The sequence below is a fragment of the Legionella pneumophila subsp. fraseri genome (genome assembly GCF_000586315.1).
Lineage (GTDB): Bacteria > Pseudomonadota > Gammaproteobacteria > Legionellales > Legionellaceae > Legionella > Legionella pneumophila_B.
In genome coordinates this window covers 1-57,671 of record NZ_JFIM01000029.1, presented here as the reverse complement: position 1 = coordinate 57,671, position 57,671 = coordinate 1, and the positions used below count along the sequence as shown (strand labels likewise).

Here is a 57,671-nt window from a genome sequence, read left to right as displayed (position 1 = left end):
TACATCACAACCAAAGCTTTTTGAGCGCTGGGAGCTTGAGGATAGTTTTTCACTAGATAACTGGCCCTTTCAATGGCCGCCACATACATTTTACGTTTGAAGTAGTAAAGAGAAACATTGAGTTCGTGCTGAGCAAACATATTTCGTAAATAAATCATGCGTTGCAGAGCATTCGCTTTATATTTGCTGTCAGGGAATTTCTGAATTAAAGTGGCAAAATCAACCAAGGCTTGAGTCTGTGTTCCAGGATCTCTCCAGGATTCATCCATAGGAAGCATTTTGGCAAATACACCTCGTGTTTGCTGGAAGTTAGCCAAACCTCTCATATAATAGGCATAATCAACATTTTTTGCGCGTGGATACAGATGAATAAAACGCTCGGCCGTTGCTGCAGCAGAAGGATAATCTTCGTCTTTATAATAGGCATAAATAAGTTGCATTTGAGAGCTTTCAGTGTAATCACTAAAAGGATACATAGACTCCATAGCTTCCAGCTGTTTGGCAGCGGTAGCATACTCCTCTTTTTTTAAAGAGGTTTGCGCTGCTGTATAGAGCTGTTTAGCCGTCATGCCTTTATATGGGCTATTATCTTCATCCTCTTTCCCCCATTTCGCACAGGATGATATTCCAACAATTAACCCAATAAGAAATAACACTTGAATTCGTTTCATAAAGCACACCTATCAATTATATCTGCTGCATTTACAAGAACAGCACCTGGAAAATTTGGGACATTATACCTAGGACTAGTTAATTTGCGAACAACCTATTATTCTTTTATTTATCTATTAAAAAACATTTGCAAAATGATAGACGTTAAGATAGTATTCTCGCCCGGAGAGATGGCAGAGCGGTCGATTGCGGCGGTCTTGAAAACCGTTGAAGGGCAACCTTCCCAGGGTTCGAATCCCTGTCTCTCCGCCAAACGACACTGCCCCGGTATACCCCCCAAAAAACTATTTTTCCTTGAGATTTTCTCTATTATTTAAGTACAAAAAAAGTAAGTGCATAACATCTAGAGATTGAATACAAAAGATTAGTGTTATTAGTGTATCTATTAACTTGATAGCGCCATATCAAGAGTTGTTTTGATATGGCGTATGGTATTTTCTCCATGAGTTACTTTTTTTGCAAAAATTGATGACCGATTTTCACTGAGCAATTGTTGAGTAGATTGCCCATCATTAACTCGTTTAGCAAGCCAATTATCAACAGCTTCTCTGTATTCTGTAATATCCTCAGGCAAATCAGCCAATTGGTTTGAAAGCACTTTAAACTGCTGTTGCTTCGCTTGGCGATCTCCAAAACCCACTATTCTCCCAGTATGATGAATTTCTTGATCAGCCAATTTTTTTACCTGTTGGCAAGCAAAATACTCTTTAAATTTCATTAAAGTACCATGTTGATGTTGATTGGAAAAATCGATTACCCATTTAGCATAATAAATTAGACTCTGCATGTGACCATGTTGATTTCTTTTGCCCATATTTCTTTCCATACAATTTAATACATTGAGCAAATCACTATTACTCTGGCAATTGCGGATATCCTGCTCGTAGTTCCCTACTCCAAGATGCGTTCTGGAAAAAAAGGCATGCCAGGGATTTTGATATGCCCTCAATAGATTTAAAATAAGTTGCTTGACATGAAAGAGTTTATTCGATTGATCTATCGATTCTTGCAGCAGCAAGTCAAACTCAAGTAAAGCACGACGATTGGTAATCAGATCACGGTATTGAAATGCTCTTGCCTTTGTTGGTTTTTCGTTAAAGTAAAGTGGTTGTCTTTGACCAATTTTGGGAATCACAACCCTGCCTAAAATCAAATCTGCAATTTGCTGATTATTAAGCCGTTGATTATTTTTAAAAATCATCCTGTTCATCAAAAGTTGAATATAATCATAGACCTTTTGCTCATGTTTCGGTAAATGATCAGCCCGCCATTGAGCGTCTTCCCTGAAAGCAGCAACCATTCTCTGATAACTGTAATAGGTGTCTTTCAGACGTAAATTTCCTAATTTAAAGGTAGCCGTATGGTTATACAGAGTTTTAAGATGCTGGTTTTTCATTAAAAACTCATCAAGAGATAAATTGTCATTCTTCTCTTTCATTTTTTGATATTGTGCAGCCAATATTTTAAAATGCATCAGGATTGCATCAGCAGAAGATTGATGAGTAGACTCCATATCTTCACGCCGCTCATCAGGGCCACCGGGCTGAATAGAGGTAACGATATTGAACTTTTCAAAAATGGGTTGTGATACCATGTCATCCATTAAGGCTGTATCACCAGCGAAATAAATATCTCCTTCTAATTGATTTGCATGCAACACATAGCCATTAAATGCTGAGCGATGGGCATCAGTCAGTGATCGACCCGACCAATGCCTGGCAGGGACTGCAGTTATCCTTAATAATTCGTTCCCTTGGAAATCTGTAATCTTTGCTTGTTCCCACCATTTCAGCCCTACAACATCCGTAAATCCCATACCTATAAAGAATGATTCATCACCTTCCGGAACTATCATCTTCGGTTGCTGTTTTACAAGACGCTTTAATGTGGACTGACTGACATGATCATGGTGATTGTGCGAAATCACTACGATATCAATTTTTGGTAATTTTTTACTGCCCGTGCCATCAATTAAACAACCTTCCTCTGTCATACGGGGATATAGGAATGGAGCCAAATCACCTTCAACAGGATCAGTGACTACATGCAATGGCGAATCATTAGCAGGTATGGTCATTAGATTTGACGCATGACCAATCCAGTAATGAGTGGCTGTTTGTTGTTGAGTTACCCCTGGTTCAATCGCTGGATCATGGGCATAGATCTCACTATCCAAATAATCATGTTCTTTATAACGAGCCGTTTCAAAAACATGAATACTCATTTTAGCCAAAAACCAATTGCACAAGGCCTTAACTCTTTCCCATTGAGTAGAGAAGAAAATTCTCTTGGCTTCTGAGCCATGTTGGTGTGCTTTCTCATCGTCTGGCGAGGTATAATGCCCGGTTCGCATATCATATTGAATCTCAGGAAGAAGATGCCGTCTCAGATCATCTTTGAATTGATTCTCGGCGTGCAAATGACCCAATCGATTGATAATCAAGTTTTTGCGTTTGAGATATTTTTTATTCTCCAAATTCAAATTTAAATCTTCAATTATCCGGTTCGGTTGTAAATGAAGAAAATTCTGTAAGGTAATAAACAAGCTGGCATACAAATGATTAGTCTTATCGACTTCATCGCTCGAAACTTCATCGATAATTTTCTTTAAGTAAGCACTCAGAGCAACAGTATGCGTTGCATCTGATTTGAAAAACCAGTTCCTTGTTACTCGTTCATTTTCAAAAGAAAAACAGGATAGTGGTGAGTTATAATTTGCAATGAAAACATTAAGATTATTAATAGCTTGTTGCATTTGAGCATCAGTCAACATATTTTATTACCTTATTATCCAATCAGCTGAGTCGTTTGCTATGTTTTGCAGAAGAATCATAAATTTTTGCTTCGTTACGTTCTCAATATTTTTTATGATTTCATTACATATCTTTGTTTGATTACACTTTCCACTTCCTCTATACCAAAATCCAGGTTTTCCTGCTTGGCAGCCCATATTGAAAATCGATTTTTTGCTACCGAAGTATCTCGAGCACTTTTATCCTGTAGCCATAACGCGTGAGCCACTCTCTCTGGAGTCAGCGGTTTTTTCTTATTGACTTTGACGCCTGATAAAAACTCTGGTTTATCAGGATTTAGGAAATCAGAAAGATTGATTTGCTCATGTAAACAGTTTTCTAAACGAACCAAATGCTCTCTATGAGCAGTTCTTAAGCATTTTACTTCATCAGAATAACGCGATATTTCTTTAGCACGCTCTTTTTCATTGATATAAATGTCGCTCCCCCCTACCAATCCTGTAGTAACCAGGGCTGCTCCAACAGCAATGAGAACTACTCCAATCGGGGCAAGAACACCAGTCAAAAATAATGCCGCACTGACTCCAACTATTAAACCCATAAAGATACCAAATCCAAATGAGTCTCTATTTCTAGAGAAAAAACCCTCATTTCCGGGAGGAGATAACTTGCTTAATTCAATTATTAAATCGTGATTCGCTTTATCTCTATCTATAATATACTGTTTTATCAAAGGATTGGTTTGATAATAGTTTCTAATCTTCTGTTCAACATTTACGACTTCAAATTGACTTAAGAGCAAAATATTTCGATTATCCCGACGTGACCCATCAAATTTTATACCATGCAAATCAGATTGTATTTTTTGAGCAATTGCCTTAAAAATATGAGCTAATTCAGGATTCTTTCTCTCAGAATCCTCAATCATTTTAATCTGTGCATAACGCTCAGAAATATTATTTAATATTCTGCCTATTTCAGTAGTTTTTTTATTTACAGAAGGCATTTGACTGAACGATAAGGCAATCTTGTTGGATAACTCACTGAGATGCTGCTCATAAATTCCATCTTTGAAAAATTCAATATCTGCAGCCATATTAACTTTTATTGAACTGATATAGTGTCTTAATTTTTCATCATCCAATTGTTCTGCCAATTCGATGAGGATATTGAATTGTGCAGATTTTCGATCACGATTGTCTATATTTCGATTCGCTTTTATCCGTGAAGCCAACTGTTGAATAAAATCAGCATTGAGTGTTCCATCTTCCTTAAAAATACCTTTTATTAAACTGGCGACTTTATCATTATTAATAATTGTCTTTAATTCTTTTTCAATAGCATCAGGATTATCCATGTCAACTATAGTTTGAGCTTTAGACCTAACATAGTTTGGAGAAGCAAGAACTGCTACTTTCCTGTCCTTGTAATTCCCAACGGTATTTTGAATCACTGAAATAATCCAGCCTTTATGTTTTCCTTCACTATCACCATTTGGAGCAGCAACCAGGGAAAATCCTGAGGGCTGTCCGGCAGAGTTTTTATAAGAAAAACAAATTCTTGATGTGTCTCTTGTTACTTCCATGAATGCTTCAGGATCTTCTTCTGACAAAGGTAAGGAAAAGTGTTTGGTTTGAAGAATTTCTCCTATTACCGCACCTGTATTGTCTCCTTGAGAAAAAGATGGATAAACACCTTCTGATAGCACTAACTCACCTTGAGGATTGATAGTTAACCAATCCGATTTTAATTGCGCAACAGTAAATCCATCAAAATCCACGTAACAGGTTCTGTCAAGATCTTTATCGATTTGCTCAATTGTTTTAGTAACAGCATTTTTTTGTATTTTGGTTTGTTTCAATACTTCTTCAGGAATTAATTCAGCATCTTTGGATAAAAAGATACTTTCAGGCAATGAAAATACTTTAGGTACTTGTTGATAAGTTAAATTGAATTTTTTAATACCGGGCATAACAACTGGCTCCAATATTTTCATAATGTGGGTATTATAACATTTTATCCATCAAGAAAACATTAAGAGCAACATGATTTTATTTAAATCAATCATATTTCTTTTAAATCAAATTAAAACCAGTATTACTAATTAAATAAACTCAGGGGCTGAAACGAGGAGTACTCCCGTGCTGTATTTATTTTTGCACGGGATGTTATTCAATTTAAAAGTCATCTCTATACTTTTTGTACACTTCATCCGTTGCCTTCAACGATTCCAAAAGCTGTTTCATTTTGTCTAAAGGCCAACTATTGGGGCCATCACTTAATGCTTTGTCCGGATCAGGGTGAGTTTCCATAAATAACCCGGAAATACCAACAGCAACGGCTGCTCTTGCAAGAGCCGGAATAAACTCTCTCTGCCCTCCGGATACACCATTATTACCCCCAGGTAATTGAACCGAATGGGTTGCATCATAAACCACTGGACACCCTGTTTCGCGCATGATAACCAGAGAACGCATATCAGACACCAAATTATTGTAGCCGAAGCTCACTCCTCGCTCACAAGCCATAATTTGCTCGTTGCCTTGCGCCTTTGCCTTCGCAATAACATGTTTCATTTCCCAGGGAGCAAGAAATTGTCCTTTTTTAATATTAACCGGTTTATTCATGGCAGCAACTTTTTGGATAAAATTGGTTTGTCTGCATAGAAAGGCTGGCGTTTGTAACACATCAACAACACTGGATACTTCAAATAAAGGCGTGTCTTCATGAACATCAGTCAAAACAGGAACATCTATTTGCGATTTGACCTTTTCAAGAATTGACAACCCTTTTTCAAAGCCTGGTCCTCTGTAACTGGAAATAGATGAACGGTTTGCTTTATCAAAAGAAGATTTGTAGATGAAAGGGATATTCAATTGGTTGCACATTTCCTTTAAATATCCTGCGGTCTCTAAAGCCAGTTCTTCACTTTCAATAACACAAGGGCCAGCAATCAAAAACAATGGCTTATCCAAGCCTGCTTCAAAACCACATAATCTCATTTTTTATCCTTCTCTTGATGATGAATACGAGCTGCAAGTACAAATTCCTTAAACAAAGGATGACTATCTCTTGGATTTGATGTGAATTCAGGATGAAATTGACAGGCTAAAAACCATGGGTGATCCGCTAACTCTATCATCTCAACCAGTGAGTTATCTGCTGATCGTCCTGAAATAATTAAGCCATGTTTTACTAAACTATCCACATACTTGTTATTGACTTCATATCGATGTCTATGACGCTCTACAATTTGTGGTTTGCCATAAACTTTTCTTGCCAGAGTACCTTCAGCAAGATGGCAGTATTGTCCGCCCAAACGCATGGTTCCACCCAAATCAGTATTTTCATCTCTGGTCTGCTTGCTGCCATCAGCATCCATCCACTCACTAATTAAACCAAGTACTGGATATAATGTTTCTTTATTAAACTCAGTCGAATTGGCTCCTGTCAAACCGACTACATTTCTGGCAAATTCAATAACGGCTGTTTGCATCCCTAAACATATCCCTAAAAAAGGAACTTTATGTTCCCGAGCGTATTGAATAGCCTTGATTTTGCCTTCGACCCCTCTCTCACCAAAACCACCAGGTACCAAAATAGCATCAATGGATTCAAGCAATAAAGCGCCATGCTTTTCTATCATCTCAGCATCAAAATAGATAATTTCTACTTTTGTTTCAGTATGAATTCCAGCGTGCAATAAAGCTTCATTAATCGACTTGTAGGCATCATTCAGCTCCGTATATTTACCTACCATAGCGATTTTCACTGTCATCGTTTGAACCGCTTGCATATCAACTACTCTTTGCCACTCGCTCAAATCAGCCTGCTTAGCTTCCAGGCCTAGTTTCTTAACGACAATTTCGTCTAGATGCTGCGCATGTAAAATCATGGGTATTTGATAAATACTATTCGCATCCTCAAGAGAAATCACAGCTTCTTTTTCAACATTAGTGAATAATGCGATTTTAGCTCTGTCCGCCATGGATAATGGTTTTTCTGAACGACAAATCAATACATCTGGCTGAATACCAATAGAACGCAATTCCTTTACCGAATGTTGAGTTGGTTTGGTTTTTGTTTCCCCAGAAGTAGCAATATAAGGAACCAAAGTAAGATGAATAAATATTGCGCGTTGTGAACCTAACTCAATACGCATCTGCCTGATTGCTTCAAGAAAAGGTAGTGATTCAATATCGCCAACAGTTCCTCCTATTTCAACCATAGCCACATCGAATGCATCCGCACCTAGTTTGATACAGCGTTTGATTTCATTAGTAATATGAGGAATAACCTGAACTGTCCCTCCTAAATAATCACCCCGTCTTTCTTTCTTAATTACATTTTCGTAAATTTTTCCCGATGTGAAATTATTTCGCTTGGTCATTGTTGTTTTAACAAAACGCTCATAATGTCCCAAATCCAAATCGGTCTCTGCCCCATCATTAGTTACAAAAACCTCACCATGTTGAAAGGGACTCATAGTACCAGGATCAACGTTAATGTAGGGATCAAGCTTTATCAATGTAACGCGAAGACCGCGAGCTTCAAGAATAGCTGCAAGAGATGCGGCTGCTATGCCTTTTCCTAAAGAAGACACAACCCCGCCAGTAATAAAAATATATTTTGTCATTTTTTTGACCCCGCTCAAAATGCCGAACCCACCAATTTGGTGTTCAATTTAATTTGCATGTAAACGGGATTCAATTCTATCAAAATGAAAATATAAATAACAGAAATTTGAGCAAAATTAATAGAACTATTGCAATTGTTGCTTAATAGAACGCATGGAAACCGCACAATCTATCGCATCTCTCCCCTTATGGCCGTGACTTCCCCCCACTCTTTCCAAAGCTTGTTCATCATTTTCAGTAGTCAATACTCCAAAAATAACCGGGATATTATAATCTAACATAACCCTTTGGCATCCCTGGCTGACCTGATCACAAACGTAATCATAATGAGAGGTTTCACCACGGATAACTGCTCCAAGTGCCACTATGACTTCTACTTTTTGTTTTTTCGCTAGCAACTGTGCAACAAACGGAATCTCTACTGCGCCAGGAACTTCAACTAAGGTAATGTCCTCCGATTTAAAACCCAGTTCAGTCAATCTATCTAACGCCCCTTTTTTTAATGCAGAGGTTACCAATTCATTAAAGGTACTTACAACTATCGCTATTGGAAACGTGACACCATCACTAACAATTGTTTTTATCTCTCTCATGTTTATCCTAATCAATGGCTAATAAATGCCCCAGCTTTATTTTTTTGGTTTTTAAATAACTATGATTTTCCCTGGAGGGCTCAATTTCCAAAGGAATGCGTTGAGTAATCTTCATTCCATAACGCTCAAGAGAAGAGATTTTTAAAGGATTATTTGTCAGCAACCTTAATGCTTCAACCCCTAAATATTTCAGTATTTGGTATGCTACGGCATAATCTCTATCGTCAGCGGGCAATCCTAATTCCAGATTAGCATCGACTGTATCAAACCCCTGCTCTTGCAAAGCATACGCCTTTAATTTGTTTGCCAAACCTATTCCGCGGCCTTCCTGACGCAAATAAATTAATATACCGCCTTCAGCTCCGATCTGGGATAAAGACAACTCCAGTTGCTTTCCACAATCACATTTTCTGGAGCCAAAAACATCACCTGTTATGCACTCAGAATGAATTCGAACCAAAGGCACTTGATTACCATACAAAGGGGGTTTAACCAAGACAAAATGTTCACAGGAATCTATCTGATTCTCAAAAACAGTCATAGTAAAAACACCGTTCTCCTCCAGAGGAATTTGTGTAGTTGCAACGGGATGAATCAGATTTTCATGCCGTACTCTGTACTGAATTAAATCTTTAATGGTGACTAAAGGGATTTGATGTTTTTTTGAAAAAAGAGCTAATTCATCACGTCTGCTCATTGTTCCATCTTCATTAATGATTTCACAAATCACTGCGGCTGGGGTCAATCCGGCAAGTCTTACCAAATCAACGCTGCCTTCTGTTTGACCCGGTCTTTCTAAAACTCCTTTTTTTCTAGCCCGTAAAGGAAAAACATGTCCAGGCGAAATGATATCAGATGGTCCACTTTGTGGATCAATAGCCACTTGAATTGTTCGAGCTCTGTCTCTTGCCGAGATACCTGTGGAGACACCGTTAGCTGCTTCAATCGAAACAGTAAATGCCGTTCCATACGGCGATTTGTTATGTCGTGCCATCATGGGCAATTGGAGCTTGTCTATCAATTCCTCTGCCATAGGCAAACAAATTAAACCACAACCAAGACGCGACATAAAATTAATGGCTTCAGGAGTAGCGTGCTCAGCAGCAATCACCAAATCACCTTCATTCTCTCTATCTTCATCATCCATTAGAATAATCATTTTACCGGCTTTAAGTGTCGCCACTGCCTCTTCTATTGTTGCTAATGAATGTTTCATGACACTACCTCATGGTTCAATTTCCCGATGGTTTGAAGCTGATGAGCCACAATACGGGTAAGATAATCAAATTCAATATTGACTTGCTGACCCACTGTTAACAAACCGAGATTGGTCATTAAAAGTGTATGTGGTACCAGCATGAGTCCGATGGTTTGTTCTGACACAGTATTAATAGTCAAGCTGACTCCATTGACTGTGATGCTACCTTTGGGTATTAGGTAATGCTTGTGTTCCGGAGTAAAACCCTCCAAATCCATCGCGATAAATTCATTAACGTCCCGAATGGATTTCACTTTAGCCTTGGTGTCTACATGGCCTGATACATAATGACCACCAAAGCGGGTAGATGCCAGCATAGCTCTTTCAAGGTTAACCATATCACCAGATGATAAATTGGACAATGTCGTAACCTGCAGGGTTTCAGGTGAAACATCAAAACACAGATCAGGCAAGTCGGATGGTAACAAAGTTAAACAAACCCCATTTACAGCGATACTCTCACCGAGTTTCAAATCCTGATAATTTGAGGAAATGACTAAACGACTAGAATTTTCCCCTTGCCTGTTCACTAATACTTTGCCTGTATTTTCTATCAATCCGGTAAACACTCATCCTCCTGCCAATCCAAACATGCTATCATATTGTCACCCATAGCTTGCCAACTCACCGTATGAGCTTTTTCAAAAATCCCCTGTTGTTGATAAGCTGATATAGCCTGATGTCCTAAACTGCCGGGAACTAAATACAAATAAGTTCTATGCACCAATCCCTTACTATGTAACGCAGAAAAAATAGCCCCACCCGCTTCAACCCATACGTCATGGTATCCCAGTTGACCAAGGTGAGTTATTATTGCGTCTAAATCCATCAATCTATTTTGCAAAGGCATCACATAATGAGTGCTGTTAGGATAAGTCTTGGCCTGATTTGCTTGTGCTTGATGATAAATATGACAATGTTTTGCTGTCGAAAAAATGATTGCGTCATCGGACAAACTTAAATTGCGATCAATAATGGCAACTGGTTTTGCAACCACTCCACTATCTAGTCTGGCGCTCATTCTTGGATTATCCATTTGAGCTGTTTTAGCGCTTGTTAATATGACATCACTGGCAGCACGCATTTGATGAGTGAATTTTTCGCATAATGCATTGGACAAAACCAGCCGCTCTCCCTCAGACCTTCCAATTTTACCATCAAAAGTTTGTGCTATTTTAACTGTGACTCTTGGTTTGTGAGTCACTGTCCAATAAGCATAGCTTTTATAGAATTCATCGATTACAGTTATAGGGATGTGTCTGACTTGGATTCCATGTTCTCGCAATTTTGCAGAAGAATTACTTTTGGCAACAATGGGATTGGGATCAAAATAGGAAAAAATAACTTCTTCTATACCATGACTAATAATAGCATCAACACAAGGGGGGGTTTTGCCCCAGTGATTACAAGGCTCCAGTGTGACATAGAGCTTCACCCCTGGTGTTTGGGGTGGAATTTGTGATAACAATAATTGTTCTGCATGCGGTGTACCTGCACCTCTATGCCATGCCTGTGCTATAATATTACCATTTTGCACAGCAACCGCCCCAACACTGGGATTGGGGGCACAAAAGCCTCTCCCCAGTTTGGCTTGTTCAAGTGCTGCAAGCAGGAACTGTTCGTGCATAGATTAACCACCTTCTTAATGTGGTCGAATGATAACAAATTATTCAATTATTGAGTAGCCTAATGATTAAATTGAATTTAAATTATAAGTTAACCACGAAAAACATCTTACCTAAATTATTTCACTGGGGCATAGGGGTTATATTCTTTTTTTTAGCACCTACAACTGATGCCGGAAGTCTTTCACCCTATACAACCAAAGAACTGGATCAATTAGAAAGAGAGTTTATTCAACTGATTAATCAATCGGACAGCGTAGAGCGCAATCCTTTGGCCAGTCAATACATCAACTCCGTAGGTAAAAAACTGGCACATTATGGCCGTATCAAAACACCTTATTTTTTTATTGTTAAATCCAAAGAAATCAATGCGTTTGCTGGCCCAGGAGGTTATATAGGCATTAATACCCAACTTATTTTAACAACCAGCAATGAAAGTGAACTGGCTGCAGTAATGGCTCACGAAATTGCGCATGTTCGCTTACATCATCTTTACAGCATTATAGAGCATCAAAAACAGATGCGTGTCCCATTATTAGCGTCAATTCTGGCGTCTGCGGCATTAGGTGTCTTGAATCCAACGGTTGGAATGGGCGCCATGATGGCATCCGTTTCCGGATTTTCCCAGGATAACATCAATTTTACACGTTCAAAGGAAAAAGAAGCCGATAGAATTGGTATTGATATGCTTATTAAAGCAGGATTCAATCCTCAAGGTATGGCTGCATTTTTTAATAAAATGCAAGAAAATTCCCGTTATTATTACACTGCCAATATTCCAGCTATACTGCGAACTCACCCCCTGGATGCTGACAGGATTGCTGAGGCTGAAAACAGAACCAGCCGCTTGCCTAAAAAACATTATATTGACTCTTTGGACTATGCCTTATTTAAAGAATTAATCAGGGTTTCTGTCGCATCGAACAATAAACAAATTCTTGATTATTATGAACATCATTGTCATAAAAAAAATCCTGCCACTGCTTGCCAGTATGGGTACGTACTCGCTTTGTTAAATAATAACAATTTTCAGAAAGCAGCGGAAAAATTAAATTCTTTACTGCTACAGGATAATGGTAATCTCAATTTTCAAATTGCTATGGCTCAGGCCGAATTAGGTTTATCACAATACCAATCAGCACTCGCCCGTCTTGCTGAATTACAAAATAATTTTCCTGATAATTATGCCGCTCTGATGGCTTATGCCCAAGGATTGTTAACTGCAAATAAACCTGAAAAAGCTACAGCTATCCTTCTTAAGGGCAGTAGACAATACAAGGAAGACTTACCGCTTTGCCGGGAACTTGCAAGAGCTCAAGCGGAATCTCATCAGAAAAGTTATGCCTATTTTACTCAAGCTCAATGCTTACTACTTGAGGGACAAAAAAGAGGAGCCATTGCTCAATTAAAAGTGGCGCAGAAACTGGCCAAAAAAGATGCTTATTTATCCGCAAGAATTTCAGCAAAAATTGATGAAATAAAATTTATGGTTGAAAATTAATCAATTGGTCTAAATGAGAATGAGATGGGATAGCTTAATAATTTCCTTTGATTTTAGACTTAAAATAACTCGACAAACAACTTTGTTATCGCCTTATTCCATCGTAATTTCCACCTGTACCTTTATTTGAAGAGATGGCTAATTTCGATGAATTGAGATCAAATTATTGCCAACCCCTGCATTCATACAGAATACAAAATTTAAATATGTATAATGAGCATTAGTAACATCTGACTTGAAACAGTCCATAACCAGATGGGAAATTACAATAAATATCATTATAATTTCCCAAACAATCCATCTTATTAAATTACTTTACAGCAACTTCTTTCCACCAACTGGTTTTAGTTTCTGCAACCCAATCGGCATTTCTTAAATTTTTAACAAACAAAGCAGTTTCCTCAGGGCTTGAATGCTTGGAGTCAAGTTTTATACACCAATCCCAGTCCCCAGAGGTAGACCAAAGACTTTGAACACCGTTCATCTTTGCTATTGCAGCAGAATCCGACCAAGCATTTTTAGTTTTTAAAAAAACAACACTATTCCATGAGTTCATTGTTTCTTCCTTAATTTTAATCAATTATTTTTTTCGCTTTGAACAAGAGTTCATTGCGTTATATAAACTTAGACTATGATTTATCAGATTTCAAACACAGATGAAAAACAATTCTATTAGACCTCTTGCCTAACCTGACTATTTTATCCCTTGAAAATATTCATAGCGCAACACCTAATCAAGTCCCAGTTTTTTTAATCGATAACGGAGAGTGCGAAAGCTGACACCTAATAATTGGGCAGCAGCGGTTCTGTTCCATTTTGTTTTCTCAAGCGCATCAAGAATTAACTCTTTTTCCTGATCCTGAAGGTAACCATTTAAGTTAGTTGACGTGGAGGGTACGGCAACAGCTGGGGTTATTGTTGTTCTTGGCAAATGTAAATCGGATGGTTCTATAACCTCACCTTCACACATAGCCATGGCACGCTCAAGGATATTCTCCAACTCTCTAACATTTCCTGGAAAATGATAACGGCTCAATATTTCAAAACAATCTGGATTGATTTTAACAAGGCTTCTATTTTGATTTTTAGATAATTTTTTTAATATCGCCTCCGTCAAACAAGGAATGTCGGAAAGCCTTTCCATTAAAGTTGGTACACGCAATTCAATCACATTAATTCGATAATACAAATCTTGACGAAATGTCCCTACATTGATTTCCTCAATCAAATTTTTATGACTCGCACTTAGAATGCGAACATCCACTGGAATTTCATATAACTCGCCTATCGGCTTAATTGCCTTCTCCTGAATTGCACGTAGCAATTTAACCTGCATGGCGAGAGGAAGTTCAGCGATTTCATCAAGAAACAAAGTGCCACCATGAGCCGCAACAAATAACCCTGTTTTATCAGAAATCGCTCCTGTAAAGCTCCCTTTTTTATGGCCAAAAAACTCTGATTCCATCAACTCACCAGGTATAGCGCCGCAGTTTACAGGAATAAATGGCTTATGCTTTCTGGGACCATTAGCATGGATCAACTGAGCAACCAATTCTTTTCCAACACCTGACGCTCCTTGAATAAAAACTGGTGCCTGACTGCGAGCTAATTTATGAATGTTTTCACGAAGTTGTTGCATTACCAAACTTTCACCAACCAGTAGATCTTCATCAGGCTTCTCGGTAGGTGAGTTTTGCATGGATAATGCAGTCTTAACGAGATCTCTAAGCATTTTTAAGTCTATAGGTTTTGATACGTAATCAAATGCACCCGCCTTTAAAGTGTTGACCGCACCCTCGACATTTCCATAGGCAGTAATGACGGCAACTGGTACCTGCGGTTTGTATTTCTGAATGAATTTAACAATTTCTATACCATCTCCATCAGGTAAACGCATATCGGTTAAAACCAAAGAATAATAATTTTGTTTTATATGTTCTATGCCTTGCTTAAAGTCAGACACTGCATCGCAAGTTAAACCCATGCGTGATAAAGTAAGAGTTAATAACTCTCTTATATCTGGTTCATCATCTATAACAAGCACTTTACTTTTGGTCATATTAAAAGTTCATCCGATTGATTAACAGTGATCGCAAAACAACATCCTTTATTTGATTTTACCAAATTTAATCTGGCTTGATTAATTTCACACAAATCTCTGGCAATAAATAACCCCATCCCTGTACCACCTCGCAAGGTGGTAAAAAATGGTTCAAATATATTGTCTCTGTGCTCAGAGGGTATACCAGGTCCAGAATCACATACAGTCAAAGTGATTTTATTCGAAGAACATTTGGCAGCAATGACGATATTCACATTACCCTCATGATCCCGCCCATGTTGAATAGCATTTTCACACAAGATTACTAAAATCTGTTCCAATTGACTTTTATCAAAAACAACTGATAACGGCTTATTTACAGGTAGTTTTATCGTAAGATCACAGGGATTATTGTGAGTAAAATCCTGCTTAAAATGTTCTAAAAATGTTGTAAGTTCATTAACCTGCGGTTGAGATTTCTCACGCCTTGAGAGCTGCAATACATTTTTAATCACCCTGTTCATTCGCTCACAATTGTTCATGATTAATTGTTTTAAACGAGTGTTCTCTTCATTTAAATCCTCATTATCTCCAAACAATTGAATAGCATGAGCAATTGCCCCCAGGGGATTACGTAACTCATGAGCAATACTTGCCGAAAAACGCCCTAAAGCCGCTAATTTGAGTTGTTGTGCTTGTTGTGCAATATAAGTCATGTCTTCCAGAATAATGAGTACTTCAGACTTGTGACCAACAGAAGTAGAAAAAAAATGTACTCTTAGATAAGGATCTTCAATAATAGTTTGAGCCGTACGTTCATTATTCGTTGTTTTTAAAAGAAAATCATCAAATTTGGATACAAGTGAATCAGATAACTGGTCCAATTTTTGAATTGCATGATGTTTACTCAGATTAAAAAATTCACGGGCAGCAGTATTCATCAACCGAATTCGCTTCCCCTCTGCAACATAAATAATGCCTGAATGCAATCGTTCGACAATATATTCATTGAGCCTTTGCATTCCTGCCAGCTCATAACTACGATGTCTGGCCAGACTCTCAGACATTCTGACCCAATTGGATAAATACCAAGCAGTGAGAGCCGTTGCAAAAAAACCAGCCCCATAGATTCCACTATAAAAAAAAGTGCTTAAGTCTTTTTGATTATAAATAAAAAATTGCAACACATTGCCACATAGCAATAAACAACTGGCTAGTGATGCAAAATAGATGGCCAAGCGCCCAGGAACTAAAATACTTAAAGCAGCAATAGTAACATTTAGTAATATGCCATAACCGGATTCCAAATTACCAATAATGCCTAGCATGCTGGAAACGGCTATGACATCAATCGTACCCGATAAAAACACCTGCTTATCAAAACTTAAAATTTTTTTATGCCAAAAATAAAGAAAAATCAAAGCAAATACTAAATAGGCAAAAGCGATACAGAGAAATAATAAGGGGTAATATTTATTGATATAACTGAAATAATAAATGCCTAAAAATAGAAAAATACTTACTATTCTGTAAATATTGTAAACCAACAATATTCGCCATTGTCTCATTTTCGGATTGTTGATTTGGCGAGCAGCAGACATCCTTTTCTAATCCGTTAGATTATTCAGCGTATTTTAATTATATAACCAGACTTGAGCATTTTGCACAATACATCAACTAAGACCTACACCAATGATCACTAATATTTCCACAATTTATTTTTATTCCATATGGTCATCGCATCTTGAGAACCACTGTCCTTGGCTTTTCCAATCCAGTACTTTGCTTTAGCGAAATCTTTATTAACACCCATGCCATCAAGATACATAATACCCAGATTAATTTGTGCCAAATCCAAACCTTGTTCAGCTGCCTTTTGATACCAATACATGGCCTTCTTAAAATCTCTTTTTACTCCTTCACCACGTATATACATAACCGCCAAATTGTTTTGCGCCAAATCCAATCCTTTTTCAGCAGCTTTTTGGTACCATTTAATGGCCAGTTTATTGTCTTTCTTTATCCCCAACCCTTTCATATACATAATCGCCAGATTATGTTGCGCTAAAGGTAATCCTTGTTCTGCCGCCCTCTTATACCACAAGACTGCTTCGTGATAATTAACTGACAATCCATTACCTTTCATATACATTAAACCCAAGTTATTTTGGGCTTCGGCAAATCCTTGATCTGCGGCTTTTTTGAACCATAAATAAGCCTTTTTGTAATCTTGCAGATCGCCATCATTTGAATAGAGAACACCTAAATTATTTTGAGCCAGAGTAAATCCATTCTCTGCGGCTTTTTCGTACCAGTAAATAGCCTTTTTCATATCCTTTTCTGTACCAATTCCTTGTTCATAAATATACCCAAGATTATTTTGAGCTTTTTCCCCACCTTGTGCCGCTGCTTTTTCATACCAATATATTGCTTTCTTGCCATCTTGAATGGAAGGATCACCAGTCATATACAATACACCAAGGTTAGTTTGAGCAATCAGTGAACCTTCATTTGCTGCTCTGGTATACCAACTAATAGCTGCTTTTAAATCTCTTGGAACCTCTTCGCCTCGCTCATAAAGAACACCAAGATTATTTTGAGCATCAAGATCTCCTTGCTCTGCTGCTTTGATATACCAGTGAATCGCCTTCTTGATATCTTTTGGTATACCATTGCCATACATGTACATCACTGCAAGGTTATATTGTCCGTCTGAATTTCCGCCTTCTGCAGCCTTTTGATACCAGATAAAAGCCTGGCCCAGATCTTTTTTAACACCCAGGCCATTTTCATATAGGATCCCTATATTATTTTGACCAATTGCCAAACCCTGTTCCGAAGCCTTCTTAAACCAATGCATTGCTTGCTGACTGTTTTGGGGCACCCCTTCTCCTTTAAGATACAATACACCGAGATTATTTTGTGCCTCAGCTTGTCCTTGATCTGCAGCTTTCTGATACCAATAAATCGCTTTCTTTAAATCTTTATTTACTCCATCGCCCTTTTCATATTTGAGCCCTAATTCAAACTGTGCTTGAGCATCACCCTGTTCCGCCTTATCCTCTGTATTGAATTGTTTTTGTGAACTACGATAGGTATCAACATCCAGCGCTGATAAAGGGGAAGTTAGAAGTAATAAGAAAAATCCTGCAACAACCAATTGTTTCATCATACCTCCCTGCAATAATTGTTCAATTATAGCACAATTGATGATGAATAAACATTGACGCTCTGGTGCCACACAAGCAAAGTGCATCTATTAGGAGTAAGATGTAATAGGGAAATGTTGCTATCCCGCATTACAGACTTCTCGTAATACAGGATAGCTTGCAATTAGAAAGTAATTTTCATCTCATCATCAGATTCAGAGAGGTTTTCTAATTTTAAATCAAAGGATTGTACCCAATCCAAGGTCTTGTTAATCAGTTCAACACAGCTTGAGTGCTCTCCATAACGCCCTGCAATTCTCGGTTTATATTGAGAAAAATCTTTATATACCGATTGGAGAGTAGCAATCATATAGCCTTCAACATATTCTTTGTCATCAAACATGGGAGATTGACGATTTAAATTATCGACAATATTTTTGGCCGCTTGAGCATAGTTTACAAGGAGTTGATAGTAATTGGGCTGCTGTTCACTAAAAAATCCTTTGGCGCCAAATAATTGCCTTATCTGAGCATCAGCAGACACTGCAATTTTATTCCACATTGTATTATAACGTTCTTCAAAGTCAGAATCTTGAAATCTCATATTAATTCACCATGTATAAAAACATGGCATATAATACTAAAAATTTATTATGTGAAGATTAAGAACAACCTAATTTAACCATTACTCTTCTTGGGCCCCAATGACCAACTTCTCCCTTAAATACTCCTGCAATTTGCGTACGACAATTTAAGCAATGTCCAGTATCATCCACCCGATAATCCAATATTCGATACCAATCCCTTACAATCACGGGTAATTTACAATGAGGACAATAAGTGCTGCTGCCGGTTGTATCGTGAACATTTCCCGTATATACATAATGTAAACCTGTCTTGATTGCGATTTCTCTGGCTCTTTGTAAAGTTGAAAATGGAGTCGGAACTTTATCCATCATTTTCCAATCTGGATGAAACGCAGTGAAGTGTAAAGGAACATCAGGCCCCAGGTTAGTCATAATCCATTCAGACATCCTCTCAAGCTCGGCATCCGAATCATTTTCTTCTGGAATCACTAAATTAGTAATTTCAAACCATACACTGGTTTCCTTCTTCAAATAAATGAGCGTATCCAGAACAGGTTGTAAATGAGAACCAGTAATTTTGTAATAAAAATCTTCACTAAAGGATTTTAAATCAATATTAGCAGCGTCCATGAATGAATAAAGCTCCTTACATGGCTCAGGATTAATATACCCTGCAGAAACCGCTACCGAATGAATGCCAAGCTTATGACATTCCTTTGCGACGTCAATGGCATATTCCATAAAAATCACCGGATCATTATAGGTATATGCTACACTGAGGCAGTTCATATTTTGGGCAGCCCTTGCAATATCTTCTGGCATGGCAGTATCTGCCAATGTATCAATATCTCTGGATTTGCTAATATCCCAATTCTGGCAAAACTTGCAAGCCAGATTACATCCTGCGGTTCCGAAAGATAATACAGGACTACCCGGTAAAAAGTGATTCAAAGGCTTTTTTTCAACAGGATCTATGCAATAACCGCTGGAGCGTCCATAGGTAGTCAATTTTATTTGATTATCAAGGTTGGCGCGAACAAAACACAAACCTCGTTGCCCATCGCGCAATTTACAATTACGAGGACAAACATCACATTGTATACGCCCATCTTCTAGCTTATGCCAGTATTTGGTTGGAATAGTATCAAACATCAAATAGCTCACAATCAACTCTTAGTCTATATTTATAAGTATAGTATCTGCAGTTGTTCCGGAGTGTTGTTGTGAGTGTCCGTCAACCAGCCGTAGCTGGCTATTTTTACCCCGACGATCCCCTGATTTTAAAACAAACCGTATTAGATTTTCTGGACAAAGCGCCAATTCACAAGCCTCCTCCAAAAGCAATACTGGTTCCGCATGCTGGTTATGTCTATTCAGGATCTGTAGCAGCTTCTGCTTATGCTTCTTTGCGCGATAAGAAAGATGCCATCAATAAAATTATAATATTAGGCCCCGCACATAGGTTGTATTTCAAAGGTATAGCCTATGATCCTGTCGATAAATTTGCTACACCGTTAGGAGAAATTGAACAAGATAAAGAGTTACTAACTCAAATTATAGATCTACCCTATGTCTATTCACTCCCTGAAGCTCACCAAAACGAACATTGTCTGGAAGTACAATTACCTTTCTGCCAAATGATATTCTCCAAATTTAAAATACTTCCTTTAGTTGTTGGAGAAACAAATCCCCAAGACGTAGCCCGTCTAATAAAGCGAATATGGGGTGGTGATGATACCCTCCTAATCATCAGCTCTGATTTAAGTCATTATCTTCCCTATCACATAGCTCAAAGAGAAGATAAAAAGACTTGTCTTTCCATAGACACTTTAAATGCTGAGGAAATACTTCACGATGCCGCTTGCGGTTATTTTCCACTGCGCGGCTTCCTGTATTTTGCTCGCCAAAATCATATTTACAGTCGTCTGCTCGATTTACGTAACTCAGGCGATACGGCTGGGGATAAAGAACGAGTAGTAGGGTATGCCGCTTATCACTTCTACCAAAAACTTAAATTTTCAGAACATTGCGCAGACGAATTGAAGTACATCGCAAAAGAAACAATACGATTACAAACAGAAGAAAATAAAGCATTAACCATTAATTACAATGATTATAGTCAATTATTACAGATACGAGTTCCTACTTTTATTACTCTAAAAAAGAATGGCATGCTAAGAGGTTGCATGGGAAGCCTGATAGCTAAAGAGCGATTAGCAGATAACGTCATTTACAATTCCATACGGGCAGCAAGTGCTGATCCACGCTTCCCTCAAATTAAACCATCTGAGCTAAAAGAGCTGGCACTAACTATTTCATTAATTAAACCATTATCTCCTTTACACTTTGCCAGTGAAGAAGAGCTCAAATCACAATTGCAAATTGGTATCGATGGTTTAGTTTTAATTTGTGGTTCCTATCAAGCCACTTTTTTACCCTCTGTATGGGAATCTATTAAAACAAAGGATGAATTTATTAATCATTTAAAATTAAAAATGGGGCTTTCAGAAAATTTCTGGTCTTCAGAAATGAGAGCACTTCGCTATTCAACGGAAATAATAAAGTGAAAAACTCATTAATAATGCTCAAATACAAATCCTGCTAAAAATATTATTTTTATAAAGCCCTGATTCAAAATAACAGGACATAAAATTAGCAATTTTGCCAATAACAGGCATATTTTATGCTAGTTTTAAAATATAGGAATTTTGAGATACAAAAAATGGATAATTCATTTGTATTCAATGAAACCACTCTAAAACGTGTACCCCATTTTTTAGTATTAATTATTATTTTACTGTTGGGTCTGCCCTACATAGGTTTAAACTGGGGTTTAGATTTTAGTAATTTGGCAATTACAATAAATAATGGCAATATAGCCGGCTCTCAACTCATAGAGTCTCAAATTCGAGGCTACTTCAGACAAACTCTCTTACAATGGTCAGGATTTTCTCTTGCTGCAGTAACTGTTTTATTAGCATTTACTCAATATCGATTGAGTAATGATAAAATTGCTTTAATCATTGGGCTTGCAATTCTATTCTCTGGCTCGATTGAAGCCCTTCATACCTTGGTTATTGATGGCTTAGCCGTGGAAGCAACGGATAAAAATAACCTGGATGCCTTAATTTGGGTTTTTTCAAACAGTGTTAGTGGCTTAATTCTAATTATCGGACTTTCTTTACTGGTCCATGCAAGCGATAATAAACCAGTACGATTGCTTACTTTTATTCTACTGACTACTTTTTTGGTATTAGCCGCTATCACAGTCATTTATTATGCCGCTGCAATAATTCAAATTCCTGATATGTGGCTTTATGATTCTTATGTTTCCAGGCCTTTTGAACTCATATCTGTCTTTATCTACCTTATGTTGATGATTATTGTTTACCCAAAGACCTATGCGTCTTACCCGACTATTTTATCTGATTCTGTATTCTATATGTCCCTCACCCAAGTCGTCTTGGCTATCTACATCATGTTATTATCAACAACTCCGTATGACAGTGCCTTTAATATCGCTTATTTTCTCAAAGTGGTTGTTTATTTCATACCTTGCACCTGTTTTGTAATTAATTACGTTTTTTCTTATTCGGCAGTACTGGAAGGGCAAAAAAACTTAAAAATAAAACAAGAAGAATTAAAATACATGGCTTCTCATGATCCTCTGACAAATCTATTTAATCGTAGGGAGTTTGAAGAGTTGCTTGATAAATCCATTGCCAACGCCCAAAGAAACAACTCTTCACTGGCTCTACTGCTCATTGATTTAGATAATTTCAAGGCAATAAATGACACATTTGGTCATTTTCATGGCGATGAACTTTTAAAACAATTCGCCAATCGATTGGTTTTATTAGTTCGAAAAGGTGATCTTTTATCCAGAGTAGGAGGAGATGAATTCACACTGATCTCTCTAAATATAGAATCTCCCTCTAGCGCACGCCATTTGGCAGAACGAATTTTAAATGAATTAAACAGTCCCTACACTATCAATGGCAAATTGATCACCGTAACGGTCAGTATAGGCATATCTATTTTCCCTGACGATGGCAATACCACAGAAGATCTATTAAGAAAAGCAGACTTGGCCATGTATAAAGCAAAAAACTCCGGGAAAAATACGTATCAATTTTATACTGAACAACTAGGTTACTCACAACATAGGGAATCCGAGTTGGAATCTCATCTTCGAAAAGCGTTACAAAATGATGAATTTGAACTGTATTACCAACCCAAATTTAACCTGATTAATATGGAGATTATTGGCGCAGAAATTCTTTTACGCTGGAATAATGAAGCCTTGGGAAATGTGTCTCCAAATGAGTTTATACCTGTAGCTGAAAGCACAGGATTAATAACAGAACTGAGTCAATGGGTATTACAAAAATCCTGTGCACAATTAATGCGTTGGGCTAATCAATACAGCAAGATGCTTTCCTTTTCCATTAATATTTCTCCTGTGCAATTAACAAATCCACAATTTCCTAAAATTCTTGAAAAAATATTACAAGAATATCAATACCCTGCAGAATATCTTGAACTCGAAATTACTGAAAATGCTTTAATGGGTGATCAAGATGAAATCTCCGAAATGCTTCATGTCATTTCTGGCTTGGGAATAAAGCTGTCATTGGATGATTTTGGCAAAGAATACTCCTCTCTTAACAGACTAAAAACTCTCCCCATTGACAGCTTAAAAATTGATAAAACCTTTATCTCTGATATACATAACGAACATGAAAAAGTAGTCATCATAGACATCATTATTAAATTGGCTAATGAGTTAGGAATGAGTATTGTTGCTGAGGGCATTGAAACCATACCTCAATTAAAATATCTCGTGTCAAGAAAATGTCATTTTGGTCAAGGTTTTCTCCTGAGTAAACCCTTGACCGCAGATGAATTCACTGCAATGGCTTATACCAAGTTCGGAAAAACCAAATCTAACGCAAAAGTAATTTCATTAATCAACAATAACAGGCTTTAATTAAAACCATGTACTGGCTCTTTGAGAGTGAATTTCGTATAAATGCTATGCATTTATTTTACTTGATATCGTTCATTTAGAGATATAAAAGGCATTTCTTTGCCTTTTATATCGAATTCATATTGATTAATCACGAAAATTTTCATACTGCAAAGGCAATTCAATATTTGATTTTTTTAATAAAGCAATGGTTTCCTGAAGATCATCTCGCTTTTTTCCAGTCACTCTCACTTTATCTCCCTGAATAGAGGTTTGAACTTTGGCTTTGGTGTCTTTGATGTACTTCACTATCTCTTTAGCAGTAGGTTGGTCAATGCCTTGTTTAAAAGTCATGGTAAGAGTATAGAATTTTCCACTATGAACAGGTTCCTCTTCTATATCCACTCCTGAGGTACTGACGTTACGTTTGGAACAATGATTCCTAAATAAATCTTCAAGCTGACGCACCTGAAAATCTGATTCAGAACGCAAAGTAACAGTGAGATCTTTCAGCTCGATAGTAGCCTCTACCCCACGAAAATCAAATCTTGTACTCACTTCACGCACCGCATTATCTACTGCATTACGCAAATCCACTTCATTCATTTTAGAAACGATATCAAAAGAAGGCATAAACAATCCGTTAAAATTAAAATTGTAATTTATCAAAAAACAGGGGCAGGTGAAAGAAATGGCACATCCATTTTCTTTCTTGCAAGAATTTAAGTTGTTTTAAAATAAATCAATTGATTAACTATTGCATAATTACGCAAACAGTGTTATCAAATAAAATTGGAAGAAAAATTACCCAGTTGGTTATGGATATTATTAATCGGCAGCAAAAAAAGCTATTGCTAATCTAGTGCTAATCTGGAATTACCTTAAGTTTTTTTTTGCTTTCTCAAGGAGTGAGAAGTATGGGAAAGGAAAAGAGAGAGCTTGAAGCTTCATATATACCGCTACCTAAGAAAGGACGTTTTTGGATTCATTCTGAAAGTTGCTACACGGAGGAAGAGTTAAACTTCAGAGAGTGGATTTTAAAAACTCGTTCCAATTCAGGGATTCATCCGGATTATCTTAATAATCCCAGCTCCTGGTTTGCCAGCGACGATCAAGCATTCGTTAATCTTTATGAACATGCCTGGTTTTATTCGAATGCCTACAAGCCGAGGCATGTGTTAAGCCTTGATGATTTCCATGTCCAACCCATTGATAATCAGCGCCTTCAATGGCCACAACTTTATGACTTAATGCAAAAAGTAGGTGACTATCTTTTATTAAGAAATAGAGATCTACCTCCTGAACATTTAAACCAACCCATGAATTTTGTCCTTCTTGATGTGAACAACATCTTAAAAGGGCTAAGTCAGAACAACAACATACAACAAGTAAAAGATCAACTTGAGTCAGTCACTCGCTACCTGCGTACTATTGAAAAAAATATTTCGCCGCTGGTTGGATCGGACCGATTATTTTTAGCCAATTTTCGCAAAACAGTGGATAATAAAATTCACCCACATCTGGATCATATTCTGGAAACTCAACTCCTAAGAGATAAACTGGGAGAGCTGTCAAAAGACATCAGAAAATTATCCAGTGAACGAAATAGAATCTTGCATTATGCTCTGAATGCCAATCCGGTCAATCCCCACTCTTATGAATTTGAACTGGATAAAATCAGTGACTCCGCTTCATATCCAACCCAAGCAGCCAAACATTGTGCACAAAAATCAAATGAATTAGTAGCAGATCCCCTGCCTATACTTCATTTGACTAAAGAGCAATTAAGTGATTGCCCTCACTTCAAATTAATCACAATGAAAGATGAGATCCTTGATCATTATGCCAAAGCAGTCTCTGATCTTAACGAGTTGGAACGATTTCAGAAGGTCATCCAGGAAATCATGGATCTTCTGGGGCAGGCTGGTGAAGTCTATACTGTTCATCAATTCAAACATCAAATGCAATCTCTGCTGACACAAATTGATAGTTTTATTGACGCTTCGTCAGAACACATTGATGAAATAATTGATGCGAACACCCAATCTTATCATAAAGCAATACAAGAGGAACAAAATTTATCCTTTTGGAAAAATTGGTTAACTAATGAAAAAGAGAAACTAAAGATTTTTATTAAAAATCAGGACACACTCTCTCAATTTCCATCCAGCTCTTCTGATCTCAAAAAAACGAATAAGGCTTTAAAAAGCCGGGTCAATGAAGTCATTAGTCATTTAAATCAACCTAAATTAAAAGAAACGTCCTTTGAAGCGATAGCTGGGCAAACTCAAGCGCTTAATAAATTGATGTTGTCAATGCATGATTGGATGAAAATCCAGCATGAATTGAAAGGGCTTCCGCTTCCCCAACCACCTGAACCACTCAAGATAATGCCAACTCCTATACCAACAGTTGATATGTACTCTTCTCCCCCGCCTTCACTCAATGCATATAAGCCAATGTTTACTCCCCTGCCTGGCAATACAACAGCTCCTTGCGCACCTGATAATAATCAATGCACAACCCCGTCCAGCTCTCCCACACAAAACTCTTTGGGTTATTTAGGATTAATTGCCTTGATCCCTATTGGGGTCATAGCCTTATATTTGATTATTCAATGGATGAATAAAAAAGAAGCTCAAACACAAATATCTGGCACAGAAGAAGAGTTCAATAAGATAAAAGAAAAATTTGAAGATCTATTAACCGAACTTAAAGGCTTCGAGCATGCGGAAGAGATCGATCTTTCAGATGACTATTATTTCATTGTGCAAGATTATGAGGAATTAATAAAAAAAGCAAAATCAAACCATTATGATGTAGAAGCATTACAAGATACTTATCATGAATTAGAAGATCTCTATGAAGAGCATTGTAACCCCAACAAGGAATCACTGAAATTTTAACTCCATTTTAAATATTATATTTCATATTGCCCCTCAATCCACCCCCAGGGGCAATAAGTTAAGTCTTAACTATATGTTTTATATAAAAAATGACTCTCAGTTGAAGATAAAAATTCATTTAATTTTATTAAGTTACTGCCTGCAATCAAAGGATTTTTTTCGGTACTGGTCATACTTTGTTGAGGAAGCCAAGGATTATCAATGACCATATTTGAAGAAATCATATGGGTAGCGACGTATCTAAAAAATCCTGCCATTTGATTCTTTTTCGCAACATTGGCATGAGGCGATGATCTTTTTCTTTCAACGATATCCCTGTCTTCCTTTCTGGTGTAATTGTCATTTATTTGGTTGGATTGTAAATAAATTTTGAGTTTTTCTGTTTGATTCCTTAAAGAGGATAAATACTCACCAGCAAAAATTCCTTCGACAATAATGATATCAGCAGGAATAATCGTCATTTCCCCATTCAATACCCTATCACTATTTGCCATATCATAGGTCGGCCTGAATATGGTTTTACCAGCCTCTAAATCCTGCAAATGCTGTTGAATTAACGTTTGTTCCAGAGCTTCAGGAACATCAAAATTCTTTGGCTTGTCTGGATCTATCATGCTTTTGGGCAAGTAATAATGATCCAGATTCAATATCGCAACCGTTAAATGTTGTGCTTCTGCTATTGATTTAATTTCTTCCGAAACAGTCGTTTTGCCGGTCCCAGTTCCTCCAATGACAAAGATAAATTTAGACACGTAATGTTCTCTTGCGGTCAAAAAAAGCATTATAATAACTGAGGAACAAATTACAATAGAAGCAAGTCAAGTGCTCAAAAATTTATCAATCAAGCCATTTTAAAGATTGTGGATAAAATAAAATCATTGCGATAAATGACAGTATAAAAAAAACATATATTTCAATAAGTGATTGATAATTATATGTTTTCATTTAAAACAAAGCAAACTTCCTCTAATCATGTTATCCACAAAATCTGTGTATATCTTTGTGAATACCTTGTAAAAGTTCTAGTAAAATCAGTATCAAATAACGATGATTTTTTACTTACCAATCTGATAAGGGCTCAAAAATGAGATTGCAGCATATTGATTATAAACTCCTCACATAAACGCAATTGCTCTACCTCAACATATTCATTGGCTCTATGGGCTTGTTCGATACTACCTGGACCACATACAATAGTGGGAATGTCTGCCTGTTGAAATAACCCTGCTTCTGTGGCGTAAGCTACTTTCATCAGTTTATCACTCTGGCAAACTGTTTGAGCCGCTCTTACTACTGGATCTGTAATCGGCGTATCCAAACCAGGAGCTTTTGCTATGGTATCAAGATTAACATTAGAGTCAGGGTGATCACGATGCAGGTTAGGAACAAGCTCTTCCTTAACATAGGACATAATTTTCTGGTTTAATTCCTCAGAACTATCAGCAGACAAATTTCTAAACTCAAAAACAAACTCACACAAACTTGGAATAGTGTTATAAGCATTACCGCCTTTGATCAGATTGGTAGTTAGCGTGGTGTATGGAACGTCATAAGAAAAATCCCGATTTCCATGTTTTTTAAATTCATTAGCCATCCCGCGAAGATAGCTTATAAAGGCCGCAGCATGCTCGATAGCATTACATCCTTGATTCGTTAATGAAGAGTGAGCTGCAACACCGTGGATTTGACAACGATAAGAATATTTGCCTTTATGACCCACAACAGGCTTCATTAAAGTTGGTTCACCTACAATACAAGCACGAGGTTGATAATTGAGTTCCAATATTTTATCGATCAGCGAAGGTACACCAAGACAACCAATTTCCTCATCATAAGAAAATGCAAAATGAACTGGAAAGTCCAGATTCATTTCTTTCAACTGAGGGACTAACGCCATCACGACCGCAATAAATCCTTTCATATCACACGCGCCACGACCATACACTTTGTTATCTTTGAGAGTGGCTTGAAAAGGATCGCTATCCCATATTTGACCATCAACAGGAACAACATCAGTATGACCAGAGAGAATGATTCCTCCCTCCAAATGCCTCTGTTTTCCTGGTAACGTGGCTAATAGATTAGCTTTTTGCTCTTTACTATCGTGAATTAAGACAGGATTAATTTTAAAATCATTTAACCCGTTCGCTAAATACTCAATTAGTGATAGATTAGAGTTCCGCGAAGTAGTATCAAAAGAAATGAGATGTTTTAACCAATCTAAAGTCGTCATATTCATACCTTTTAAATTGCAACGAGATGTTCTCGATGATGCTCAGATGTCTCCCTCTCTTCCTGATAAGAAAGAACTGCCATCAAACTGATAGAAACTGTTGTCATTTGATAATAAGTAAAAACCATAGGGTTTTTAGTATATTCAATCAATGCGGTGATAATAAATGGAGCAAAACCACCAAACAACATGATAGCTGAATTATAGCTGACAGCTAAACAGGTAGATCGTATTGATGGTGGAAATAAAGAGCTCACCGTAATGGTCAACACCCCAAAATAGGCACCAATACACAAACCTAAAATGCTTTCAACCAAAATGAGAATACTTACACCAGGATGTTGGTTCAGCAAGAAAAGCAAAGGATAAATTAATCCAAAATAACAAGCCAAAGCACATAACATAATTATTTTTTTGCCTATTCTATCCGACAGCGCTCCAAAAAAAGGAATAGTAAGAATACTGACTAAAATTCCAACTGCAGCACCTAAATACGCCTCTGTCAACGATAAATTCAAATACAATTTACAATAGGTAGGCATATAACTGAATAAAGTATAAATCGAGCCTGTACAACCTGCTACGAGACTAAAAGCAATCAACAAGGAACGTTTTTGTTGCTTTACCAAAATAAATAATTGCCCTGTCCCCTTTTGCTCTTTCTTCCATGCGAACTCTCGTTGCAATCGACGCCTTAAAATCCATCCTAAAGGTAGAATCAAAAGCCCTAAAGCAAAAGGTATTCTCCAGGCAAATTGATATAAGGTTTCATTGGAACAATAGAGAGTTAAAATAAGGCACGCTGAAGAACCCATTAATATTGCCAAGAGCTGGCCTACCATTTGTAAGGAAGTGTAAAACCCTTTTTTATCGCTTGGGGATAAGCTAACCAATAGAGAGCTGGAGATTCCAAATTCCCCGCCAGTTGCAAGGCCTTGCAACAATCGTGCAAAGACAATGACACAAGTAGCTGCCAAACCTATTGTGGTATAGGTTGGTGTAAAAGTAATCAGCATGGTTGCAGCAGCCATTAAATAAAAAACCAGCATTAAGGCTTTATGATGCCCATGTTTGTCTGCCCAAACTGCTAAAAAAACACCACCCAGAGGCCTTATTACCAGAGCTACTCCAGAACTTGCCATTGTAGCTAATAGGGAAATCACACGATTATGACTTGGAAAAAAAGCTTGGGCAATAAAAAGCAGCATGAAGTTATAGATCATGAAATCATACCATTCCATAGCATTGCCAATACATATTGCTCCCAGAGTTTTAAAGGAGGTATTCGATGTATTCATGTTTCCTTACAAGAGTAAATTTAGAGAAAAACACATACTAGTAGAATACAAAAAAAATTGCCATGATTTATAAGAAGCCAACATCAATATTAATTTTACTGGTAATTCCTTTCTAACTGATTTAAATTATTCACTTTTATAATAATAAACATGGAATGAGTTACTAAATCATGAAAAAATTTATCCTGTTCCCCTTAATTTCTGCCCTGTCCAGTACTTTTGTCCATGCTGGTGGTATGGGTGATTCCAATTCTTGTTGCTCTACTTTTGTGTCACTTGAGGGTGGATACACCTGGAGTTCTATTGATGGATACAATTTCACTATAGTCGGTACCAACAATACGCTCACCTCGACAGAAGATAAACAAGGCTATAGTGGTCGCCTGGCTGTCGGTGTGCTGAGTATGATAGATGATCAATATGGATTCACAGGCGAAGTAGGCTGGGGTTACTATGGTAGAACTACTATTAATCCAAGTGTTGCAGGAGCTTTAGGCCAGATTCCAGCTGCCTTGACGATCAAACATACCTTGAGCGGATTTGATGCCCTGCTCGGCGTTACCTATTTTCAAAACTATTTTAGCTGGTCTGCCAAGGCAGGCGCGCTCATTCAAAATATGCAAGTAGACACTAGCGCCTTTTTCACTCCTCAAATATTTCCTATAGTGGATAATTTTGATATGAAAACGAACAGGACTGCTGTCTTGCCAGCAGCAAAGTTGGGAGTTGCCTATAACTTTGATTCTAACTGGGCTATTACTGGCTCTTATTTGTTTGCGCTTGGCGCAAATCCAGGAACAACCGCGACTTTCAATCCTAATACATTAAGGTCCAGTTTGAGCATTGACGATGAAAACCCCATGATGAATGCTATTTTGTTTGGGGTTCAATATACTGCTTAATTCAATATTATTTAAATCTGTAACCTTCTTATGAAGTCAGGTGTTTGCAAATGGACATAAAGTCTTAAGGCTTTTGAAGTTTGATAAAACACCTTGACCTCACAATATGCTCGTAATTCACTCCTCAACAAACAAAGCATATGAATGAACACAGTAAAGTAACCCTCATGATCATTAAAATATGCATGGGAAGTAATTTCAACAGGACTTGTTATTTTTATAATGATCTACCGTATGATTTATTAAGCAAATATAATACCTCTTCATCCTCTGTCTGGGAGAAATCCTCATACCAAAGACCCACAGCGTTAAAAGACAGGGGGGATATAAGACAAACATACTCATCCGCAACATTTTTCATTATGTCGTTCATATCCTCAGGCGCTACAGGAACCGCTACTATAATTTTTTTAGGTGATTCCTTACGTAAAGCAAGCACAGCAACACGCATGCTAGCTCCTGTGGCAATGCCGTCATCAACCAGGATTACGATTTTATTTTTTAAATCAGGAAAAGGTTTGTCACCACGATAAGTTCTATTCCGCCTTGCTAATTCGTTTTCTTCTTGAGAAATGACCTGATTGATGTCTTTTTGAGAAAGTTGCAAATACTGCAGCAACTCTTCATTATAGACTGTTATTTTATTACTGGCCAAAGCACCAAAAGCTAATTCTTCATGTCCGGGAACACCCAGTTTGCGAACAATCATTAAATCCAATGGGGCATTGATTACCTCTGAAATCATTGCAGCTACAGGGACTCCTCCACGAGGTAATGCAAGCACTATGACATCATTTCGATTCGCATATGATTTAAGTTTGTATCCTAATAATTGGCCAGCTTGATAACGATCTTGAAAGCGTTCCATTTCTCTACTCAATTATCTGCCCTGCTACTTTTATTGTAGTTCAGATCTGGAAATTATCCTGCTGTCAACAAACGCTTATTTATAATTTATAACAATTAATTTTCTCTGAATTTTAGGAGACATAACTACCTATGTAATATTCCACTATTGGAATCAATGCCAGATACAAGGAATGACTGTATACCCCAAGTGGCCGCTCAAAAATAAAAAATGAATTAATGTATAGAATAAAAATATCAATAGCCAAAAAAAATGGCATTATTTTAGGCATAATGTAAAAATTAACTCTATACTTATGCTGTATGCTAAAAAACAAGTGAAGCAATTTAAGGAGAATACAATGAATACGCATACCATGTGTTTTTCAAAGTTGTTACGCCATGTTGTTATGGTTAGCCTGCTGTTTATGGCTGTGTCTTTTGTATCCACAGCAAATGCGGCTCAGGGATGCGGGGAAGGATATCATCGAGCCATTCATAATGGCACCTGCGTTCTGAACTATCCAGGTGCCTTTGCAACCCCGGCGCCGGCACATCCAGGCTGTTGGCGTAATATGTGGGGACAATTGCGTTGCTATAGATACTAATTCAAGCTTACAAATATAAACATATTAAACCTTATTTTTTGCTGTTATATTTCTGATATTACTAGCAAAAATAAGGTTTTATTCATAGAAAAATAGTTGTTCTAAACGCCTGAGAAACCTGAAGGCTTTTCCAAAACCTTGGTTTTCTCGGGTGCCTGCAATTTTCCTGTTAAAGCAATATATATCCCGAACAGAATTAAACTTCCGCCTATGATTTGCGAAATACCCGGGACATCACCTAATATCAAATAGGAAAAAACAATAGACATTAGAGGTATTATTGATGAACTGATTGCAACCTCTGCAACTGTTGCATGTTTCATACCTAGCATGCTGAAATAATACCGCAACGCAATAATAACACTCCCATAAAAGAGCATCCACTCCCATAAAAACGGGGAAAAAAGATCAGCAAAATGATGCCAACCAAACATAAAAATCACTATAAAAAAGAATAAAACAAGCCCCAATAACATTTTTAAAATACTAAATAGATAATGAGGTAATCTTCTAAGAGCATGAAAACCAATAATGGTTGAAGCAGTACTGGAAACTACTGCCAAAAAAATACAAATTTCACCTGAACGAGGAACAGAGCTAAGAAGAACATAAAGAGGAGCTGTTTTCATTTCAGGATTAGGAGTTGGATTACCTGAAACTCCTAACCAATATTGAAGAAAAACAATTGTAAATACGCCCAAAGTAGCCAAAAAAGCTCCTATGGTTACTCGAATATTAGGCACTTCTCCCAAAAAAACCCAGCCGGCTAATAAAGTCATAGGAATCTGTAAATTGGAAATAAGAACAACATTAATCACATTGGCATACATTAATCCTAAAAAAAATAAGGTAGGCGTTAAAAAGCCTGCGAACAAAGCAGCCAGAAAAATTAAACACCAATTTTTCATTGTTAAATGTTCTGGTTGAAGTCCTTTTAGCTCTCTAAAATGAATTAAAATCAAAGTGAGAACTGCAATGAGGTTTCCGGCAAATAGGACATTACAAAACGAAATCGGATTACGACCATTCACCAAATGCTCATTCCCAAGAGCGATCAGTTTTGCTATAACAGGGTTAGCGGCACTTATTATGAGCGAACTAAGGAATAAATATAGTATTCCCCTATGTCGAAACAGTATCTTAATTTTCTCCCCCTATATCCTTATCAAGGCCTTAATTTTATATACTCAATTTTACCTGTATCAATATCTTTTTTCAGATCAGATGAAGCAATAAATCGTATATCTTGATTAGCTCCTCCCAATGCACAATCGAATGGCATGGATAGAGTATGCACGACATTAATAATCTTACCTTTCGGATCAATACATAAAACTTCTTGAGATTCCTTAAGTGCAGCTAAAAATTTACTTTATAAATCTCCCTTACAGCAAAATATGCTGCAATAAGAGGAGAGAAAAGAAATAATACAATTAAATCCACGTTTATTTATTAAGATAAAAAACCAGTTTCTATCTGTCCGTTGCGCATCTATGCTCAATAACAATTAGCTGCCGGTTGAAGATGGTTTAGTAGAAGATGGTTCGATGTCAGTAAACTCATCAGTCATATCTCCTGGTATTTTTTTAGCAACTTCTGTTGTATAACGCTCGGGATGTTTTCTAAAAAACTCAATCCCTATATCACGTAAACTGGGAGGACTATTCATGGCTTTATAATTCGAATAATTTAAAGCCAGGAAAAACCTGTCATCCCCTCCATCTTCTGAATTACTTCCAAGAATTGTGAGTCCAGGATAGATTGACTGCAGCTTCTTATTATATTGATCTGCCACTTTTAATTCTTTACCTTTCTCTTCAGTATCTTTAACTTTCTCTTCCGTATCAAGATCAAGAACAGAAAAAGTAACGCGGTATTCTATTAGTTTCGATGAGGGATTATATTCCCATTTGTAATATTTCTCTTCCGAAGAAGATATCGGTAATGGTCTAAATCGATTTAACAATTCTGCAACACGCTTGGCATAAAACGAAAAAACCTTTTCAGGATCAAAAAGAACGACACGAAACTGACCTGGCTCTTGCTTTGACTCACGTACCTTTAATCGTGCCTTTTCAGGGAGTATTTGTTTTAATGATTTAAATAATTCCTGGGCATCGTCTTTACTCATCAAAGGAGATACAATAAGATCTCTCCTGTTGGATTCAAATTTTACAGATTTCCCAGTACGATCCTCATAGAGATCATGAATAAAAGCTATTAATTCTTTCATATTAATTACTAATCATATTGTTTAATATATATACAATTTAGTAATAATTAATTATGATGTCAATATTTATAACTGGATCACAAAAGCTAGATAGCATACTCCATAAGCTAATATTAGCCCCTGACTAAAACCAAAAAAACTATTCAAACTTCCCTTTTTCTAAAAAGCTCAGGACAAGTTTTTTTACTTTTGAATCATACATAATAAAAGTATGAGTATTGTTAATAATGACTTGCTCTGTTTGTCCCTGCAAACGAGCGTAGTCTGGCGGAACTTTGGCATCAAACCGCCCAGCGATTATCCCCATTTTGATATCAGGTACAGGAACACGGTGCACATAGGATGTTTGCTCGGAACTTAATTCAGCCAAAGGTTTTATGAAGTAGGGAATCATCGGAAATAATTTAATGGATAACTTTGCCAGCTTAGAGCCTTGATTAGGAGGAGCCAACATAATGAGATAACCTACGTGTTTTAATTGTTTCTGAGACAATTTGGATAACGCTTCCCTTACAATAATGCCACCAAGACTATGAGTAACAAAATGAATTTTTATTGCCGGATTATTCTCAAGTATTGATGCAATAAATTGATTTAAATACGCTCCATGCTCTTGAATATTGTATCTGGCGGAAGGGTATTTATACAAATAGACCTGATATCCCTGAGCTTCCAGATAGGATTTTAATGGTTTCATACTCACGTAGGTACGCATTAAACCATGAATTAGTACAATGACCTCTCCACGATGCCTGGAGTTCATTTCACCTGAAGAACGATTTATCTGTATTGGATTGCTGGTATCTGGGGAATAGGCATAAACCTTGGCAAAGGTAACTATTCCAAAAAATATCATCAGAATTATTTTTATACTTCGATTTTTATTGATAATGGAATGACCCACTATTATCTCTATTATTGATTTGATTAAAGTTATTCTTTCTATAGATAAACTTAAAATGATTATTAATCAAGAATATCAATTCAATTATTACATTGATTTTAGTGTAAACTTATTCAGGATGAAAATAAAACTAACAAACAAGCTCATCATTACCTCATGAGATAAAATAAACCCCATATTCCCCAACTGAAAACTGAGAAACTTTTCAAGAATAAAGGTGTTAATTTTGCCAATTTTGTAGTATATTTGCCCACAGTATTTTGGAGATAAAACACATGACAAGTAAATTAGTCATTTACAATGGGAAGAAAAAATAACGAACTCTCCAAAATTATTTTTTAATACTTAAAATAATGTGTTTTGCCCATGAATCGATACGGATTCTACAGTTGTTTAGGAGTGTAAATGCTTAAATATTTGACGTGGATTACTGCAAATATTGTATTAGTGAGTAATTCCATTTTCGGAACACCACATCCAGTTCATGCTCAATTACAAGTACCTCAATGCCTTGCTGCAAAAATGACGACTGCGCATGATGTCCTGGCTGAAAATGAGCAATTCAAAATCATTGATCTGCCTAGCAGCGATATTGAGAATGTAACTCTTTTAGCAGAACAAGTGAATTGTGGTGATTTTATCGACGTAACGGATAAGTTCTCTGATACCCTGTTGACCGCCAAAAGAAAATCAGCGGAAAACATTCTGCAAAACAGCGCATTAAAAGCCCTTAAAAAATCTCAAGAAAATAAAACCATCTATGAGATAAAACACCAAAAAGAAGTCAATGCCATAATAAAAGAAGTAGTTGCTGACAAGATTTGGCAAACATTAAATCACTTGACATCCTATAGTAATCGTTCTGCAACCAAGGACACCGGATTGGCTGCAGCGAATTGGTTAAAGTCTCAGGTTGATGCAATGATAATGGAGTACAATCGCAGCGACACTGCCACATTTTTTGTGAAAGCCGGTTGGTATAAACAACCCTCTCTGGTGACAGTCATTGGTAAGGAGCTGAAAACACCTGCTATAGTCATTGGCGCGCCCATGGATACTTTAGATGGGCACATGCCTGGTGCTGATGAAGGTAGTGGTGCTGCTGCCATTATGGAAAGCACTCGTATTTTGTTAGCCTCCAAATTGAAATTCAAGCATCCGATTTATATTATCTGGTATGCTGCCAGTGACAGAAATTTGGCGGGGTCTCAATATATAGTCCAATATTTTCAAGAAAAATCTATTCCTGTTAAAGCGGTACTGCAACTCAACAAAACAGGATTTCGCGCTACCTCAGATGATTCAACCATGTGGGTATTTACCGATAATACAAACCATGATCTGAACCAATATATTGCAAAATTAATAAAAAATTACATTCATACACCAGTTGATTTTTCGCGGTGTCATTATGAATGTGGTGATCATATTTCCTGGAATCAGGAAAGCATACCAACAACTTATGCAGTTGAATCTGATTTTAAAAACCTTAACCCCTATATCGGCAGCTCTTCAGATACAATGGATTTTTTGAATCTGGAACATATAGCTAATTTTGCAAAACTGGCCATCGCCTTCTCAATAGAACTGGGCTACAAATAAAAACACGTCTGGATAATCATTAATATCAGGGTAGGAGATTCTTTTATAACCCCTACCCAATAATCTATCTTCGTGGGGGACGGCTATTATAATTTGCCACTCGGGAGCCCCATTCCAACAAGTTTTTATTGCAATCATCCTTGTCCAGGAACACTTCAATAAAACAAAGCGCATCTGTTTTTTCTGCCTGTTTAATTGCAGTGAGTAATTCCTTGTTAGTTTTAACTACAAAAGATTTTGCATTACTTTGTTCCCCACGGAATACATTAACCAATTCAGCATAACGCCAATTATTAATCACATTGTAAGGACCATCATGAATTTGTACTTCAATAGTGTAACAAGCATTATTCATTAAAAAGATAATGGGTTTATACCCATAACGTATCATGGTTGATATTTCCTGGGCGGTCATTTGAAATGAACCATCTCCTATGCAGGCAATCACTCTTTTTTGATTGTGCAAAGCAGCTTGCATACCTAACAAAGCACCTACCGACCAACCAATAGAGCCATACTGCATTTGAATTTCAAAAGGACAACCTTCAGGCAAAGACAGGCGCATACAATTAAACCAGGAGTCCCCTGTTTCAGCCAACAAAGCTTTTTTGTCAGAAAGCATTTTCTGAATTTGGCCAAACAAATAACGGCTGCTTAATGGAGCGTCTGGTTGATCTAACTCTGGATAAACGACAGTTTCTTCAGCAATTCGTTTATAAGCTTTGTATGAAGCATCATTAAATTTTAATTTTTTACTTAATTCTCTGAGAAAATCATTCATGAAGATATTGGTATAAACTGTTTCACCAATAATAACCCCTCCCTTAGTGGTCTTTATTGATTTGTGGGGGTTGATTCCCCATACATACCCAACTGTAGTATAGTCATTCTCATTAGGCCCAATAAGCAGATAGGCATCACTGGAATCGATAATTTCGGCGCACCCAGAAGAGCTGACTGGTCCCCAATAGATACCTATAAAGTTAGGATGCTGTTCTGAGATAAATCCTTTCGCATCGGGCATAGCCGCCATAGCATATCCAGTACACTTTGCCAACTCGCTGACAGAATTGATTGCATTACAATGCCTAACCTTACTACCTACAATCAAGCTGGGCTTTAGAGCGGAGTTTAATTTTTCAGCAGCATGCTCTACTGCTGCAGCCAGAGACGAACTGTCACTAATTTTATAGGTGTTGAATGCGCGTTGAGTAGGCTTGGAGATAGGATAGTTAGCAATATTACACGCTATTTCAATATAGACCGGCTTTTTTTTAGAGATTGCGATTGCTATAGCCTCGTCTATCTGCATGGCAGCCTGCTCTGGCTTTCGAATACAAACGACATGGGCAGTAATTCGAGAAAAAATGTCCCTTACATACAAATTATCTTCAGTCGCCAGCGTGTGATGAAGAATTTCAGCATCCTGTATGGAATTAGTATTTGGGCCACCCGATATAACCAAAATAGGGAGATTCTCAGCATATGCTCCTGCAACCGCATTAACAACACTAAGTCCACCAACACTATAAGTAACGAATAAAGCGGAGACCCCTTTTACCCGGGCATAGCCATCAGCAGCGTATCCTGCATTCAACTCGTTACAGCAATTAATCATTTTTATTTTTTCGTTTTTCAGAACCTCATCGAGTAAAATAAGATTGTAATCACCCGGTATAGCAAAATATTCAGAAATATTTAATTCCTCCAGCCGCTTTGCCAAATACTCTCCAATTGAGCACATGTTAATCCCTTATTAAATAAGAAGTTTTTAAATTATAGCACAGCCAGAAATCACTAGTTGGCAGGTGAATATCTGTTAAAACAAGAGTTCACCTGGCATCAAATTTCAAATGAAAATTTAAATATTCCATCTTAATATCGAGGAACAAACTCACCATTTTTCGATGTCAAAATCTCATTTTGTATTTCCATTATTTTTGCCAAATACAATTTGACTTTGCCCTTTTCATCCGTTTCGCAAAACGTTTTTTCTTCTGATGTCATTCTAAGTAACAGTTGAATGTAATCATCTGAAACGCTCTGTGTGCTCTCCGAAAATGTGGTTAATAATGTGCCATCAATAACCAAATCAATCAGGTTCGGGCTTATGAGTTTTTTTCTTATCAATGAATTCTGCAATAGTACCGATTGACTTTCACTTTCTGCTTCCTGTTTAAATTTTTTTAAAACATCCTGCATCATTTTTAGGAAAAGAGTTAAACCTTCCATTGGATTGATTCTTCCAAGCGATACTTCATGCAAGATTTTCAGGCATTTTTTCCTGCAAGTCTTTTCCAGGATATCATCAAAATCATTCACAAAGGGAGGTAATTCTACTGTGGCATTTAAACTGTCCAGAAAGTGAGTTCCGGAAAGAAGACTTTTATGTTTTAATCTTCCCTTATTTTGATAGATAGTACTATCAAGTAGTGATGGAATAAGACTGCTATGGCAGGCCTCAGTAACACTTCTGCCTCTGTTGGTATTACGCCCCCTACCATGTTGAAGGTCGGTATAACCATTCGTTGGAAAGATTTCTGTATTATAATAAGCTATCAATGTATAAAAAAATAAGTCAACACGACGATTAGCATGTTCAATGACATACTGTTTCACCATTGACAGCAGTGTATCTTCTTCATCCCGATTTACATCTAACTCTTTTCTTGAGTAAGGCAAAGAAAGTGCCGCACTAAAATTCTTTTGATAATTAAATCGCTTACGTTTTCTGTGGCTAAATTGATCCTGTTCTGCCAATTTTAATTTTGAAAAAAACCTTGAATCCGGTAATGTTTCAGTATATTTACGTTCTGATAACTCTTTGTTTTTCAAAGTGCTTTGAGGGTTAACAGTACTCTTAAGCAGAGGTATCTGAAGTGAGGGACGGGAAGTTAAAGAAAGATCTTTGCGCATTATTGCGGAAGGGTTTCTACGAGTACTAAACATTCTCATCATGGTCTTCTCCCTTAATAGCCATTATGTCACCGCAGTACTTGCTCAAAGCATCAAGAGTCTGTTTTTCCATAAAGACACTTAAACCTACTTAGTGGAAGCTTACAATCCAGAAGATATTCAAAACGAACTCCCTGCCTAAGTCAGAACATATACTGTCTTTTTACAGTACATAACAATCTTTAAAAAAGCAAACATTAAAATAAATTTATAATGAATAACTGAGAGACAAGGGACACAATCTGAAGAATAGCTATAACATTTTCCACTTTATAGCTATTTTAATAGTTGAGAAATCTTTTCTACTCGCTCTTCTCGTGATCCCCACAACTCAACAAGCTTGGGAGTATTCTTTATTGGCATGATTTGATATCTATTTTCAAAATAGATTTGTTTAAAAAAAGCATCTACTTCAGAACGATATGATTCATCAAGTGGACGAATACCATCATCTTCAATTTCTACAAGGTGCTTTTCATTGATAGAAACAAATATTAAAAGATCAATAAATTCCAATGATTCTTTTACAGGTTCAATTAAACTTTCCACAAATGCCATATCCAAGTCCGTTTTATGGTAATTTTCGGTATATAAGGAATAAGCAATATAATCAACGGGCGAGCGATCAAATATGACTTTACTGGAGGAATTAGGATACTGTTTGACCCTGCTGATGTTTTGGTAAAGCTGAATCCCGTTACAAAACCGAGTTGAATCCTTACCAAATTTAATATTGTAATTAGCACGCAATGCCCGATAAGGTTCTTCCTCTCTGATATAATCAGGGTGCGCTTTTATAAAATCCCAAACAAAAGTACTTTTACCGACTGAATGTGTTCCTGACACAGCTATACGCATTTTTTCTCTCACATTTATTCATATAGAATCCTATCACCAGCACAGGAAAACTCCTTGATTAATTAATCAAACAAAGTTTTTTCCGAAGAAAAGATTATTTCATATAATCTCTCAAGTTGGTTGTTTGTAACACGATGAGTTGATAATTGGGGTAACTTGCTGACCTCGAAAAAATCAATTTTAGAAATTTCCAAGTTTTCTTTTGCTTCCCCTGATATGATTTCACAGTGAAAAAAGAATTTATATGCATGTGGCCATTGCGTTGGATGATCATGTTTTTGTTTATCCCAAAGAGCCAATAACCTGATCACTGATACATCAAACCCGGTTTCTTCGTTTGTTTCTCTTATAACAGGCTCAGAGGGTGATTCATTGATATCCACCCACCCTCCAGGAAGCGTCCATAGAGAATCCGCTCTTTCCTGGACTAATAATAGTTTATTCTCTTTGAGAATAAATGCCCGAACATCTAACTTGGGAGTTGCATAACCTCTTTCTATTGAGAAGGTTTCATTAATCTGCTGAAAAGAGCCCTGCGAATTCAAAGCAGCAATTTCAGCAGCGATTTCTCTGAGCCTTATATATCTTTCCCTGTCAAATTCATTTCCACAGTAAGTTAAGCCATTTTGTGCAATAGCCTGAATTTCTGATACCCACTTTAACCATGAGGATTTATTATTTTTCATGAACTCTATACTCTTGGCTGCTATGCTCTAAAATTAAAAAAATCCGAGAATTACATTAATTATATATCAACAAAATTAATTCATCCTGCCTAGACATCATTTTTTAGATAAAAACCAAATAACTGGACACTTCATGAAGACAAGTTAATTGCTACACTGATTATTATTTACAAATATTGATACTTTTTTTAATATTCACCAATTCAACAACAAGGATTTACCGTGTCATACCAGACGTTTTTTCTCGACTTGATCATCATAAATCAATCTTCTGAACTCGCATGCAGCCAAGCAAACACAAAACTTTAATTAGTTCAGGTTAGATACACTGCTTGACTGGATAAATCAATTTGTCCAGCCAAGATCATAAATTAAAATGGCGATGTAGGAATAAAAGACATGCAAACCGAATTATTACAGTTTATTTGCATCAAAAAATTATGCAAACAAAAAACTCCCTATGAATCAAAAATAAAATTTGCCAGTTTGCCTTTAGCAAAGAAACAAATTATCTGCGTCATTGCATTACTCTTCATTATAAAATTGTCTTGGGCAACTCATCATTATGACACAATAATTATCGGTGCTGGGGTATCCGGATTAACCGCAGCGCATCATTTACATAAGGCACAGCAAAAAGTACTGATTATTGAAGCAAAAAACCGCCTTGGAGGCAGAGTATATACCAGCTATGATTGGGGTTTCGCTACTGATTTGGGAGCATCCTGGATTCATGCCATTGAAAATAATCCATTAATGCCATTGATTGGCAAACAATCGATTATTATCAATAGCTACAGTAACTCTGATCCAGTAGCGATGTTGACCAATTATGCTTTATACGACAGCGAAGGGAAGCCGGTATCAAAACAGACACGGAGTTTGTTTTCAAGTTTGACCAGGGATTTCTTAAGATATTGCCAAACTCGCAGTGAAATGATCTCTTTTGCGCAAAACCTCAACACCTTTGCAAAACAAAAAGAACTTACCTCGGAGCAACTTGCCTTACTGAGTTATGCCTTGGAAAACATCTATACTTACGAATTTGCTGATAATTTGACTAAATTATCACGCAACGTCCATTCAGTATCTGAGGCATCCCTCGCTTCTGGAAAAAATGCCCTTGTACCTGAAGGCTATTTCCAACTCTTCCGCCAATTCACGCAGCATGTTCCTATTCATTTAAACCAAATAGTTAGCCAAATTAATTACGGGCCTGATGGTGTCGATATCATCACGCAACATGATAAGTACCATGCCAATCAAGTCATTATTACCGTACCATTAGGCGTACTCAAAGCCAATACAATCAAATTTCATCCCGACTTACCTATGGATAAGCGCACCGCGATATCCAAGTTAGGGATGGGAAGTTATGAGAAATTGTATTTATTATTTGACAAGGTTTTTTGGGATAAAGACAGCGAATGGATTGGCATGCTGCCTCAAGATAAACAAGAAGCATTCAATATCTTTAATTATTACAAATACACAAAAAAACCTGTACTCATCGTATTTACCAGTGGCAAACTGGCACGTGATATGGAAAAAGAACATTTAACAGAGTGGGTGATGCAGCATTTAAGACGAATTTATGGAAACAACATCCCGAAACCAATTAAAAATAAAAAAACTCATTGGGGCAGTGATCCATTCACACGTGGCAGTTATTCCTACTTGCCGGTAAACGTTGATAAGAGTGTTATTGGCACTCTAGCCCAACCTGTAGCTAAGCGTCTCTATTTTGCTGGAGAAGCTACCTCAACCACAGATCCCAGTACTGTGCATGGCGCTTATCTATCAGGGATACGCGCAGCAGAAGAAGTACTGGCCAGCATCAAACACTCTGTAAAAAATAGAGAAAGAGATAAAGCTGTCAATTCATAACCCCATCTTGATTTTGGAGAAAGTGATGTACACTAAAAGAGATAATCATTTGCTGATTAATAAAGAGGAAGAACAAGAAGAAAACCAAAAAACGGTATTTGTCCCTCAAACAAATAGTTTGGCTCTTCCTGAAACCCAAAGCTACTTTTGTACAGCAGAGCAATGCTCTTTAAATAACCCCTATGCCCCAGCTCAAGGTTATACAAGGCCTGATTCATTGCATTTCAAAACAACCCCCATAAACTCAGAGATCTACGAACAAGCATTTAAAGTTTCAGAAGAAACTGTTAAAACCGAAACACAATTTGCAAATAGAGCTCCTGGACACTTGGAAAAAGAGGAAAATCGTTCCGGTGATTGGAGTGGGTTTATTCCGGATGAGTTATATCAAATGATGATGGAGGCTGCAAAACAAGGCATTTTTGTCTCGTTCCTTCTCACTCTCACTGATGAAATAATAAATGACTATCTAAAAAATCATCATTATTCACAGCAACAGATAAATTGGATTTCTCAAGGCATTCGAGCTTTAACTTTAATTGCTATTGGTACTTCACCAGGAATCGCTTTGGGATTACCGATAAGCACACTTTTGCTGACAGAGCAGTTAGGCTTTGATAAAATGAATGTTAATTATCTCACAACAAGTTCAGTCGTAGCTTGGGGGCTATTAAGCTCACCTTTTAATTTGCTTAATACCTCCCTTGTGATGGCAAGTTCTATTGGAGCCAGTGTATTAACCAGCAAAATAACACAATCATCCTATCAATTTGTGCGTAACAGGTTTTTTTCTTCAAAATCTGAGAAAGAAGAACTGGAACATGAGCACATATTGCAAAAAACAATCTAGCAGTAATTCACTGCAAAATTTTTGATGAATTGCTTAATACTTTTACTAATAAACTAAATTCGGAAGGCAGGCAAATGATTTTCCTCCAACGAGCCAAAGATATTTTAGGCTTTACGAAGAGGAAAATCTCCTCCGCCAACCTCATCTAAAACCATCTATCGTGGGCTATTTCAATGCCCTTCCTTGCCCACTGAGCACTAAATACTTAAGTTTAATTCATTGACAGAATATCTTTTTCACTTGATTTACTCATTATCTATAGATTATAATTTAACCATTTTGTATATTTATTAAGTTTATATAGGTTACTCCATGAAAATAAATATCCGAGGCGTGGATAAAGCAGACATACTAGCCGCGTTATATAATGGCGCTCATGGTGGGCTTGCAGGTGGTTTTAGCTATTTACAGAGAGAGATGACACCGCAACAAGCAAAATTATTAATAGAGAAACAAACAAATCTTTATTTTGATTACGTAGATAACCGCCCATTAAAAATTGATCTTTCTGGAGATGTCATAGATGCCACACTCTATGATCATTACAATGGAGGTTGTGCAGCTCAACGTGCCTTATCTCATCTTACATTGCCATCTGATCAACCTGTTGAAGAAATAAAAAAACAAGATCCCAGGGAAGTTTTTGATCATCTTTTTAGATCTTATATTCGAACAATGGATGGATATCCTGCTGATGCCTATGGAGATAACCTACGCGCTTTGCAATACGCACATAAAGCATGTGGAGTTAATCGATATTTCTTTAGGGATTTCTTAAACCGTGAATACACTGAGGAAGGCGGTGGCTTATTTGGATTAGGTTTGATTAGCCATTATACCCAGCGTAAAATTATATTGAAATCCGATCCCAACGCTGGATTAGAAATACTGTATGCCTGTTTTTCTTTTATAAGAGACAAAGAAGACAGTTTATTGAATGAGCTTTTATCTGTTGAAAACCCTGATGGACCCAATTCTCAAAAAATAGCACGTGCTTTAGTCGGAGATTTGGAGTATCTGCGTGATAGCCGATTGCGCTGGTTATCAACTGGTAGACAGCCTGCGCTTATCGATGATTTTCTTAAAGATAGAAGAAAAGCTTCTATCGTACTCACTGCCATACTTCGGGGAGAATCAGCCCCAGAAGCATTAAAGCTTATTATGGAGCATATTACCTCAGGCAATACCACACTTAATGATCTTGTTGTATATAACAACCTGAAAATATTGCAAGAAAAGATATCCGTTATCCCAAATGAATGTATTCGATTAGAACTATTTAACATACTTGATGAATCGATTCACAAACACTCTTACAGTAATGTGCTTTTTGCTATGGAACAATCCATCAAAAAAATCAATTCAAGCTGGAATTACAATAATACAAAAGAAAAGTCCGAGGCCTTAGCACGCTTACGATTAAATTTTTTAAATGATCCTTCACAGGAAAATTATCAGGCATTTATCTTTGAAGCAGCCAAACCACGTAAATCGTGGATATTCCAGGCTCAAGAAGGTAAAACTTCATCGCTTATTGCATTCAATAACGCTTTATCCGAAAAAACCAAACAAATTTATGAAGGAAATGGGGATTATACTTTTAGTACCGGAATGAGTACTTAGAAATAATCGCTATTAATTAGGCAGACTTTTTTACTACACTTAAATTTAAACAGCAGATTGATACTGCAACATTACCCCCATGCTTGGGGCAAAATAATCAAAGAACACTTCAGATTTCATAACTAAAACTCTCAAGCACAGGATTAAAAGGTTTTGAATTAGCTGACTAGTATTGTCTATATTTATTATTATGATTACTATTTATTCAGAATAATGGCACACGATAAAACCTTCTTTTCTCAGCAAGCACACTCTAGCCTTACTTTGGTTAATTATGTGCATCACGACGGAATTGGTGATTTCAGGCATTTACTCGATTTTGTGTCTTTTTTTAATAACACTCCTGTTTTAAAAGAGATAGAATTGATTTGTATTGTTATCAACAGTCACAAGCCGGGCAATCCTCAATCTGTGTATATAAAAGAGCAGTTGGAAAGCATGAATGTCGCACACAAAATTTTGATCCACGACTCCATTAATGGTCATGAGGATTTACGACAAGAAATTCAAAAAAATAGACCATTACGAAAACAATTACAGCATACTATTGGAATCATTGATATTGCATTGAATACCTCTTATAAACTGGTTATTCAGGAGTTTTGCAAAAACAAACCACCAACGGTCACTATAGCCGAAATTGATTTATACGCTACTTATGACCAACCATCTCTAGCTTCAGATCCTGAAAAACGTATCGATAAATCAAGATATCAAGCTGATCACATCTACATAATGGGCCTGGGAACAGGAAAGGTAGGACTAAAATTGACTGAAGGATTATTTAACTCTCCTCAAAAAGCCCGAGAAGCTTTGCAGCAAATCAGTGACAAGAGAATTAAAAATTTATTGCTAGGTCAAATTGATGAAGAGCCCATTTCACAAGAAACAATAAACGTTTTTTTACAAAATAATTATTTTATTCCTGGGTACCTTCAGGATATCGATACAATATTTGGATTCATGAGTATTTTTGCCACTAATCATAAATTAAATGCGGAAAGAAAAAATCTCATTTTTTATTTAAACAATTATCAAAATCTATTTAAGAAAAATTATTATGATGAAGACACAGGGAGACGTTACTCACAGTTCACCGATTTATTGTTTGACAAACATTTCCCTTGGCATAACGTTTTTGCAAATTCAGGTATCCGCTCAATTACCATCTATAACTATTCAGGTCAAAAGCCTACTGAAGAAGTCGCTGTCGCGAAATGATTTGTTCACAAAATAATCGATAAATCCTAATTTAATGCATTAACGCCCGGATAAAATCAGAGTGACCCCATCCATCTCAATCACGCCAACTGTATGCTCATTTTTTCGATAATATTTGCATTATTTGCTGCAATATTATTCACTGCATCAACTTTTGGACGTACCTCGCCTGCAAGACAACGAGTAAGCTGCCTTAAATTGAATCCAAATACAGCAGCGTAACCCGCGCTTTTGGCCGTTTCATCGGATTTCATACGGCTTCTGCCCAATTGGCCACCATGTTTCGTGTGGCCAATCAAAGGCTCGATGCCAGCACGTCGATGATGTAATAATTGCCTGATTGTCCATGGCGTTGTTTCACGAGCCGCATTGAGCGTCCTATCAGGACGGGGTAATTGAATTTCAAGGACGCCTTTTTCAATCAATAGCTGTTCGTTACTCAATGAATAATATCCTTTATCTGTCGCCACAGATGCCAGTAATTCTTTTCCAAAAAGATGCTCATGAGTATTCAGCATCAGCGGTAAAGACTGAGCATCTGGCATATAAGTAGACGTGCATTCGCCAACAAAAAGAAAGTTACCTCCAATACGTCCTAGTTGATAGGCGCGGCCAAACTGCAATCCTTTATTTAATTTACCTTTGTTAAAACATCCGACTTCATAAGCATGCAATGAAGAAATCGATGTATTGATGATACCTTCAAAAAGATAGCCATGTACATTCTGTAATAACATAGTTTCGCGCCAGCTCAGCGTCTCGACAACACGGCGAAGCGCCCAATATTTACCCGATGCTAATTGATTACCAAACAAATATAAATCATTTAAAATAGGGAGTATATCGGCATACGTTTCACGCCATAACCGCTGAAGCACCACGGATAATATACCCTCACCAACATCCTTACGTTTCAAATTAAAATAATACAGCGCGATTTGTTTTAAATTGCTTAGCCCAACATGGTAACGCTTCATGCCGCCACAGCACAATTGACTCAGTCCCTTTCCAACTTTTGATGCAAGAACAGCAACCTTGATCAATAAATTGGCGATTGAGGGATAGGCTATATTTGCTTCTTGCACAGTAGAGTCAATATCAAGCACCTGGGGATTGGCGTAATTCAGTTTAACCGCTTGTTGCGTTATCAAATTAGCAAGTCGGCGCTGCGTTTCAGGGCTTAATCGAGAACGAAACGCCTCGATTTTGGTATGGTCTGGCGCATGCCATTTCTTGATGAAGCCATAACCACAAAACAATTGAAATGCGGCATTATCTCGTACTTGTTGTTCTGTTACACGGTCAGTGAGGTTAAACATCTGTTGTAAAATATAAACACCAAGATGAATGCGTACGCGTAAGGGCCTACCCATCCACCAATGTTTTCTATCCGTACGTTGTAAATCGGGCAATACTAATTTCAGCATCTCCTCCCAAGGAAGTTTCTGAGCCAGCTTCATCAGGCGATGGTCATTCCTGATTGCAATGGTGACGCTGCCACCTGTGACCGGTTCATCAAAGCCATCTACATCTAAACTCATTGTTTACTTACATCCCCTTTATCGTACTGTTCTTTGTTTTGCCACCAATTTGGCGCATCCGTTACTGGAAAACATCAAATTCCACCACCAGATGGACAAATATTTTTTGAGCATGCCTTTTCGTAGGCGATAGGTCTGGTAATGACTTAAAATTCCGAGATACGAATTTATTGAGCACAAAAAAGCCATTTGCTCCTCTTTGGTGGGTTTATGGTCTTTGGCTACTTCATTATGCTTTGCGATGGCGTCATAAAAATTCCCTTTGATGCGACGACCGGCATAGATGCAGTGCGGTTTGAGCATTACCCCAAGAAAAGGAACGCCTTGGCGATAATTCTGCAGGTATCGTTTGCGCGGATGAAGCTCGAGTTCGAGCTCTTCTTGCAAAAACTGCTCCATTTGGGGTATGAGTGATTTTAAAAACGCTTTGTCTTCGTGCACCAGAATAAAATCATCGACGTAACGGCCATAGAAACGCACGCCCAAGTTGTGCTTGATATAATGGTCAAAAGGATTTAAATAAAAATTGGCAAACACCTGGCTTGTGAGATTGCCAATTGGCAGTCCGCAGTGGGGTCTGGCATAAAAAAGACTCTTGTCTTTGGGGAAATCCTTCCAATCACGCCGTTTTCCCTTTATAAAACAGTGGCTTGTTGGCTCATTTTCAACGATTTTTCTGGCCACTTCCAGGATTAATTTCTTATCGGATTGGTTGTAATGCCTCTCGATGAAGCAGCAAAGTCTTTCCCAGAGAATGCGTCGATTAATGCGGATGAAAAAACTCATGATATCGAGTTTTAGCACGTAGCAGTCTCTTTGGTAATTTAAGGAGCATTTGCGTATAAATTTTGCGGCACGTGTAATGCCCAGATGCGTGCCTCGTCCCTTGCGGCTCGCATAGCTGTCATAAATAAAGGTTTTCTCAAACAGAGGATTCAATTGATTAATTAACCAGTGATGCACCACCCGGTCACGAAAATCAGCGGCAAAGATTTCACGTTTCACAGGCTTATCAATCACAAAAGCAATCGAGCGACCAGGATGCCAGGTGCTGGAATTGAGTTCGTCTCGCAAAGTAATAAGATTGCTTTCATAATCCGTTTCAAAGCGGAGCGCATTCATGGTATTTCGTTTGTTCTTGCGGCAGTCAAAATAGGCCTGAAACAAGGATTCCAGTGTCGCGCCGTCCTCTATATAGTTCTGTTCTTTTCCTGTCAATTATTCATTCCAGTAAAGTGGCGCAGGCTTTGTTAAAGACCTGCGCCGATTGTGACTTTGCTTTGTTTAAAACCCCGAACGCACCTAACCCGAAGATTGTTGTTCTTATTGTCGTCGTTCTGGTTGCCATTGTTGAAGTTCTGGTTCCAGGCGTTGTTCGTAGGATTGCCGGAAAACTCGGTAGAACTCCAGTAGTTGTCATTGGCAAAACCGCCTAAACAATAAATAAAGGCGTTTTGGTCAGTACAAGGCTCCTTGTGCTGACGCGAATCAACTGCCGAGGCAGTCCCTTTATCGCTTTTAAACAAAAGCATGCTCGCTCATGAATGCCATAACATTCATGATTCCGGCTTTCGGCTGGCATTACGCCAGCCGGTCACCTGTTTGCCTATGCGTGCCAAGAGTTCACTTAACAGGGCTTGTTTTTTAAGTGATATCAGCTTCATCTCGACACACAGGCGAATTTCCAGTTTCAATAACTCCAGCTCATCTAAAAACACCTCCAAATGCTCTATTCTGTTTTGATGTTTATTGGCGCGGTAAATACAACGAAGCAAATGAAGGGCATCACGCTTCATATCCTGGCCCAGTGTGTATTTGTATTCTCTTGGGAAATTCCTGGTTTCTTCAAACACCTTTAACACCAACTGGTAACTGTCTTTGTAAACCGGTAACTCCGTATAGAAAGCCATTCACAAAATCCAACTCATTCGTCTTTTAAAAACATGAGGCAGCTTCGCTCTGAAAAATCCTCTCATTTTTTTGGGATACATAAAAAAAAGATGCAAGCGGTGGAATCTTTTGATCTAATAAGAGTTCCCACACAATTATTAAGAAAAAGAAACCATGCTTGCAGCTGTATTTTGTCACAATTTTATTTCTAAATCACTTTCCTGGATGCATACAAAGACAAGAAAAAGTCTAACAAGCCATGTTAGAAGCTTGTTAGGAGGCCAAGCACATCTCAGTTTGAGTAGCCTTGGAAGGAATTTACCTGGCCAAGCAATAGTGAAAAATAAAATAAATATGTGTTGGCGGTTTTTATCCAATAAAAAAGTTCATAATTTACAAGGTGCTATTTATAAAAGTATCTGTACTCCTATCCTCTCTCAATTAAATGAATTATTAATTGCAGTAGATTGGACAGGTTGTTGCAGTCCAGATATCCACATGCTACGAGCAAGCCTGGTGCATGATGGACGCTCAATTCCTATTTATAATGAAATTCATTCTCAGAAAGATTTAGCAACAGAGGTGATACACAACCAATTTCTAATAAACTTAAAAACGATTGTACCTGAGGGGAAGCGAGTCGTTATCATCACAGATGCTGGTTTTAAAACGCCTTGGTTTAATGAAGTGAATCAATTGGGTTGGTATTTTGTTGGGCGGGTAAGCGGCACCATTAACTATCGCCTAGATACTGATAAAAAATGGAATCCTATAAAAGAATTACATTCCTTGATTGGACGTGGAGAAACTCGCCATTTCGGAATTGGTAGATTAGGACAGGATTCTAAAACACGAATACAGGGTTTATTTACTGCATATTGGGGCGAGAAAAAAGGACGTAAAAACCCCAAACCCAAATATCCTGATGTTGAAAAAAGATACTCCAAAATGTATGCCGAGCCCTGGATACTAATATCAAACCTTCATAAAAACTCCTCATTAGATGTCACACAAAATGAGGAAACTGTAGCCCTCTTGATACGGGAACTGTACAGCAAAAGAATGCAAATTGAACAAAATTTTCGAGATGATAAAAGTGAACGCTTAGGTTTTGGTTGGCGATTTAGCAGAACTAAAGATAAGAACAAAATGAGTCTTTTAATCCTCATTGCTACCATTGCTACTCTGATTCTTTGGATGATTGGGTTTGCAGCAGAAAAAAAGAAAATACACTATCGTTTCCAGGCTAATACGGTACGTTCTCATAGAGTGCTCTCTTTACTCTATTTAGCTAAACAGCTTATAGTCAATGGATTGAAATGCTTAAAAATACGAAAACTTGACCGTATCATAGCTCTGTTTCATGTAGAATATAATGAAAATTCCCCTTTTACACAATTTGCCAAAGGGGAATTAAAAAAATGAGAGGATTTTTCAGAGCTTCGCTGCCTCAAAAGAAAAGGGATAAAGAGGTTAAGGGGTAAAAGCCCGAACGCACCTAACCCGAAGATCGAGGAACTTAAAGACGACGCCCTGGTTGCCATTGCTGAAGTTCTGGAGCCAGGCGAGGAGCGTAGGAACGCCGGAAAACTCGGTAGAACTCCAGTAGGTGACATTGGCAAAACCGCCAATGGCCGCCCTATTGGTAAATAAGCAGTTGAGTTGACCTGTGGATGTCGAATTATTTCCGGCTGGCAAAAACCAATCGTCATAGCAGGTGTTTCCTGTCTGACAGGGAGTGTTCCCTTGGGAATCCACCTCAAAGTCATTACACAGTTGTGCCGCATAAGGTGTGCCGCCATTATTGCCAAGCGCAGCAACAATGGCTGCCGTATTACCAGCCCCATCGGTATCGCTTTGCGCTCCAACACCAACAGCTGTCCCAAATCCTCCCCATTGAATAGCTGTGCTGTTATCCGCAGTGGCGGCAATCAGATTATTGCCTGTGTTCAAGCAAGCAATCGTTCCGCCAAAAGCCGGTTGTCCTACTGCGGTGGCCACGTAAGTATAGCCATTAGCCAGTGTTGCACCACCTGCCGGTGTATTAATCACGACATCCACAACACCTGCCGCATGGGCAGGTGTGACGCCAGTCACCGTCGTAGAATTGACCACATTAACACTCGTCGCCGCTATCCCGTCAAAGGTGACGCCCGTAGCTCCTGTTAAACCACTCCCTGTTAAGGTAAACCCCGTTCCCCCCGATGCCGCTCCTGAATTTGGGTTGATGTTGGTTAGCGTACTACCTGATTGAATGGCAATGGCTGCCGTCAGTGCATTGGTATTGGTGCCCTGGATGGTAAAATTGGTTTGCGGTACTACCGTGTTGCCTGGCGTGTACGTCAGTGTGCAATTACCTCCTGGTGGCACATTCGCACAGGTATTCCCTGTCTCAGTGACATTGCCATCCAACGCCGTCCCTGTGAAATTCGAGGTGATGTTGGTAGCAGCCACTTGCGTTGACGTGTTGTTAATCGTGAGCTGCCCCGTTTGACCATTGACTGTTAGTATTAAAGGAGACCCTGTGACGGTAATCACGGCATCCGTTATCGGTGACGCTTGGGTGATTCGTAAAATATTGGTGCTACTGGGTCGATAACACTGATTCATGTTCCCTTGCTGGCAAACCACAGGGCCATCCGTAACCGCACCGTTCAACTGACTGCCATTTATCTGCAATGACAGAATGCAGGAATTCTTGCCTCTGAGCACAAAAGGATTGCCGCACACATTAAGGCCCGTGGTGATTTGCGTAATGCCACGAATGGGCTGCATACTTAAGGCGTGTGGCTTGCTGGATTGATTGGTCACTCGATATTGCACCATGGCCGTACCATTGGCAGGCACAGCAACCGTGGTGGCCGTGAGTGGCTCAAACGTCCACAATGGGGTTCCTGCAAAAACGGTTGTCATCATGAACACTGAGCACAAGCAAGCCAGTATCCTCTTCAAAAAAATGTTGTTGCTGTATCGTAGCATGGCCTTTGTCCTTATGCGATGTAAGTCAGATTAAACAAAACCCCATTGGTGTAGAGGTGATTAAGGGTTAACCCCGAATTCATGGTCTGCGCATGAGCACGACCCAGTTCACTTTGCCCCCAATCGGCAAACTCATAACCCACCCCTATTTGCCAATGGTCATTGAGCGATTTTTGTACACCAGCCCCCAAGGTGTAGGTAAAAGCGGTTTTTGTGTGGTCTGCAAAATTAGAATTGGGTAAGGCTTCAAAAATCAAGGGTGTGTTGGTGAAATCATGGGCACGGTTAAAACCGACCCCAAGACTTGCACTCACCCAGGGTAAAACCCAATAACCGTTATCAAGCAACAGCTTGCCTTTTACTGCTATGCGAGAGTTTCGGACTTTGTAAAGGTAGCTGTAATTATCAAATTGAGGGTCGGCATCATCCCATATCACACCTTGCAGTTTGGCATTGCCAGTAGTAGCAGCTGCCAATCCCAATTGCCCCAACCATTGAGAAGTCAATGATTTTTGTATGCCAACAAACAGCTCCCCAGAAGCCAGAGCATTAGTGGAAATTCTCGCCGCATAAGTCTTTTCAATTTCTGGCGCCAAATAAAAAGTCTGTGTCTCACCACTCCTGGCCCAAATGGGGCCCGCGGCTATCGAACCAACCCAGGTCAAGTCTTTGGAGGGAATAACAAGTCCCATAGTGCCCGCAAAGGCTGTACTTCCTAACACACCGGCTGTTGCTACAGAAAGAAATAAACGATACTTCATAAGCGCTCCTTGTAAGGTAAAAACGAGTCATTAAGTAAAAAAATAAGACGGTCAGCGGCAATCGATTGGCTTAAGGGAATGAATGCACGAACGTGCAGCATAGGATTTAAGTAGAGAAAAGAGATGAAACAAGACCCTGAATAAAGGAAAGAAACACAATAAAATGTAATGAAAAAGGATGAAAATAAGGGAAAATCTAGTGCTGATTGCTGATTGCTGATTGCTGATTGCTGGCAATGGTCCAGCCATTGGAGGTTATGAGCAAGTCTTGTTTGATAGCTAACAAATAGTTCATTCCCTGCACCAGTATCCTTTATGTTATTTAATATTGAAAAACCATTTCAAATTATGATACTTTGTTAATGATTTAAAATCAAAAATTCCTTCAAATTTTATCCATCAAACGCACCCCAATCATTTCGCGACAGCGACGAAGAAGAAATAACCTTAAATCTGGAAGGTCAGCAAATAACTATCATTACTGGTATTATGCTTAATGATACTGACTATCAATTGCTCTATGACATCCCACAACATTTCGTTGCGGCTTCAGGTGACAATACGCTGGAAAATGCTATTAATCATGGTCTGCTATTTTTAATGCAATATAAGTATCAATATGAAACCGTTAGAGAGATTGCTAAAATTGCAGAACGAATTAAAGATACCCTAGATTTTAATGAAGAAGAAATTCGAGAGTTTCATGCCTATTTTGGTGAGGCTCATCACCTTATTAGTTATAGTAATGAAAAGTCCACAAAGCCAGAGCTTTGTTACAATCAATAGATTTAATACGTCTGTCTTCCAATATGAGAAAAGTTTGCGCCTATTTAATAGAGAACGAGAATTTTTTACATCAATTACCTGAGATTTTACAAACCGATTTATTGAATATAAGCAAACCAGGAATGAAACAATAAATTGTATCAATCACTACAGCTTCTGGTAGGTTAACATGTTTATTCTATACTCCTTTTTGAGCGTAGAAAAATTAGTTTAGCAACCTCGATCATGTCTTCTTTCATGTTCAAGTAACCAATGTTTACGATTTACACCACCTCCATATCCTCCCAGTTCGCCATTAGCGTTGATAATCCGATGACAAGGAACCACTATAGCTAACTGATTAGCGCCATTGGCATTAGCCACCGCTCTGTAAGCCGAGGGATTACCTATTACTTGTGCCTGTTGCAGGTAACTTCTTGTTTCACCATAGGGAATATCGATTAACGCCAGCCATGCCTTTTTTTGAAAAGGGCTGCCAATTAAATGGATCGGCGTGTTAAACTGTCTTAGTTTTCCTGAAAAATAAAGCTCCAACTCTTTTTGTATAGCCTTTAAGACTGGGGAATCTCCCGGGATAATTACCGCTTTGGTTTTATTTCTCAGCCTTTCAACCTCTCTTTCCAATCCTCTTCTATCGACGAATTCAAGTAAATATAAAGCGCTTTCATCTGCAACAGCAAGCATAGGACCTAAAGGTGTATCTAACCAGGAAGCCTTAAGAACTTTGTGCTGTTCATTAAAATGAGATGGAGCGGCTCCCATAATCTTCGCAAAAGCATCTCTAAACCCGCTGCCTGAATGATATCCAGCATCAATTTGCGCATTAATCACTAAATCACCTTCTCTGATTTGTTTCATTGCCATACCCATTCTTCTGGCACGAGCGTATGCTACAAATGTCATTCCAAATCTTTTCTTAAATTGGCGCCTTGCTGTTGCAACATCAACTGATAAGGCTGCAAAATCACTGTCTTTCCATCTTTTTTCAGGATTAGCCTCAACTGCATCAACCAAATGTTTGACCAAATCAGAGACTTGATTTGGATGTGACAGAGGTTGGCAACGTCTACAGGGTCTGTAAGAGGCTAATAGAGCCTCTTGCGCGGTATGAAAAAATTCACAATTTTCCAATTTTGGTTTTCTTGCAGGGCAAGTTGGTCGGCAAAAAACACCTGTTGTTTTCACTCCAACATAAAAAATTCCTTCATAGCAGGTATTTTTACTCAACAGAGCAGTATAATATTCCTTTTTTCTTTGATCGTTAATTTCAAACATCACCATTCCTGACAAGCTTTCTTACTAATTATTATAAATCTTCTTTAAAATGGTGAAGCCGAAAATCAGACAGTGAATTTTTAAAATTAGAAAAGGCGCCAGTTATCCATGAGAAATATTCCCATGCCTGTTTTGATATTTTGCCTGATGATAAACATAGGCTGGATAAAAGAAGTAAAAAGGCAATAATTTAACTAAAGAATAAAAAAAGAAAGGTAATCCTGCTATTAGAGTAATAATCTTTAAAATCGCATGCTCACCAGTAATCCCTATAATAACCCAGGGAAAGATCAAGGACAGAAGAATCAAAAGACGTAAACCCCAAACCTTAGCAACCAATTTTTTATTATTAAGAGCAAATTGCAAGGACTCGAGTCCCTTTTTCATAGGTGATTCAGGATTATTTACACTTAAAATAGGCGTAAAAATAGCCAATACATAAGCTAACATCACCAATGCTCGGAAAGGTTTAAAGAAAGAGCCAGCGATCTCCATGATAATAATAGTCAATAAAATGGGGCCCATAGACATGCCCATTACTTTGGAAGTACCAGGGTTAATAAAATCGATATCCTCTGTATTCATATTGATAGGCTTGCCATCCAGATGGGCTTTAATCATCTGGTATAGTCCATCAAGAAAAGGGAAAAGAGCAAAATAAAGTAGCCCTGCTATTAGCAAAAGATAAGGATAATTAATCAACGCATGGTCAAAACTAATCCAACCTAACTTATTTAACCCTAATGGGATAATTAATCCAAAAACAATAAAGACGGCAAGTGGTGTTAATAGAAGATAGCTTAAAGGCCACCATAGCGAAGAGCGGCAAAGTGAGTAAGATTGCCATGCCTCATTAAACCAGGGGAAGTATTTTTGCACAGTCATGAAATGTCGGACGCTAATTATATTAAATGATTTATCTTAGCACGTTAATTCCATAGTTGAAAGAATACTCACAAATGCTGAATTGACATATTGAAGGGTATGTTAACAATTCATCTGTGTATTCCGGAGCGAAATGATCACCAATTCCGGCGGCATT

48 protein-coding genes and 1 tRNA gene (1 of these 49 running past the window's edge) are annotated in these 57,671 nt (G+C 37.8%); 14 read left to right on the top strand and 35 right to left on the bottom strand.

The genetic code is table 11. From position 1 onward, the window contains the following. Nucleotides 1–671: the 5' portion of an outer membrane protein assembly factor BamD gene (locus CC34_RS0107700; protein WP_027227765.1), read on the bottom strand. 103 nt of this gene lie to the left of the window's left edge; 671 of the gene's 774 nt are visible here — the first part of the coding sequence; its start codon is at nucleotides 669–671; its stop codon lies beyond the left edge, outside the window. A 165-nt stretch (nucleotides 672–836) separates the two neighbouring features. Between CC34_RS0107700 and CC34_RS0107695 the strand changes: the two genes are divergently transcribed. Continuing rightward, nucleotides 837–924, top strand: a tRNA-Ser gene (locus CC34_RS0107695). A gap of 133 nt (nucleotides 925–1,057) precedes the next feature. Here CC34_RS0107695 and CC34_RS0107690 read toward each other — a convergent pair. The 8 genes from CC34_RS0107690 to ribD form a co-directional block, all read right to left on the bottom strand. Next, nucleotides 1,058–3,445 carry an MBL fold metallo-hydrolase gene (locus CC34_RS0107690; protein WP_028379347.1) on the bottom strand — a complete coding sequence of 796 codons (2,388 nt, stop codon included), beginning with the start codon at nucleotides 3,443–3,445 and terminating at the stop codon, nucleotides 1,058–1,060. A 92-nt stretch (nucleotides 3,446–3,537) separates the two neighbouring features. After that, nucleotides 3,538–5,397, bottom strand: coding sequence for a hypothetical protein (locus CC34_RS0107685; RefSeq protein ID WP_028379346.1), 1,860 nt, complete (start codon nucleotides 5,395–5,397; stop codon nucleotides 3,538–3,540). 205 nt (nucleotides 5,398–5,602) lie between these two features. Then, the gene (gene kdsA, locus CC34_RS0107680; protein WP_027227762.1) at nucleotides 5,603–6,427 is read right to left on the bottom strand and encodes a 3-deoxy-8-phosphooctulonate synthase; all 825 of its coding nucleotides are present in this window, start codon (nucleotides 6,425–6,427) and stop codon (nucleotides 5,603–5,605) included. Then, entirely contained in the window at nucleotides 6,424–8,061 is a 1,638-nt protein-coding gene (locus CC34_RS0107675; RefSeq protein WP_028378484.1) for a CTP synthase, read from the bottom strand. Before CC34_RS0107675 ends, kdsA begins: the two co-directional genes overlap by 4 nt. Before the next feature lie 126 nt (nucleotides 8,062–8,187). Beyond that, nucleotides 8,188–8,655 carry a 6,7-dimethyl-8-ribityllumazine synthase gene (gene ribH, locus CC34_RS0107670; RefSeq protein ID WP_050598205.1) on the bottom strand — a complete coding sequence of 156 codons (468 nt, stop codon included), beginning with the start codon at nucleotides 8,653–8,655 and terminating at the stop codon, nucleotides 8,188–8,190. Nucleotides 8,656–8,662: 7 nt separating this feature from the next. Then, the gene (locus CC34_RS0107665; RefSeq protein WP_028378485.1) at nucleotides 8,663–9,871 is read right to left on the bottom strand and encodes a bifunctional 3,4-dihydroxy-2-butanone-4-phosphate synthase/GTP cyclohydrolase II; all 1,209 of its coding nucleotides are present in this window, start codon (nucleotides 9,869–9,871) and stop codon (nucleotides 8,663–8,665) included. Next, complete coding sequence (gene ribE / locus CC34_RS0107660; RefSeq protein ID WP_028378486.1) at nucleotides 9,868–10,482, bottom strand: riboflavin synthase; 615 nt, start codon at nucleotides 10,480–10,482, stop codon at nucleotides 9,868–9,870. The genes CC34_RS0107665 and ribE overlap by 4 nt, the downstream gene beginning before the upstream one ends. Then, nucleotides 10,467–11,540 (bottom strand): bifunctional diaminohydroxyphosphoribosylaminopyrimidine deaminase/5-amino-6-(5-phosphoribosylamino)uracil reductase RibD, encoded by a 1,074-nt coding sequence (gene ribD, locus CC34_RS0107655; protein ID WP_028379345.1) that lies wholly within the window; start codon nucleotides 11,538–11,540, stop codon nucleotides 10,467–10,469. Before ribD ends, ribE begins: the two co-directional genes overlap by 16 nt. Before the next feature lie 62 nt (nucleotides 11,541–11,602). On the opposite strand from ribD, the gene CC34_RS0107650 reads away from it, so the two are divergent. Beyond that, nucleotides 11,603–13,039, top strand: coding sequence for a M48 family metalloprotease (locus tag CC34_RS0107650; RefSeq protein ID WP_028379344.1), 1,437 nt, complete (start codon nucleotides 11,603–11,605; stop codon nucleotides 13,037–13,039). A 310-nt stretch (nucleotides 13,040–13,349) separates the two neighbouring features. On the opposite strand, the gene CC34_RS0107645 is transcribed toward CC34_RS0107650, so the two are convergent. The 6 genes from CC34_RS0107645 to amrS all read right to left on the bottom strand — a co-directional run bounded on the left by CC34_RS0107645 (nucleotide 13,350) and on the right by amrS (nucleotide 19,968). Then, complete coding sequence (locus CC34_RS0107645) at nucleotides 13,350–13,595, bottom strand: hypothetical protein (RefSeq protein ID WP_011213531.1); 246 nt, start codon at nucleotides 13,593–13,595, stop codon at nucleotides 13,350–13,352. A gap of 174 nt (nucleotides 13,596–13,769) precedes the next feature. Then, nucleotides 13,770–15,098: a sigma-54-dependent transcriptional regulator gene (locus CC34_RS0107640; protein WP_028379343.1), complete on the bottom strand. Its 1,329-nt coding sequence runs from the start codon at nucleotides 15,096–15,098 to the stop codon at nucleotides 13,770–13,772. Next, entirely contained in the window at nucleotides 15,095–16,681 is a 1,587-nt protein-coding gene (locus CC34_RS0107635; protein WP_028379342.1) for a sensor histidine kinase, read from the bottom strand. Before CC34_RS0107635 ends, CC34_RS0107640 begins: the two co-directional genes overlap by 4 nt. A 98-nt stretch (nucleotides 16,682–16,779) precedes the next feature. Beyond that, nucleotides 16,780–18,264, bottom strand: coding sequence for a Dot/Icm type IV secretion system effector LidL (gene lidL / locus CC34_RS0107630; RefSeq protein WP_080274158.1), 1,485 nt, complete (start codon nucleotides 18,262–18,264; stop codon nucleotides 16,780–16,782). 149 nt (nucleotides 18,265–18,413) lie between these two features. Then, nucleotides 18,414–18,833 carry a lpg1171 family Dot/Icm T4SS effector gene (locus CC34_RS0107625; protein ID WP_011213527.1) on the bottom strand — a complete coding sequence of 140 codons (420 nt, stop codon included), beginning with the start codon at nucleotides 18,831–18,833 and terminating at the stop codon, nucleotides 18,414–18,416. A 58-nt stretch (nucleotides 18,834–18,891) separates the two neighbouring features. After that, nucleotides 18,892–19,968: an AmmeMemoRadiSam system radical SAM enzyme gene (gene amrS / locus CC34_RS0107620; protein ID WP_028379340.1), complete on the bottom strand. Its 1,077-nt coding sequence runs from the start codon at nucleotides 19,966–19,968 to the stop codon at nucleotides 18,892–18,894. Nucleotides 19,969–20,039: 71 nt separating this feature from the next. On the opposite strand from amrS, the gene amrB reads away from it, so the two are divergent. Together amrB and CC34_RS0107610 are read left to right on the top strand one after the other, a co-directional pair. Continuing rightward, nucleotides 20,040–21,383 (top strand): AmmeMemoRadiSam system protein B, encoded by a 1,344-nt coding sequence (gene amrB, locus CC34_RS0107615; protein WP_028379339.1) that lies wholly within the window; start codon nucleotides 20,040–20,042, stop codon nucleotides 21,381–21,383. Nucleotides 21,384–21,538: 155 nt separating this feature from the next. Continuing rightward, nucleotides 21,539–23,806, top strand: coding sequence for a putative bifunctional diguanylate cyclase/phosphodiesterase (locus tag CC34_RS0107610; protein ID WP_032833101.1), 2,268 nt, complete (start codon nucleotides 21,539–21,541; stop codon nucleotides 23,804–23,806). Nucleotides 23,807–23,932: 126 nt separating this feature from the next. On the opposite strand, the gene CC34_RS0107605 is transcribed toward CC34_RS0107610, so the two are convergent. Beyond that, on the bottom strand, nucleotides 23,933–24,418 hold the full coding sequence (locus CC34_RS0107605) for a YajQ family cyclic di-GMP-binding protein (protein WP_027227748.1): 486 nt from the start codon (nucleotides 24,416–24,418) through the stop codon (nucleotides 23,933–23,935). Between the two features lie 260 nt (nucleotides 24,419–24,678). On the opposite strand from CC34_RS0107605, the gene CC34_RS0107600 reads away from it, so the two are divergent. Further along, the gene (locus CC34_RS0107600; protein ID WP_080274152.1) at nucleotides 24,679–26,691 is read left to right on the top strand and encodes a spectrin repeat-containing protein; all 2,013 of its coding nucleotides are present in this window, start codon (nucleotides 24,679–24,681) and stop codon (nucleotides 26,689–26,691) included. A gap of 65 nt (nucleotides 26,692–26,756) precedes the next feature. Here the strand turns inward: CC34_RS0107600 and CC34_RS0107595 are convergent, their stop codons facing one another. From CC34_RS0107595 to CC34_RS0107585, 3 genes are all read right to left on the bottom strand, one after another. Further along, nucleotides 26,757–27,443, bottom strand: a complete 687-nt coding sequence (locus CC34_RS0107595; protein WP_027227746.1) for a nucleoside/nucleotide kinase family protein — start codon at nucleotides 27,441–27,443, stop codon at nucleotides 26,757–26,759. A 326-nt stretch (nucleotides 27,444–27,769) separates the two neighbouring features. After that, the gene (argE, locus tag CC34_RS0107590) at nucleotides 27,770–28,924 is read right to left on the bottom strand and encodes an acetylornithine deacetylase (protein WP_027227745.1); all 1,155 of its coding nucleotides are present in this window, start codon (nucleotides 28,922–28,924) and stop codon (nucleotides 27,770–27,772) included. 11 nt (nucleotides 28,925–28,935) lie between these two features. After that, nucleotides 28,936–30,222 carry an MFS transporter gene (locus CC34_RS0107585; RefSeq protein WP_027227744.1) on the bottom strand — a complete coding sequence of 429 codons (1,287 nt, stop codon included), beginning with the start codon at nucleotides 30,220–30,222 and terminating at the stop codon, nucleotides 28,936–28,938. Between the two features lie 170 nt (nucleotides 30,223–30,392). On the opposite strand from CC34_RS0107585, the gene CC34_RS0107580 reads away from it, so the two are divergent. Continuing rightward, nucleotides 30,393–31,124 (top strand): outer membrane beta-barrel protein, encoded by a 732-nt coding sequence (locus tag CC34_RS0107580; RefSeq protein ID WP_027227743.1) that lies wholly within the window; start codon nucleotides 30,393–30,395, stop codon nucleotides 31,122–31,124. A 217-nt stretch (nucleotides 31,125–31,341) separates the two neighbouring features. Here CC34_RS0107580 and CC34_RS0107575 read toward each other — a convergent pair whose 3' ends face one another. Then, complete coding sequence (locus CC34_RS0107575; RefSeq protein ID WP_027227742.1) at nucleotides 31,342–31,992, bottom strand: phosphoribosyltransferase; 651 nt, start codon at nucleotides 31,990–31,992, stop codon at nucleotides 31,342–31,344. 340 nt (nucleotides 31,993–32,332) lie between these two features. On the opposite strand from CC34_RS0107575, the gene CC34_RS0107570 reads away from it, so the two are divergent. Continuing rightward, entirely contained in the window at nucleotides 32,333–32,578 is a 246-nt protein-coding gene (locus CC34_RS0107570) for a hypothetical protein (RefSeq protein WP_027227741.1), read from the top strand. 101 nt (nucleotides 32,579–32,679) lie between these two features. Here the strand turns inward: CC34_RS0107570 and CC34_RS0107565 are convergent, their stop codons facing one another. The 3 genes from CC34_RS0107565 to CC34_RS0107550 all read right to left on the bottom strand — a co-directional run bounded on the left by CC34_RS0107565 (nucleotide 32,680) and on the right by CC34_RS0107550 (nucleotide 35,715). Continuing rightward, nucleotides 32,680–33,717 carry a DMT family transporter gene (locus CC34_RS0107565; protein WP_027227740.1) on the bottom strand — a complete coding sequence of 346 codons (1,038 nt, stop codon included), beginning with the start codon at nucleotides 33,715–33,717 and terminating at the stop codon, nucleotides 32,680–32,682. A 368-nt stretch (nucleotides 33,718–34,085) separates the two neighbouring features. Continuing rightward, nucleotides 34,086–34,811, bottom strand: coding sequence for a hypothetical protein (locus CC34_RS0107555; RefSeq protein ID WP_027227739.1), 726 nt, complete (start codon nucleotides 34,809–34,811; stop codon nucleotides 34,086–34,088). Between the two features lie 139 nt (nucleotides 34,812–34,950). Further along, complete coding sequence (locus tag CC34_RS0107550; protein WP_027227738.1) at nucleotides 34,951–35,715, bottom strand: lipase family alpha/beta hydrolase; 765 nt, start codon at nucleotides 35,713–35,715, stop codon at nucleotides 34,951–34,953. Between the two features lie 405 nt (nucleotides 35,716–36,120). On the opposite strand from CC34_RS0107550, the gene lapA reads away from it, so the two are divergent. Then, a complete protein-coding gene (lapA, locus tag CC34_RS0107545) occupies nucleotides 36,121–37,317 on the top strand; it encodes an aminopeptidase LapA (protein WP_028378500.1) in 1,197 nt (398 codons plus the stop codon). A 64-nt stretch (nucleotides 37,318–37,381) separates the two neighbouring features. On the opposite strand, the gene CC34_RS0107540 is transcribed toward lapA, so the two are convergent. From CC34_RS0107540 to CC34_RS0107525, 4 genes are all read right to left on the bottom strand, one after another. Continuing rightward, on the bottom strand, nucleotides 37,382–39,061 hold the full coding sequence (locus CC34_RS0107540) for a thiamine pyrophosphate-binding protein (protein ID WP_028378501.1): 1,680 nt from the start codon (nucleotides 39,059–39,061) through the stop codon (nucleotides 37,382–37,384). A gap of 131 nt (nucleotides 39,062–39,192) precedes the next feature. Further along, entirely contained in the window at nucleotides 39,193–40,275 is a 1,083-nt protein-coding gene (locus CC34_RS0107535; RefSeq protein WP_028378502.1) for a hypothetical protein, read from the bottom strand. A gap of 273 nt (nucleotides 40,276–40,548) precedes the next feature. Further along, entirely contained in the window at nucleotides 40,549–41,130 is a 582-nt protein-coding gene (locus tag CC34_RS0107530; RefSeq protein WP_027221395.1) for an AAA family ATPase, read from the bottom strand. Nucleotides 41,131–41,192: 62 nt separating this feature from the next. Next, nucleotides 41,193–41,816, bottom strand: a complete 624-nt coding sequence (locus tag CC34_RS0107525; RefSeq protein ID WP_028379336.1) for an NUDIX hydrolase — start codon at nucleotides 41,814–41,816, stop codon at nucleotides 41,193–41,195. A gap of 399 nt (nucleotides 41,817–42,215) precedes the next feature. Here CC34_RS0107525 and CC34_RS0107520 point away from each other — a divergent pair, with 399 nt between their 5' ends. The 4 genes from CC34_RS0107520 (at nucleotide 42,216) to CC34_RS01000000116235 (ending at nucleotide 47,397) form a co-directional block, all read left to right on the top strand. Beyond that, entirely contained in the window at nucleotides 42,216–43,703 is a 1,488-nt protein-coding gene (locus CC34_RS0107520) for an FAD-dependent oxidoreductase (RefSeq protein WP_028378504.1), read from the top strand. 25 nt (nucleotides 43,704–43,728) lie between these two features. Continuing rightward, nucleotides 43,729–44,553 (top strand): hypothetical protein, encoded by an 825-nt coding sequence (locus tag CC34_RS0107515; protein ID WP_028379335.1) that lies wholly within the window; start codon nucleotides 43,729–43,731, stop codon nucleotides 44,551–44,553. A 312-nt stretch (nucleotides 44,554–44,865) separates the two neighbouring features. Then, nucleotides 44,866–46,176 carry a hypothetical protein gene (locus CC34_RS0107510; RefSeq protein WP_027265764.1) on the top strand — a complete coding sequence of 437 codons (1,311 nt, stop codon included), beginning with the start codon at nucleotides 44,866–44,868 and terminating at the stop codon, nucleotides 46,174–46,176. A 213-nt stretch (nucleotides 46,177–46,389) separates the two neighbouring features. Continuing rightward, nucleotides 46,390–47,397, top strand: a complete 1,008-nt coding sequence (locus CC34_RS01000000116235) for a hypothetical protein (RefSeq protein WP_231957868.1) — start codon at nucleotides 46,390–46,392, stop codon at nucleotides 47,395–47,397. 80 nt (nucleotides 47,398–47,477) lie between these two features. On the opposite strand, the gene CC34_RS0107500 is transcribed toward CC34_RS01000000116235, so the two are convergent. The 4 genes from CC34_RS0107500 to CC34_RS0107485 all read right to left on the bottom strand — a co-directional run bounded on the left by CC34_RS0107500 (nucleotide 47,478) and on the right by CC34_RS0107485 (nucleotide 50,848). After that, nucleotides 47,478–48,938: a transposase gene (locus tag CC34_RS0107500; protein ID WP_028379334.1), complete on the bottom strand. Its 1,461-nt coding sequence runs from the start codon at nucleotides 48,936–48,938 to the stop codon at nucleotides 47,478–47,480. An 18-nt stretch (nucleotides 48,939–48,956) separates the two neighbouring features. Continuing rightward, nucleotides 48,957–50,060, bottom strand: coding sequence for a reverse transcriptase domain-containing protein (locus tag CC34_RS0107495; RefSeq protein WP_231957870.1), 1,104 nt, complete (start codon nucleotides 50,058–50,060; stop codon nucleotides 48,957–48,959). 128 nt (nucleotides 50,061–50,188) lie between these two features. Next, nucleotides 50,189–50,470 (bottom strand): Lcl domain-containing protein, encoded by a 282-nt coding sequence (locus CC34_RS0107490; protein WP_028379332.1) that lies wholly within the window; start codon nucleotides 50,468–50,470, stop codon nucleotides 50,189–50,191. Between the two features lie 24 nt (nucleotides 50,471–50,494). Then, a complete protein-coding gene (locus CC34_RS0107485) occupies nucleotides 50,495–50,848 on the bottom strand; it encodes a four helix bundle protein (protein WP_028379331.1) in 354 nt (117 codons plus the stop codon). 205 nt (nucleotides 50,849–51,053) lie between these two features. Between CC34_RS0107485 and CC34_RS01000000116230 the strand changes: the two genes are divergently transcribed. Beyond that, complete coding sequence (locus CC34_RS01000000116230) at nucleotides 51,054–52,253, top strand: IS4 family transposase (protein ID WP_231957867.1); 1,200 nt, start codon at nucleotides 51,054–51,056, stop codon at nucleotides 52,251–52,253. A gap of 48 nt (nucleotides 52,254–52,301) precedes the next feature. On the opposite strand, the gene CC34_RS0107475 is transcribed toward CC34_RS01000000116230, so the two are convergent. Together CC34_RS0107475 and CC34_RS0107470 are read right to left on the bottom strand one after the other, a co-directional pair. Continuing rightward, nucleotides 52,302–53,807, bottom strand: a complete 1,506-nt coding sequence (locus CC34_RS0107475; protein WP_231957866.1) for an IPT/TIG domain-containing protein — start codon at nucleotides 53,805–53,807, stop codon at nucleotides 52,302–52,304. An 11-nt stretch (nucleotides 53,808–53,818) separates the two neighbouring features. Beyond that, nucleotides 53,819–54,568: an outer membrane protein gene (locus CC34_RS0107470; RefSeq protein ID WP_028379328.1), complete on the bottom strand. Its 750-nt coding sequence runs from the start codon at nucleotides 54,566–54,568 to the stop codon at nucleotides 53,819–53,821. A gap of 489 nt (nucleotides 54,569–55,057) precedes the next feature. Between CC34_RS0107470 and CC34_RS0107460 the strand changes: the two genes are divergently transcribed. Next, on the top strand, nucleotides 55,058–55,354 hold the full coding sequence (locus CC34_RS0107460) for a hypothetical protein (protein ID WP_028379327.1): 297 nt from the start codon (nucleotides 55,058–55,060) through the stop codon (nucleotides 55,352–55,354). Between the two features lie 210 nt (nucleotides 55,355–55,564). On the opposite strand, the gene CC34_RS0107455 is transcribed toward CC34_RS0107460, so the two are convergent. Next, a complete protein-coding gene (locus CC34_RS0107455) occupies nucleotides 55,565–56,629 on the bottom strand; it encodes a bifunctional transcriptional activator/DNA repair enzyme AdaA (RefSeq protein WP_028378506.1) in 1,065 nt (354 codons plus the stop codon). Between the two features lie 102 nt (nucleotides 56,630–56,731). Next, the gene (locus CC34_RS0107450; protein ID WP_028378507.1) at nucleotides 56,732–57,514 is read right to left on the bottom strand and encodes a hypothetical protein; all 783 of its coding nucleotides are present in this window, start codon (nucleotides 57,512–57,514) and stop codon (nucleotides 56,732–56,734) included. Between the last annotated feature and the right edge of the window lie 157 nt (nucleotides 57,515–57,671).

What these genes read in the sequence shown, in the direction of transcription:
- CC34_RS0107690 (WP_028379347.1), bottom strand. Translation starts at nt 3,445, where the DNA reads ATGTTGACTGATGCTCAAATGCAACAAGCTATTAATAATCTTAATGTT.
- CC34_RS0107685 (WP_028379346.1), bottom strand. Translation starts at nt 5,397, where the DNA reads ATGCCCGGTATTAAAAAATTCAATTTAACTTATCAACAAGTACCTAAA.
- kdsA (WP_027227762.1), bottom strand. Translation starts at nt 6,427, where the DNA reads ATGAGATTATGTGGTTTTGAAGCAGGCTTGGATAAGCCATTGTTTTTG.
- CC34_RS0107675 (WP_028378484.1), bottom strand. Translation starts at nt 8,061, where the DNA reads ATGACAAAATATATTTTTATTACTGGCGGGGTTGTGTCTTCTTTAGGA.
- ribH (WP_050598205.1), bottom strand. Translation starts at nt 8,655, where the DNA reads ATGAGAGAGATAAAAACAATTGTTAGTGATGGTGTCACGTTTCCAATA.
- CC34_RS0107665 (WP_028378485.1), bottom strand. Translation starts at nt 9,871, where the DNA reads ATGAAACATTCATTAGCAACAATAGAAGAGGCAGTGGCGACACTTAAA.
- ribD (WP_028379345.1), bottom strand. Translation starts at nt 11,540, where the DNA reads ATGCACGAACAGTTCCTGCTTGCAGCACTTGAACAAGCCAAACTGGGG.
- CC34_RS0107650 (WP_028379344.1), top strand. Translation starts at nt 11,603, where the DNA reads ATGATTAAATTGAATTTAAATTATAAGTTAACCACGAAAAACATCTTA.
- CC34_RS0107645 (WP_011213531.1), bottom strand. Translation starts at nt 13,595, where the DNA reads ATGAACTCATGGAATAGTGTTGTTTTTTTAAAAACTAAAAATGCTTGG.
- CC34_RS0107640 (WP_028379343.1), bottom strand. Translation starts at nt 15,098, where the DNA reads ATGACCAAAAGTAAAGTGCTTGTTATAGATGATGAACCAGATATAAGA.
- CC34_RS0107635 (WP_028379342.1), bottom strand. Translation starts at nt 16,681, where the DNA reads ATGTCTGCTGCTCGCCAAATCAACAATCCGAAAATGAGACAATGGCGA.
- CC34_RS0107625 (WP_011213527.1), bottom strand. Translation starts at nt 18,833, where the DNA reads ATGAGATTTCAAGATTCTGACTTTGAAGAACGTTATAATACAATGTGG.
- amrS (WP_028379340.1), bottom strand. Translation starts at nt 19,968, where the DNA reads ATGTTTGATACTATTCCAACCAAATACTGGCATAAGCTAGAAGATGGG.
- CC34_RS0107610 (WP_032833101.1), top strand. Translation starts at nt 21,539, where the DNA reads ATGGATAATTCATTTGTATTCAATGAAACCACTCTAAAACGTGTACCC.
- CC34_RS0107605 (WP_027227748.1), bottom strand. Translation starts at nt 24,418, where the DNA reads ATGCCTTCTTTTGATATCGTTTCTAAAATGAATGAAGTGGATTTGCGT.
- argE (WP_027227745.1), bottom strand. Translation starts at nt 28,924, where the DNA reads ATGACGACTTTAGATTGGTTAAAACATCTCATTTCTTTTGATACTACT.
- CC34_RS0107585 (WP_027227744.1), bottom strand. Translation starts at nt 30,222, where the DNA reads ATGAATACATCGAATACCTCCTTTAAAACTCTGGGAGCAATATGTATT.
- CC34_RS0107580 (WP_027227743.1), top strand. Translation starts at nt 30,393, where the DNA reads ATGAAAAAATTTATCCTGTTCCCCTTAATTTCTGCCCTGTCCAGTACT.
- CC34_RS0107575 (WP_027227742.1), bottom strand. Translation starts at nt 31,992, where the DNA reads ATGGAACGCTTTCAAGATCGTTATCAAGCTGGCCAATTATTAGGATAC.
- CC34_RS0107570 (WP_027227741.1), top strand. Translation starts at nt 32,333, where the DNA reads ATGAATACGCATACCATGTGTTTTTCAAAGTTGTTACGCCATGTTGTT.
- CC34_RS0107555 (WP_027227739.1), bottom strand. Translation starts at nt 34,811, where the DNA reads ATGAAAGAATTAATAGCTTTTATTCATGATCTCTATGAGGATCGTACT.
- lapA (WP_028378500.1), top strand. Translation starts at nt 36,121, where the DNA reads ATGCTTAAATATTTGACGTGGATTACTGCAAATATTGTATTAGTGAGT.
- CC34_RS0107540 (WP_028378501.1), bottom strand. Translation starts at nt 39,061, where the DNA reads ATGTGCTCAATTGGAGAGTATTTGGCAAAGCGGCTGGAGGAATTAAAT.
- CC34_RS0107535 (WP_028378502.1), bottom strand. Translation starts at nt 40,275, where the DNA reads ATGATGAGAATGTTTAGTACTCGTAGAAACCCTTCCGCAATAATGCGC.
- CC34_RS0107530 (WP_027221395.1), bottom strand. Translation starts at nt 41,130, where the DNA reads ATGCGTATAGCTGTGTCAGGAACACATTCAGTCGGTAAAAGTACTTTT.
- CC34_RS0107525 (WP_028379336.1), bottom strand. Translation starts at nt 41,816, where the DNA reads ATGAAAAATAATAAATCCTCATGGTTAAAGTGGGTATCAGAAATTCAG.
- CC34_RS0107520 (WP_028378504.1), top strand. Translation starts at nt 42,216, where the DNA reads ATGCAAACCGAATTATTACAGTTTATTTGCATCAAAAAATTATGCAAA.
- CC34_RS0107515 (WP_028379335.1), top strand. Translation starts at nt 43,729, where the DNA reads ATGTACACTAAAAGAGATAATCATTTGCTGATTAATAAAGAGGAAGAA.
- CC34_RS0107510 (WP_027265764.1), top strand. Translation starts at nt 44,866, where the DNA reads ATGAAAATAAATATCCGAGGCGTGGATAAAGCAGACATACTAGCCGCG.
- CC34_RS01000000116235 (WP_231957868.1), top strand. Translation starts at nt 46,390, where the DNA reads ATGGCACACGATAAAACCTTCTTTTCTCAGCAAGCACACTCTAGCCTT.
- CC34_RS0107500 (WP_028379334.1), bottom strand. Translation starts at nt 48,938, where the DNA reads ATGAGTTTAGATGTAGATGGCTTTGATGAACCGGTCACAGGTGGCAGC.
- CC34_RS0107495 (WP_231957870.1), bottom strand. Translation starts at nt 50,060, where the DNA reads ATGAATGCGCTCCGCTTTGAAACGGATTATGAAAGCAATCTTATTACT.
- CC34_RS0107490 (WP_028379332.1), bottom strand. Translation starts at nt 50,470, where the DNA reads ATGCTTTTGTTTAAAAGCGATAAAGGGACTGCCTCGGCAGTTGATTCG.
- CC34_RS0107485 (WP_028379331.1), bottom strand. Translation starts at nt 50,848, where the DNA reads ATGGCTTTCTATACGGAGTTACCGGTTTACAAAGACAGTTACCAGTTG.
- CC34_RS01000000116230 (WP_231957867.1), top strand. Translation starts at nt 51,054, where the DNA reads ATGCATACAAAGACAAGAAAAAGTCTAACAAGCCATGTTAGAAGCTTG.
- CC34_RS0107475 (WP_231957866.1), bottom strand. Translation starts at nt 53,807, where the DNA reads ATGCTACGATACAGCAACAACATTTTTTTGAAGAGGATACTGGCTTGC.
- CC34_RS0107470 (WP_028379328.1), bottom strand. Translation starts at nt 54,568, where the DNA reads ATGAAGTATCGTTTATTTCTTTCTGTAGCAACAGCCGGTGTGTTAGGA.
- CC34_RS0107460 (WP_028379327.1), top strand. Translation starts at nt 55,058, where the DNA reads ATGCTTAATGATACTGACTATCAATTGCTCTATGACATCCCACAACAT.
- CC34_RS0107455 (WP_028378506.1), bottom strand. Translation starts at nt 56,629, where the DNA reads ATGTTTGAAATTAACGATCAAAGAAAAAAGGAATATTATACTGCTCTG.
- CC34_RS0107450 (WP_028378507.1), bottom strand. Translation starts at nt 57,514, where the DNA reads ATGACTGTGCAAAAATACTTCCCCTGGTTTAATGAGGCATGGCAATCT.